The sequence below is a fragment of the Stenotrophomonas sp. UBA7606 genome (assembly GCF_002477705.1).
In the GTDB taxonomy this organism is placed as follows: domain Bacteria; phylum Pseudomonadota; class Gammaproteobacteria; order Xanthomonadales; family Xanthomonadaceae; genus Stenotrophomonas.
The window spans coordinates 1-42701 of the sequence record NZ_DLJW01000088.1 but is presented as its reverse complement, the minus strand read 5'-3'; the positions used below and the strand labels follow the sequence as shown (position 1 = coordinate 42701).

Genomic DNA, 42701 nt, shown 5'->3' with positions numbered 1-42701 from the left:
ATGCTGCGCCAGCGCCCGGAAATGAAGAAGGACGGCTGGAAGGTCGGCCAGAAGATCGCCGGCAAGGTGCTGCACGCCCGCTACAGCCGCTACATGCAGCGCGTGGCCACGGTGGCCCCGGAGCTGGTGGAAGAACTGGCCACGGTCGGTTCGCGCTTCACCCACCACAGCTCCATCGCCCCGACCGGCACCATCAGCCTGTCGCTGGCCAACAACGCCTCCAATGGCATCGAGCCCTCGTTCGCGCACCATTACAGCCGCAACGTGATCCGCGAAGGCAAGAAGTCCAAGGAAAAGGTGGACGTGTTCTCGTTCGAGCTGCTGGCCTACCGCCAGCTGGTCAACGCCAAGGCCATGCCGTTCTCCGACGAGGCCGACGCCCAGCTGCCGGAGTACTTCATCAGCGCCGACGACATCTCGCCCCAGGAACACGTGGACGTGCAGGCCGCCGCGCAGAAGTGGGTCGACAGCTCGATCTCCAAGACTGCCAACGTACCGACCGATTACCCGTACGAGCAGTTCAAGGACATCTATCGCTACGCCCACGAGCAGGGCCTGAAGGGCTGCACCACCTTCCGCTTCAACCCCGCCGCCTTCCAGGGCGTGCTGGTCAAGGAAGCGGACCTGGAGAACACCACCTACCGCTTCGAGCTGGAAGACGGCCAGGTGGTGGAGGTCAAGGGCAACGAACAGATCGAGTACGACGGCGAGATGCACACCGCCGCCAACCTGTTCGACGCCCTCAAGGAAGGCTACTACGGCAAGTTCTGAGTGCCTTCACTGCCCACCCGGCCGCGGCCGGGTGGGCAGGACGGTGGTCCCAGCGCCACCGGGTTGTTGCGCGTTTGTTCCACGTAGCATCGGCTTCGATATAGCATCGCCAACGTAAAGACCCGATGCCCTGAGGAGGGCTATATGAGCAATGGTAATGGTGTGACCGCGACCGTAACCCAGGTTGCCGAGAACGTGAAAGAAACCGCAGCCAACGTCGGCGAGACCATCGCCGTGACCGCCAGCGACGCCGTGGCCGCCATCAAGACCGGTGCCAGGAAGGTCGAGGCCGGCGCCAAGAAGCAGGTGGCCAAGGTCAAGAAGGCAGTGAAGAAGGCCGAGAAGACCGTGGTCAAGAAGGCTGCCGCCGCCAAGAAGGCCGTGGCCAAGAAGACCGCTGCCGCCAAGAAGGAAGTGACCAAGAAGGTCAGCTCCATGCGCCAGAAGCTGGAGGCCGCCAAGGCCAATGCCCAGGCCGAGGCCGCTGATCTGAAGAAGAAGGGCGCCGGCAAGCGCGCTGCCACCAAGAAGGCCATCGCCAAGGTCGAGAAGAAGGCCGCCGGCAAGGCTGCCTCCGCCAAGAAGACCGTGAAGGCTGCCGAGAAGAAGGTGGCCAAGGCCGTCAGCAAGAAGGCTGCCGCCGCCAAGAAGTCGGTGAAGGCCAACGAGAAGAAAATCGCCAAGGCCGTTGGCAAGAAGACCACCGCTGCCAAAAAGGCAGTGAAGAAGGTCGAGAAGAAGGCCGCCAAGAAGGTTGCCGCCGTCAAGAAGACGGTGAAGGCCACTGAAAAGAAGGTCGCCAAGAAGGTAGCCGCCAGCAAGAAGACGGTTGCCAAGAAGGCTGCCAGCGCCAAGAAGACGGTCGCCAAGAAGGCCACCGCAGTGAAGAAGGCCGTCAAGAAGGCCGCCCGCAAGTAAGCCGCACCGCGCACCCCGTCCTTCGGGACGGGGTTGCTGCCAATCCGTATAGCAACGCATAACCAGGACTCGCACCATGGCCGTCAAGATCGACAAGAAAATCAAGGGCTATTCCGTCATCACCCCGGACGACAAGGCCCGTGAAGCAGCAGCGGCCAAGGCCCCGGTGGCTGCCGCCCTGGACGAGTCCCCGGCCGACAACATCGTGCACATGCACGAGCGCATCGAGCGCCCGGAAGTGCTGATCGGCAGCACCTACAAGATCAAATCGCCGCTGGTGGAGCACGCCTTCTACGTGACCATCAACGACATCGTGCTCAACCAGGGCACCGAGCACGAACTGCGCCGTCCGTTCGAGATCTTCATCAACTCCAAGTCGATGGAGCACTTCCAGTGGATCGTGGCGCTGACCCGCATCATGTCCGCCGTGTTCCGCAAGGGTGGCGATGTCACCTTCATCGTTGACGAAATGAAGGCCGTGTTCGACCCGAAGGGCGGTTACTTCAAGGCCGGTGGCGTGTACATGCCGTCGCTGGTCGCCGAGCTGGGCTCCATCGTCGAAGACCACATGAAGTCGATCGGCCTCCTGCAGGACCCGGAAATGAGCGCCCACCAGCGCGCCCTCATCGCCGAAAAGCGCAAGCAGTTCGAAGAGCGCTCAAAAAAAAACAGTGAAGTAACCGCAGCGCCGGCGCAAAGCGCCGCGCTCGCCCCCTCCCTTTCGCAAAGCGAAGGGCAGGGCCGGGGAGGGCTAGCGCTTGATGTTGCCGTCGCCTCCGAAGCCGACCCCGAAAGCGCCGACAACGGCAGCTTCCCGGCCAGCGCCAGCATGTGCCACAAGTGCAGCACCAAGGCGCTGGTGATCATGGATGGCTGCCAGACTTGCTTGAATTGTGGCTACTCCAAGTGCGGTTGATGCCGCAATGATGTAGCCCGGGTAAGCGCAGCGCACCCGGGGCTTTTGGGGAATCAATCAATGCGTTCGGCTGCTGGATTGCTCAGTGTCGGCGCACCAACGCATCGCGAATCCTGCCTGGTATCTGGGTTCATGCGGCCCCGGGTGCGCTGCGCTTACCCGGGCTACAACAGCCCGCGGACACGGGTGGCCGGATCCGTATTGGGGCGAAAGGCGCTTGGGCGTTGGTTTTGAATCGTAATGAAATGCGGTGTTCTTTCGATACGTCCCGGTACGAAATGGCGGCTGGAATCGGGTTTCCAATCTGCCCCTGGCCGTCGCAGGATGGAGCGTCGCTCCTCAATCCTGGGGAAGCGCACAACCTTCGCGGATGATGCTGCAGTCCCTGCCGCATTGGCGCAGGGCTTGGCGTTTCAGCTTGTCCAGGTTGTCATTGCCCGTCTTCCAGTGCCACTCCTCGGGGCCGGACGCCACCACGGCGCACTGATCGCCAAAGGTGAACTCCAGGCCGCAGTCTTCGCCACCGGCCGCCTCACATGGAGCAACGGCCTTGTCGCTGGCGTCCTGCGCGGAGCTGCCGTCCACGGTCCACCCCACGACCGAGTGCTTGCCCGAGGCGAACGCGCCCCATTGGCGTGCGTTGCTGTTGCGTTGGGTGTAGCCAACGCCATGTGCGGGCAGGTAGACCGAGTTGTAGGCGGCAGACCCCGGTTGTTGGGCAGCAGCGGTGAGGATGCTGCCGCAGGCGAGGCCAATCAGCAGCAGCATTTGGGTCACTGACTTCATGTCGGACTTCCATAGGCGGACTTCGTTTGATCAGAGCCTACGTCCGGTCTGATGAAACTGGAGTTGCTGCCAAGCAGAGATGCGCGCTGCTGCTTGCTGCACACCGGCGTTGTTCCCAAGCGCAAACGCCGCGCCCAGGACCGCATGTACCGCCGCTACCCGGGATGGGTCCGCCTCCTTCCTCAAACGGGCGGGGCCGAGCGACCGACCGCACCTTCGATCAGTATCTCGATCAATGCATGCGAAAACAGGAGTGAGAGTCGGTTTGCCGCGCTGGCGCTCGTCGGAAGCGTTCTCTTGGTTCTCCAGAGTCAGTTGGAACCGCGGCAACAGGCGCTTGATAGCCGCACGTGACGGAAGGGGAATCGTAAAGAAATTATCCGCTGGTTGTGACGGATTCAAATAAAATATCTATCTGTATCAATGTCTTGAAATTGAGTGTTATGAGAAGTATCGTTTCTTGAATCGTAAAGAAACGAGCGCTGATCATGGCCCGTCCTTCCTCCGTTAGCGTCCTGCAACTGCTTGATCTGCTTCAAAGTGGCGATCCGGTGCCGGCCGGCGAGTTGGTCGAAAAGCTGGCCGTTTCCCGCCCCGTGTTGTCGCGGTTGGTAGCGGAAGCCGGTGACCGGGTGCGCCGGGTTGGCAAGGCGCGCGCCACGGCCTACGTGGCTACTGCGCTGGTCCGGCCCAACAGGTGGCCGCTTTACCGCATGGGCCCGGAAGCGAACATGGAAGAGCTGGGTACCTTGCATGCGTTGCGTGGAGACCGTTTCCTTTTCGAGCCCACGGGTGATCGCCCGAACCTCATGCACCAAGTGGATGGTCCGGCGGGCTACTTCCCGGGACTGCCCTGGTTTCTGGACGACGTGCGCCCGCAGGGCTTCCTTGGTCGTTCCATGGCGCATCGCCTGGGCCGGGCATTGGGTGTGCCCGTCGACCTGAAGAGCTGGCAGTCACGCGACAACCTGCTCGGCATCCTGCACGGCGGCACCAGTATCGGCGACCTGCTGTTGGGGCAGGCTGCCATCGACCGTGCGTTGCGGGATGTGGATGCGCCACCGGACCAGGTGGACATGAACCGTCGGCTGGAGATCTATGCCATTCGCGCCAAGGAGGCGCTCGACGGCGAGGATGTGGGCTCATCTCCCGGCGGTGAGCAGCCCAAGTTCACGGCAACCGTTGTTAGCGCTGCCCGTCGTTACGCCGCCTTGGTCAAGTTCGCGCTGCCAGCGGTGAACCCGGTGGGCGCGCGTTGGGCGGATCTGCTCACCTGCGAGCATCTGGCTTTGACCACGCTGCGGGAAGCAGGCGTTTCCGCTTCCCGCACACAGTTGCTTCGCAGCGATGACCACGTGTTCCTGGAAGTGGAGCGGTTTGATCGCACGGACGTCTTGGGCAGGCGCGGCTTTGTTTCGCTGTTGGCGTTGGATGCGGCCTTCGTAGGCGAGGGAACACGTGACTGGGGTGTGGCTGGCGAACAGCTTGTCGGCCAGCGACTGATCACCCAGGACGCCGCCGAGACCATGGCGCGGCTGCATTGGTTCGGCAGGTTCATCGGCAATACCGACATGCATCTTGGCAACATCGGTTTCCACCTGATCGACCGTGGCCCGCTGCCGCTATGCCCGGCCTATGACATGTTGCCGATGTATATGGCGCCATCCGCGCAGAGTGGAAATATTCGCGCACTGGCACCGGTAAGCATCAATGCGCCGGGCAGGAGCGGACAAGCGCCGTTCATTGCCTGGGCCGCGCGGGTGGCGGTGCAGTTCTGGCAGCAGGTAGCCGAAGCAGAGGTTGCCGCAGACATCCAGGCAGTGGCGCGGCAGAACATGGACGTAGTCAGCCGCTACGCGCAGCGCTTCGGTAGCTGAAAAGAGCGCGGGTCAGCGTGACTGCTCCGCATTGAAGCCCAGAGTCGACGTCGGTTGTGTCGAAGAGGTTTGTCGGTCGCACGACCAGAAAGCGAATATTCCACGTGAGACAGTACAGACAGTAACTGCGCCGGATAGCTCGCCCCATCTTCAAACGCGCATGCACAACTGACGGTGGCAGCAGTCCCCGATGGTGCTGCCCGGGCCGCAGCAGCCGGTACAATCCGCGCATTCCCCTGCGCTGCAGACGGAATGACAGGGAAGCATCGTATTGGTCAGTTTGGGGTGTGCATGAAAGTCCGGATTCTGTGGGTGTCGTTGTTGATGGGTTTGTTGTTGGGCTGCACGCAGGCGCCAGCCGACGATGCGCAGGGCTCAGCTGCCGCTGCGGCAGCAGCGCCACAACCCGAGGTGCAGGCCAATGCCGATCCCGAAGCCGGGATCGCGGATAGCGAATCCTCCCCCTACGAAGAAGGGGAGCCCGAGGACGATGCGCCCACGCCTGCGGCATTCGATTACGAACCCAGCTGTGAGGAAGCGCCGCTGGCAACGCACTTCTTCACCCTGGTGGGCGGCAATACCGTGGACAACTGCGGTCGTGCCGATGCCAAGGTGACCGCCGCGTTCGACGAACTGATGAAGGAAGCCGCGCAGGGCGATATCGCCGATCCGGACGTACCTTCGCAACGCGAGCGTCTGCTGAGCGGGCCCAGTGGCCCCGGCGTGCCGAAGACCCTGGGGCGGGAGACATGGTGGTTCTACACCGCCTGCCAGGCGCACCAATGCGGTACCCACCAGCTTGCAATGCTCTACCAACCCGAGCAGACGCGGCTGGTTGGCCGCCTGTTGTCGCGCTGCAAGGTCCGGTGGCTGGGCAATCCGAGCGCCGAGCAGCGCGAGTTGATCGACGACACCGCGCCGGTGGATGCCAGCCTGCTGCGCAGTGATGGCTCAACCTGCGACGACGAACTGTAAGCAGGCTCGCCGCGCAAGCGGTCCCGCTTACAGCGGCAATCCAAAGGGGCGCACGCACCTGTGCACGGCGACCTGGCCAAGGGCGGAGCAATCCGCCCTTCTCCATTGGAGGCTGTCCGTCCGCCGGTACAAAAAAACCCACCTGCTGCCGCTTGGATCTATCGGAATCCCGTTATGATCCATCGCCACCGGCGCTGCCATATCCTTGGGGAAGGTCGGCATGCGGGGCATTCAACCATCAAACAGGGGGATCTATGCGGCATGTTTTCATGGTGCTTTTCGTCGTTTGCATGTTGCCAGGCTGTGTCAGCACCAAGACGGTAAAGGCGGACGTTCCCGCCTTGCAGGCGGGCGGGCACCAGACCGTGACCGTCACCCGCCGCGAGGCCCCTTCCTTCAGTGCCATGACCGCAGGCAAGGCGACCTTTGGTTTGATCGGCGCCGCGGCGATGATCTCTGCTGGCAATACGATTGTCAGGGAAAACCAGGTTGAGGACCCGGCCATCGCGATCGCCAACGGGTTGGGTGAGGCACTTGCTGGGCAGTTGTCCGTGCCGGTGAAGTTGGCCAACGGCACCCTGGATGCGAGCGATGCGGCAGGCATCCGCAAACAGTACCCGGATGGCGGGTTGGTATTGGACGTGCAGACGGTGAACTGGAGTTTTGTCTACTTCCCAACGGACTGGAACAACTACCGGGTGATCTACAGCGTGAAAATGCGCTTGGTCGATACCCGCAGCGGCAAGCTTCTGGCCGAAGGCTTTTGCGCGCGCGTTCCGGAGAACACCGATGATGCCCCCAGCTACGACCAACTGGTCGACAACGGTGCCGAGGGACTCAAGCAGCGCCTGAAACAGTCCGGTGAGCAATGCCAGCAGGAGCTCAAGACGCAGGTGTTGGGTCTGTCCTGATGCAGGACCGTGGGCAGCGCGGAGTTACCGCGCTGCCCCGCCAACGGGTTCCATCACGGCTGCCACGCGCGGCGCTCGATTGCCTGGCAGCCAAAGCGATGCCGACTCAACGCTGCAATCTCAGCGCTGCAATGCCTCGGCGCGATAGAAAGCTTCCAGCTCGCTTGGGCTGCCCAAGCGCAGCTTGGGCAGCTCGATGCTGCCGAACAAGGCCGCATAGCTGCGCCGGTTGCGCGGCGTCACCACGCCGATGTGGTGGAGCATTTCCCACTTCACCGAGTCCTTGTTGCCGGCCAGTGCGCCGTGGCGGGCGTGCTCGAGCCAGGTGCGACGGAAGTAGCGGTACAGGCTGGTCGGGGTGGGCAGGTCGAGCAGGATGAAACCGGTGGCGCGTTGCAGGCGCTGCGGCAGGGCGCGGGAATAGTTGCCCTCCATCACCCAGTACGGCTGCTGGATGGCGGCGTCATGCAGTTGCAGGAAGTCCGCTTCCGGGCGCGGCTGCCAGTTGCTGTGCGGCAGGTGGAACAGCTGGTCCAGGTGGACGGCAGGCAGCTGCCTTTGCCGCGCGATGGCGACGGCCAGGGTGGATTTGCCACTGTTGGACGGCCCCATGATGCAGATACGCGGGCCCAGCTCGGCGAGGGTGGTCATGTGGCATCCGCGCGGGTTCTGGAGGGGTGCGCTGCAGCCTAAACCATGGCCTGCCGGATGACGGCATACCGCCGGCAGCCGAGTCCGGCGCGTCCCGGCGATTTGGGGGATGATGGCGGCAAGACCCTACCGGTGGACCGCGCATGCCCAGGCACGACAGCGTTACCCTGCAAGGCAACATCATTCATTTGATCTACGGTCCCAAGGGCGGCATCGAGGGGGCCCTGCTACGGGTGGGCAGCCGCCAGCTGCAACTGGTGCTGGACAAGGATGACCACGCATCGGCGGCCTATCTGGCCGGCCTGGCGCCCGATGCCACGGTCGCTGCGCTGGCCGCCGAACTGCCGCCGTCCGACAAGGGGCCGGCCGCGCACCCGCTGTACCAGCTGCACAAGCTGCCCGCCATGGGCCGGCGCGGCACCAAGGCCGCACCCGCAGGCAGCGGGCGGACCTACAGCGGCAAAGTGGTGCGGCTGAATTATGCACGTCATGGCGAGGCCAACGGGGTGGTGCTGGACAGTGGCGACTTCATCCACACTCGTCCTGAGGGCATGCGCAAGCTGGCGCTGAAACCCGGCAGCAAGGTGGAAGCCGAGGGTGAGGCCCGGCCGCTGTTGCATGGTGGCGGCCAGGTGGTGGAGGCAAGCCGGGTCAATGGCGTGGCGATGGGCAAGGCGCCGGCCAAGGCAGCCAAGAAGGTGACGAAGAAAGCAGTGAAGAAGGTCACTAAAAAGGTAGTCAAAAAGGCTTCCAGCAAGGCCGTCAAGAAGGCTGCGGCAAAACCCAAAGCCGCCGCACCGCGCGCAGGCAGATCCGCGGCTGGCAGGGCACAGCGCTGATCCACCGCCTGCAACCGGATTGGGCTAGCATCGGCGCACCCCGGGGCGGAGTGCGCCGATGATGATCGCGGTATTGCGCAGTCTATTGCTCGTTCTCGCGCTGCCAGCGTTGCTGCAGGCGGCCCCCGCATTGGCTACCCCTGGCAAGTTGCTGGAGGCCACGCCGATGGAAGCTGCGCCGGCTGGCGCCAGGGCGTGGCGGATCCGCTACGAAACCACCGACGTGGATGGCGATCCCACGCCGTCCACCGGTGTGCTGGTTGCGCCTGACGGCGCCAGCCCGGTGCAGGGCCGCAATGTGGTGGCATGGGCGCACGGCACGGTCGGCATCGAGCCCGCATGCACGCCAATCCGTAGCCTGGATCAGATCCCGGACCTCGCGGACATGCTGGCACGTGGCTGGGTGGTGGTGGCCACGGACTACCCCGGCCTGGGCACGCGCGGGCCGCATGCCTACCTGGCCGGTGATGCTGCGGCCGCGGCGGTACTGGATTCGGTGCGGGCGGCCGTCGGCTTTGCCCCCGCCGGCGCTGGCCGTCGCTTTGTTGCCTGGGGGCATTCGCAGGGCGGGCACGCTGCGTTGTTCACCGCGCAGCGGGCGCGCAGCTATGCACCTGAACTGCAGTTGCTGGGGGTTGCCGCAGTGTCGCCGCCCACCGATCTTGCGCAGAACATGCAGCATGCCGATACCACGGTACGCGGCCTGCTCACTGCCTTCACCGCGCGCAGCTGGGCCAAGGTCTATGGCGCCGATCTGGCGACCATCGCCAATCGCACCACCCAAGGTGTGATCGACCGCGCCACAGCAGGCTGCGAGGGCGATCCGTTCTCTGCCGCGGGTCTGGTGCGGCTGCTGCGGTTGCGCGCGCGGCTGGGCAATCTCGATCTGGGTGGGCGTGCACCCTGGGACGCGCTGATGGCGCGCAACTCGATCACCGCGCTGGGCAAGGGCATGGCACCTTTGCTGTTGGTGCAGTCCGATGCCGATGGGCTGGTGGCCACGCCGGTGACCCGCCGCTTCTTCAACCGCAGCTGCGAAAGCGGCGCCACGGTGCGCTACCTGGGCTTGCCCGATACCGGGCATGCCAACACCGCCATCGCATCGGCGGACGCGGTGCTGGCCTGGTTGGCCGAGCGCTTTGCCGGGCAAGCAGCGGTTGACGACTGTGCGGCACCGGCCGTCAATGGCGTTACAGTCGCCGCCCAGCCGGTACCGCAGGTGTAGTCCACCACGGCCGCTGCCAAATTCATTCCGGCGCTTTCAGGCGCATTGAACGGAGAGGGTGTGATGTCGCTCGTACTCTACGGTCATCCGTTTTCCTCCTACACGCAGAAGGTGCTGATCGCGCTTTACGAGAACGCCACGGCGTTCGAGTTCCGGCTGATTGCCCCGGAGGAGGCTGAGAATGTGGGGCAGTGGCTGCAACGCTGGCCGCTGGGCAAGTTTCCGCTGCTGCTGGATGGCGAGCGCAGTGTGGTGGAGACCAGCATCATCATCGAATACCTGCAGCTGCAGCACCCCGGCCCGGTGGGGTTGTTGCCCGCTGCGCCGATGCAGGCCCTGGACGTGCGCTTCCACGACCGCTTCTTCGATCTGCATGTGATGAGCCCGGTGCAGCATGCGGTGGCGGGGGCACTGAGCGGCGATGCCGACAAACGCGAAGAAGCGCGCGGCTTTGCCGAACAAAAGCTGGAACTGGCTTATGCCTGGTGCGAAGCGCAGTTGCCGGGCAAGCATTGGGCCTGTGGCCACGCTTTCTCGCTGGCCGATTGTGCGGCTGCGCCGGCGCTGTTCTACGCTGACTGGACGCACCGCATCAGCGACGCCTATCCGCTGCTGCAGGCCTACCGTGCACGCCTGCTGCAACGGCCGTCGTTTTCCCGCGCGGTGGACGAGGCGCGCGGCTACCGGCAGCTGTTTCCGCTGGGTGCGCCGCAACGTGATTGAGCCGCGTCGGCCACCGGCGTGGGCACGCTATCCCGGCTCCATCCTGATCCGCTTGGCAGCCTTCCTGCTGCCGTTGCTCGCGCTGTTGCTGTATGCCCGGCTGGCGGCTGCGCACGCCGCCGGGCAGACGCATCGGGGTGATACCGGCCTGGGCATTGCCTTGCTGCTGGGGGCGGTGGCCTTGCTGATGCTGCTGGGTTTCAGCATTGATCTGCTGTTGCAGCTGGTGCGCGGACGTCACTGGAATGCACTCACCGATGCCTTTGTCATCGCGCTGCTGCTGATGCCGTTTGGGTGGGTGGGATGCAACTGGTTTGGTGTGCAGCAGAGCACCGTCTGTAGACTGCCGATCGAGGCGTTTTCGGCTGTATTGGGGTGGTTGCAGCTGTAGCGCTGGCAGCGCCGCGCACGTAATCCGCGCGCCCACAGAGGTATTCGAGCCGTGGATGGCCTATGCTCCGGGGCTTATTCACCCATGCAGGGAGGCTGGACGATGAAAGAAGGAATGTTGCGTCACGGTGCTGTGCTTGCCGGTCTGTTGTTGCTTGCGGCCTGCGGGAAGAGCCCCACGCCTGCAGATCCGGAGCCCGCGGCTGCAGCTGCGGCAACGCCGCCACCGGCAAGCGCGCCGGCGCCCGCCGAGCCGAACAGTAACGTAGTGCACAAGGATGCTGCGGCACCGGCAGGGCTGCAGGCCTGCATGATTGCTGGTGAATTCCAGTTGCTGGGCCAGCGCATCCGCTCGCGCGATTGTGTGCAGGTGCTCGATGGCGGGCGTGAGCAGGATCTGCGCAGACTCTGTGAAGGTCTGGCACAGGGCTCGGCACAGATGGGCGGCAAGGCCGGCGAGGTGACCTATATGGATGCCTGCCCGTCGCCGTCGCAAGGCAGCTGCCAAGGTGTGTTCGGGGGCGCGTTTGCCGGCTACTACTACGAGCGTTCCGCTGAGGATCTGGCGTCGCTGCCAGCGAGCTGCGCGCACGGTGGTGGTCGCTGGGTGGCCAACTGACGGCTGCAACCGCGTATTGAACATCGTGCTGACGATGCCGTCGGTGCGCGCTCAGTCGGTGCCGAGCTTTGCCCAGCGTCCGCCGTCGCGCAACGTCACCTCGAAGCGCGCCCAGCGGCGCAGCTCCTCGGCGCTGGCATGGCCGATATCGCCGCTGCCGTCACCGGCCACCACCGCATAGACCAGGCGGTCGGAGTCGGGGCCTGCCAAGGCCGGTGTTACCGAAATGCGGCGAACGCTCCAGGCACGGCCCAGGCGGCCATTGCTGTAGTAACGCCCAGGTTCGATGACCGCCGGGTGCAGGGCGTCGCGCTCGGCGTTCTGCTTGGCCAGCTCCAGCAGCTCGGTAAGGCTTTCGTCGGTGATGTCGACGAAGGAGTTGAGCTGGCCGATAGCCGCGTGGAAGTCCTCCTGGGTGAGGTCCACATGGCGCTGCGCCGAGGCCACCGGGGTAGTGCGCTGATGGCGACGGTGCAGGTGCACCGGGTAGCGGCGCCAGGCGAAGCAGGCATTGAAGGCAACGGCGGCCAGCAGGATGGCGGCCACGTTCACCGCCACCGGGGTGAGCAGGTAGTGGTAGCCGAGTGCGTGCACCTCGCCGCCACCGATCACCGCCGCCAGCGCGGTGGCACCGCCGGGGGGATGGATGCAGCGCAGGTAATGCATCGCGCCCACCGCCAAGCCAACCGCAAGCGCACCGGTCCAGACCTGCTCCGGGAACAGCAGCTGGCAACTGACGCCGATGAAGGCCGAGACCAGGTGGCCAGCAATCACTGCCCAGGGTTGCGACAGCGCGCCATGCGGCACGGCGAACACCAGCACCGCGCTTGCGCCCATTGACGCCAGCAGGATCGCGCCACCGGCGTGGTTGCCAAAGCCGTGGGGGAAGCACCAATGCGTCAGCTGGTAGACCACGCTGATGCCGATCAACGCGCCGATGGCCGATATCCACTTCTCGCCGTGGCTGGTCTGGTTGCGCTCGATGCTCAACCAGTTGCGTAGCGGCTGCAGGGCGGAGCTGACGGACTTCATGGCAGGGCAAGGCGATTGGGCGGAGCGCGTATTCTGAGGCTTGGCGGCCAGCGAAACTGTGCCTTGTCTGCACGCTTGATGCGGATTGGTTTGGCGCTCATGCCCGCAGGGCATGGGCCGGGTAGGATGGCCGGGTTCCCGTTGCGAATGGCGTGTGATGATTCCTGGTCCGTTGATTTCCTGGCAGATGTTGCTGTTGATGTTCGTGCTGCCGGCGCTGGGCGGAGTGCTCGCGGTGGTGCTGGTCATTCATGCCCTGCAGTACCGGCTGCGCCGCGTGGGCACATGGCGCGCGTTCTTCAGCTGGAAGATACGTATTGCCTGCCTGTTCGTGGCGGTGATGGCGGTTTGGGTGGGTTTCCTGGGCTTCAAGACGCTGCAGTTCCAGCGTGAGTTCACTATTGCCGCCTGGCATCGGCACAGTCGCGAGCAGTTTGTGCTGGATCGTGATTTCCAGTTTGGCGAGTTGCGCGTGCCCAAGGGCAGCCTGGTCAACCGACGCGACGTGTTCGACAACGGCGAGCCGCAGCGGCCGCTCGGCCTGCGTGGCCTGGACGGGGTGGTCTTCCCGCAACCGCTGCAGGTTGCCGGGGTATGGGCTGATGCGCTTACGGTGTCGCCGGGCCGGCTGCGGCTGAGCCGCGACGTGCGCATCCAGCCGGTGTATCACTACGACGGCGACCAAGGTGACTGGGTGGCGGACCCGGCGCGGGCTTTCATCGACTGCAAGGCGGGCGAGGATGCCTGGTTCCATACGCCACTGATCGACTACGACATCCAGGCCGAGTTCCTCACCGGTGAGCCTGACGGCGCGCAGGCGCGCTTCAAGCCCAGCCAGTGGCGCATCACCCATTGCGAGCCGGGTGACGGCCCGGTTCCGATCAAACCCGCGTTTGCCGAGCCGATGCCGAAAGGCGCGCAGCGGGCGGTGTTCGCGCCCGCGCAGGCGGCTGCGCCATAGCAGCAGGCTCGGCATGGCCGCTTGCTGATGCACCGCTGGCGCACAGCATGCACGCGATGGTTGGGCGTGGTTTTACGTGGATTTGATGCGCGGCCTGCTGGCCGCCATCGCGCCTTTACGGGCCGCACACCCACACTTTCCGCAGGCCACGCAGGGTGCGTGGTCACAACGGATACGCAATGAACACCACGCACACGCTGCGCCGCGCACGGCGCTGTTCTTTCCTGTTTTCCACGCTGCTGCTGGGCATCACCGCCACGGCCAGCGTCGGCGCACAACAACTCAGTGGCAGCGCCGCACTGACCAGCGATTACGTCTGGCGCGGCTCCACCCAAAGCCAGGGCAATGCGGCGGTGCAGGCGGGGTTCCGCGTGGCCGGCGACAATGGCCTGTACGCGGCGGTGTCCGGCTCCAGCGTGGAGTTCGCACCGCAGACCCATGCCAGCAGTGAACTGGATTTCATCGTTGGCTGGACCGGCGCACTGGGTACTGAGCTGGCGCTGGATGCCAACCTGCTGCATTACCGCTACCCGGCGACCACGGTGGATTTGAACTGGACCGAGCTCAACACCACGTTGACCTGGAAGAACAATTACTGGCTGTCACTGGGTTGGTCGGCGCAGGCATTGGCGACCCGCCAGGATGGGCTCTACAGCCAATTGGGCGCACGCCTGCCGCTGACCGATACGCTGCGCATGGAAGCATTGGCTGGCTACTACCGCCTGCAGGATGCCCCCGGCGGTGGCTATGCGCATGGACAGCTCAGTGCGATCTGGGCGCTGGCCGCGCCACTGGAGCTGCGCCTCAGCGCACACACTACAGACCAGCATGCACGCGCGCTGTTGGGTGACCACTACGCGGGCAGCCGTTGGGAAGTGGCGCTGCAGGGCAGCTTCTAGGCCTTGCCGGATGAACCGGCGTTGATGGACACGGCCCGGTGCATTGCGGTGACCGGGCCGTGTGCCGAAGATGGGCGCACCCCCACCGCAGGCGCCGTGCATGCCCCGCGAGAACCTCAACGACCTGGTGGCCTTCATCAGCATCGCCCGCGAAGGCAGCTTTACCCGCGCCGCGGCCCAGCTGGGCGTGTCGCAGTCCGCGCTCAGCCATACCGTGCGGGCGCTGGAAGCGCGGCTCGGCATCCGCCTGCTCACCCGCACCACCCGCAGCGTGGCGATGACCGAGGCCGGTGAGCACCTGTACCAGTCGGTAGCGCCACGGCTGGACGAGATCCAGGACGAGTTGGCGATGATGGGCGAGTTCCGCGACCGGCCGGCGGGCACCGTGCGCATCAACTGCGCCGGTCATGCCGCCGATCTGTACGTGTGGCCGCGCCTGCAGCCGGTGCTGGATGACTACCCGGAACTGAAGGTGGAGCTCACCGTGGACTACGGCCTGACCGACATCGTCGCCGAGCGCTTCGATATCGGCATCCGCCTGGGTGAGCAACTGGCGCGCGACATGATCGCGGTGCCGGTCAGCCCGGTCCAGCGCATCGCGGTGGTGGCCACGCCGGCATATTTTGCCGCGCACGGCGTGCCGCGGCAGCCGCAGGAGCTGGCTGCGCACAACTGCATCGGTATGCGCCTGCCTACCCATGGCGGTTTGCTGCCGTGGGAGTTCGACAAGGCCGGGCAGTCGTGCAAGCTGCGGGTCAGCGGGCAATGGACCTTCAATGCCAGCGCCCCGGCGCTGCGCGCGGCGCTGGCCGGGGCGGGCGTGGCCTACCTGCCGGAAGACATGTTGCAGGAGCACCTGTCCGCGGGCCGCCTGCAGCGCGTGCTGGAGGACTGGTGCGAGCCCTATGACGGTTATTACGCCTACTACCCCAGCCGCCGCCAGTCCTCGCGCGCGCTGCAGGTGGTGATTGCCGCGCTGCGCAGCGGCTAGCAAGGCCCCGGGCGCCCCGTTACCCTCGTGGCCCTTGGCGCCACGGATTAATGAGCTGTGCTCATTACCGCATCCTGCCCGCGCGGCTTACTCCGTCACCTGCGCCTGCCTAGACTGGCAGCCTTTGCTGCTCCCGACCCCAAGGCTCCCCCATGAAAACCTACGGCTACGCCGCCTTCGATACCACCTCGCCGCTGGCGCCTTATGCCTTCGAGCGCCGCGCGCTGCGCGGCAACGATGTGGCGATGGAAATCCTCTACTGCGGCGTCTGCCACTCGGACCTGCATACCGCGCGCAATGACTGGGGCTGGAGCTATTACCCGATCGTACCGGGCCACGAAATCGTCGGCCGGGTGATTGCCGTGGGTGCCGATGTCAGCCGCTACCAGGTGGGTGATCACGTCGCGGTCGGCTGCATGGTCGACAGCTGCATGGAATGCGACCAATGCCACCGTGGCGAGGAGCAGCTGTGCCGGCAAGGCATGGTGGGCACCTATGCCGGGGCCGACCGCATCAGTGGCGCGCCCACTCAGGGCGGCTATTCCAAGCACCTGGTGGTGCGCGAGGAGTTCTGCCTGCGCATGCCCGAAGGCCTGGACCTGGCACGTGCGGCGCCGCTGCTGTGTGCAGGCATCACCACCTGGTCGCCACTGCGGCATTGGAACGTCGGCCCGGGCAGCCGCGTTGGCGTGATCGGCCTGGGTGGCTTGGGCCATATGGCGGTGAAGCTGGCGGTGGGCTTGGGCGCGGACGTCACTGTGCTCAGCCGCAGCCCGTCCAAGCAGGCCGATGCGCTGGAACTGGGCGCCGACCGCCTGCTGGTGTCCAGTGATCCGGACGCGATGGCGCAGGCCAACAATGGTTTTGACCTGATCATCGACACGGTGCCGGTCAAGCACGCGCTGGATCCGTATCTGCCGCTGCTGGACGTGGATGGCACGCTGGTGATCGTTGGCCAGATCGGGCCGATGGAAGAGACCAATACGGTGCCGCTGCTGCTGGGCCGCCGCCGCATTGCCGGTTCGCCGATCGGCGGCATCCGCGAGACCCAGGAACTGCTGGATTTCTGCGCGAAGAAAAACATCCTGCCGGACTGCGAAACCATCCGCATGCAGGACATCAACCACGCCTACGAGCGCATGGAGCGCTCGGATGTGCGCTACCGCTTTGTCATCGACATGGCATCGCTGGCCGCAGACGCTTGAGGAGCATGACCATGCAAACACGTGTACTGGGTAACAGTGGCCTGCAGGTGTCGGCACTGGGCCTGGGCTGCATGGGCCTGACCCATGCCTACGGCCAGCCCGTGCCGCGCGCCGAGGGCATCGCCCTGATCCGCGCGGCCCACGCGCGCGGTGTCACTTTCTTCGATACGGCCGAGGTCTATGGCCCGTATACCAATGAAGACCTGCTGGGCGAAGCCCTGGCACCGATCCGCGACGAAGTGGTGATCGCCACCAAGTTCGGCTTCCGCAACGCCGACGCCAGCAAAGGGGTGGACAGCCGCCCGCAGAACATCCGCGCGGTGGCCGAGGCCTCGCTCAAGCGCCTGCGCACCGACCGCATCGACCTGTTCTACCAGCACCGGGTGGATCCGGCGGTGCCGATGGAAGACGTGGCCGGCACCGTGCGCGACCTGATCGCCGAAGGCAAGGTCAAACACTTTGGCCTGTCCGAGGCGGGCGTGGAGTCCATCCGCCGCGCCCATGCGGTGCAGCCGGTGGCGGCCTTGCAGAGCGAGTACTCGCTGTGGTGGCGCGAGCCGGAGCAGCAGATCCTGCCGCTGCTGGAAGAACTGGGTATCGGCTTCGTACCGTTCAGCCCCTTGGGCCGGGGCTTCCTGACCGGCGCGATGGACGCGAGCACAAGCTTCGAGGCCACCGACTTCCGCGCCAATCTGCCGCGCTTCTCGGAGGCCAACCGCCGCGCCAATGCACAGTTGGTCGAGGTGATTGGTGGCCTGGCGGCACGCAAGGGCATCAGCCACGCGCAGATCGCGTTGGCCTGGTTGCTGGCGCGCAAGCCGTGGATCGTGCCCATCCCCGGCACCACCAAGCTGCACCGGCTGGAGGAAAACCTGGGCGCGGCCGACGTGCAGCTGGACAGTGACGACATGGCGGCCATCCAGCAGGCGCTGGACGCAATCACCGTGGCCGGCGAACGCTATCCGCAACAGTTGCAGGCCGTGACCGGGCGTTGACGGTAGCAGCGATGGCGGGAGGCAAGACCCGCCATCGCCCGCGAGGAGGCAAGGCGTTGTCGCCGCGCTGGTGCAGACACCGGTGTGCGATCAAGCTGATGGCCGGGTGGAGCAACAGCATGCAGGCAACCTGCAAAGCTGCCATGCCCTGCGCGGCGATGAACGCCATCAACAGCGCAATCAGGCTGAAGACGGCAATGGCGTCGAACATCATGCGGCTCAGGCGGCCAATCGTGATGAGGAGCAGAAAATAGCTCGCTGCCGAAAGCAGAAGTAGCGGCGACAGTAGATCCAGCAGTGGCATCGCGGTCCTGGAACGGGGTCAGGATGCGGCAGTCTGCTCGCGGCGGATGTGCTGGATATGTGCTGATTGTGAAGCCGGTTTGAAGTTTGAAATGACGCAGAAATCGCTGGAAACAGCGCGATTCCTGCTGCTAGCGTATCGGCCAAATGGCCCACTTCGATGCACTTCCATGAACTCTGCGCTGCGTTCCGGTAACACCCGTTGGGTGCTGCTGTTGCTGTTCGTCATCCTGCTGGCGACAGGGGCAAGTTGGCTGTGGCAACAACCCTATGCCGTGGTTGCGCGTGAAAGCTGGAAGCTTGCGCGCCTGCCAGCGCCGACGGCCATCCAGGTGCCGGTGCAGGGCATCGCGCCACGGCAGATTGCCGCTACCTTTGGCGCACCGCGCGGGCGTGACCGCAAGCACCACGGTGTGGACATCTTCGGCAAACGCGGCACGCCGGTGCTGGCGGCCACGCAGGGTGTGGTGGCGGCGGTGCGCGACAGCGGCCTGGGTGGGCGCCAGGTGTGGGTGATCGGCCCGGGCGGGCAGCGCCATTACTACGCGCACCTGCAGGATTGGGTGCCGGGCCTGGCCTATGGCCGTATCGTGCAGGCAGGCGATGTGCTGGGCTTTGTCGGTGACAGCGGCAATGCGCGCGGTACCCCGCCGCACCTGCATTACGGCATCTATGGCAGCGACGGCCCGCTGGATCCGTTGCCGCTGATGCATGCAGGCCAGCCGCGCAAGCGGTAAGGTACGCCCCCTGCAAGCCGCCCTTCCGGCGGCGTGGTGTGCTGGAAATGCTGATCGACCCGTTTGACCGTGAACACCTGTGGCACCCCTATAGCGCCCTCGGTGGTGCGGTGCCGGTACTCAAGGTGGCGCGTGCGCAAGGCGTGCTGCTGCAGTTGGAGGATGGCACCGAGCTGATCGATGGCATGTCCTCGTGGTGGTGCGCCGTGCACGGCTACAACCATCCGCAGCTGAACCAGGCGGTGCTGGACCAGCTCGGGCGCATGTCGCATGTGATGTTTGGTGGCCTGACCCACGAGCCGGCCATCGCGCTGGGCAAGCAGCTGCTGCAGATCGTGCCGGCCGGGTTGGATGCAATCTTCTATGCCGACTCCGGCTCGGTGTCGGTGGAAGTGGCCTTGAAGATGGCCGTGCAATACCAGGTGGCGCGTGGCAAGCCAGGCAAGAACAATATCGCCACCACACGCTCGGGCTATCACGGTGATACCTGGAACGCGATGTCGGTGTGCGACCCGGTTACCGGCATGCACGGCCTGTTTGGCAGTGCGCTGCCGTCACGGCGGTTTGTGCCCGCACCGCAGACACGCCATGGCGAAGCCTGGAACCCGGCCGACGTCGCACCGTTGGTCCAGCTGTTTGCCGAGCATGGCGATGAACTGGCGGCCTTCATCATCGAACCGGTGGTGCAGGGCGCCGGTGGCATGCGCTTCTACCATCCGCAGTACCTGCGCGAGCTGGCGCAGCTGTGCCGCGCGCATGATGTGCTGCTGATCTGCGACGAGATCGCCACCGGCTTTGGCCGCAGCGGCAAGCTGTTTGCCTGCGAGCATGCCGGCATAAGCCCGGACATCCTGTGCGTCGGCAAGGCACTGACCGGCGGCTATATGACGCTGGCGGCGACGCTGTGTACGCGCGAGGTGGCCGACGTGATCGCCAGCGCCGAGCCGGGCGTGTTCATGCACGGCCCCACCTTCATGGCCAATCCGCTGGCCTGTGCGGTGGCGTTGGCATCGGTGCAGTTGCTGCTGTCGCAGGACTGGCAGGGCAGGGTGGCGGCGATTGAACGCGGCCTGCAACAGGGGCTGGCGGCGGCACGCGGATTGCCGCAGGTTGCCGATGTGCGCGTGCTTGGCGCCATCGGCGTGATCGAGTTGAATGCGGCACTGCGGCTGGATCGCATCCAGCAGCGGATGCTGGCGCAGGGCATCTGGATCCGGCCGTTTGGCCGGCTGGTGTATGTGATGCCGCCGTTCGTGATTGATGATGCGCAGCTGCAGCAGCTGTGCGCAGGCATGGTGGCCCTGGTGGCCAGCCTGCAGGAAGAGGATATGCGCGCATGAGTGGCAAGGTCGTTTTTGTCAGCGGTATCGATACCGAGATCGGCAAGACCGTGGTGACCGGTTGGCTGGCCCGGCAATGGGCCGAGCAGGGCCAGGACGTGATTACCCAGAAGCTGGTGCAGACCGGCTGCGTGGCCGCCTCCGATGACATCCTGCTGCACCGGCGCATCATGGGTTGCGGGTTGTTCGAGGCGGACCGTGACGGCACCACGATGCCGGCGCTGTTTGCTTACCCGGCCTCGCCGCATCTGTCGGCACGGCTGGAGCAGCGTGCGTTGGATTTCGCCGCGATCGAGGCCGCTACCGCGCGGCTGCAGGCACAGTACGAAACCGTGCTGATCGAAGGTGCCGGTGGCCTGATGGTGCCGCTGACCGAGCAGTTGCTGACGATTGACTACGTCGCGCAGAAAGGCTGGCCGGTGTTGCTGGTGGCATCCGGGCGGCTTGGCAGCATCAACCACACCCTGCTGTCGCTGGAGGCGCTGGCCGCGCGTGGCATCGCGTTGCATGGCGTGGCCTGGAACAGCCGCGATGACAGCAGCGATGAGGTGATTGCGGCTGATAGCCGTGGATTCATTCGCGACTGGGTGTTGAAGCGCTTCCCGGATGCTGTCTGGTACGACGTGCCGCGGATTGATCTGGGCTGATTGGGTTCACTGCGAAAGCACCCTTCCCCAACCCTCCCCTGCGCGCTGCGCAAGGGAGGGGGCGGAGTGTGCGGCGCTGGAGCTGTTGTTTGTGCTCCCTCCCTTTGCCGGAGGCAAGGGGAGGGTTGGGGAGGGGGGCTCCTGCTCCTGCTTCAGCCGCCAAGGCCGCTACTTCTTCAGCTTGTACGCCAACACATAGTCGCCTGCCTTGGTCCCGGTCGAACCATGACCGCCCGCCACCAGCAGCAGCATCTGTTCGCCCTGGCTGTTGAGGTAGGTCATCGGCGTGGCCTGCCCGCCGGCCGGAATACGCACATCCCAAAGCACCTTGCCGCTGGCCAGGTCATAGGCGCGGAAGTTGTCGTCGGTGGCCGCGCTCAGGAAGGCCACGCCGGTGGAGGTGAGCAGCGGGCCGCCGATGCCGGGTACGCCGATGCGGATCGGCAGCGGGACCGGCGACAGGTCGCGGATGGTGCCGTTGCGGTGCTGGTAGGCGATCTTGCCGGTGCGCAGGTCGGCAGCGGCCACCGTGCCCCACGGCGGCACATGGCAGGGTACGCCGATCGGTGACATGAAGGGCGTCATTTCCACCGCGTAGTCCGCGCCCTTGTTCTCGTTCAGGCCATGCTCGCCCTTGTTCATTTCGCGGCCGCCGGTTTCGTGCTTGGGCACCAGCTTGGATACGAAGGCCAGGTAGGTCGGCATGCCGAACATCACCTGCCGGCGCGGGTCCACCGCCACGCCGCCCCAGTTGAAGGTGCCGAAGTTGCCCGGATAGACCAGGCTGCCCTGCAGGGTGGGCGGCGTGTAACGGCCGTCGTAGCGCAGCTGGCGGAACTGGATGCGGCACAGCATCTGGTCGATCAGGCTGGCCCCCCACATATCGGCTTCGCGCAGGCGCGGCGGTTCAAAGCTCAGCGCCGAGTACGGTTGGGTGGGCGCCGCGCGTTGGCCGGGAATATCCACGTGCTGCGGGGCCGGGCGTTCGTTCACCGGTAGCAGCGGCGTGCCGTCGCGGCGGTCCAGCACATACACATCGCCCTGCTTGGTCGGCTGCACCAGCGCCGGTACGCGGCCCTGTGGCAGGTCCAGGTCGAGCAGGATGGGTTGCGCGGGCGTGTCCATGTCCCACAGGTCGTGGTGCACGAACTGGCGCACCCAGCGCACCCGGCCGCTGGCGATGTCCAGCGCGACCACCGAGGACGCATAGGTTTCCTCGGCCGGGCTGCGGTACATGCCCAGCTGGTCGGGCGTGCGGTTGCCCATCGGGAAATAGGCCAGGCCCAGGGCTTCGTCGGCGCTGGCCACCGACCAGCTGTTCGGCGAGCTGGGGCTGTAGACCTGGTCGGGGTTGTTCGGGTCCAGCGGTGCGGTCTGGGTGGGATTGCCCGAGTCCCAGTTCCACAGCAGCTTGCCGCTATGGACGTCATAGGCGCGGATCACGCCCGAGGGCGAGTTGATCGCGTAGTCGTCATTGACCGCACCAGCGACGATTACCTTGCCGCCAGCAATCAAGGGTGGCGAGGTGGAGTAGTAATAGCCTGCCTGCTTGAACGGCATGTTGTGCAGCAGGTCGAGCACGCCGTTGTTGCCGAAGTCGCTGCAGTGCTGGCCAGTCCGTGCATCCAGCGCATGCAGCTTGGCATCGGCGCTGGGCAGGAATATCCGGCTGCTGCAGGTGGCTACGGTATTGCCCGGCGTGGCAGCGGCGGCCGACGCGCTGTAATAGGACAGGCCACGGCAGGTCTGGTGCTGGCGCTGCGGCTCCATGCCGGCGGCCGGATCGAACTTCCACAGGACCTTGCCGGTGTCGGCATCCAGCGCGAACGCCAGACTGTGCGGGGTGCACAGGTACAGCGTGTTGCCGATTTTCAGCGGGGTGACCTCGTAGGTGGTCTCGCCCACATCCTGCGGCAGGCGCACGTCGCCGGTCTGCATCTGCCAGGCCAGCTGCAGCTGGCCGACATTGGCCGGGGTGATCTGTGCCAGCGGCGAGTAGCGCTGGCCGTAGCTGCTGCGCCCATAGGCCTGCCATTCGCCGTCCGGCTGGGGGCTGTCGCCCAGGGCCGGATCGGCATTGACGATGGCCATCGGCAGGCTGCCGTTGATCTCGTGCAGGTGGCGTGGAATGCCGGCAAAGGCCACTACCGCGACCAGCAGCGAGGTCAGCAGCACCGGCCAACCGGCCGGGCCGGTATAGCCGTGTGGGCTGGACCGGCGCGCCGCCGGCAGTGCCATCAGCAGGCCGAGCAGGGCCGGTACGCCCAGCCGCGTGGCCAGCGGCCACCAGTACAGGCCTGCTTCCCACAACGACCAGGCCAGCAGTACCAGCAGCCAGCCGGCATACAGCCAGGTGGGCCAGCGCCGGTGTCGCCACAGGCCCCAGGCCACGGCCAACAGCAGCAGGCCGCTGAACAGATAGAACGGGCTGCCGCGCAGGGCCAGCAGCCAGGCGCCACCGACTGCCAGCGCCAGCCCGAACAGCGTCGTCAACAACAAGGTCAGTACACGCATGGCGTACCCGCAGGTCCAGAAGATGCGGCCATGCTGCGCCCAGCGATGTCTGCGTGGCGTCACGCGCGTTCTTAACAATCCGGCCGTAGAATCACAGCCTTGTCGACTGGGGACTGAGCATGAGCATTCTGGATTTCATCAAGAAGGAACTGATCGAGATCATCGAGTGGACCGATGACTCGCGCGACACGCTGTCCTACCGCTGGCCCGACGAGGATCGCCAGATCAAGAATGGCGCGCAGCTGATCGTGCGCGAATCGCAGATGGTGCAGTTTGTCGCCGCCGGGCAGTACGCCGATCTGTTCGGCCCCGGCAAGCACACGCTGAGCACCCAGAACATCCCGGTGCTGTCCACCATCCTGGGCTGGAAGTACGGTTTCGAGTCGCCGTTCAAGTGCGATGTCTACTACCTCAATACGCGCCTGTTCACCGGCAACAAGTGGGGCACCGCCAACCCGGTGATGATGCGCGACGCCGATTTTGGCGTGGTGCGCCTGCGCGCCTTTGGTACTTATGACTTCCGCATCGTCGACCCGCCGAAGTTCCTCAAGGAAGTGGCTGGCACCGACCAGAATTTCCGCCTGGACGAATTTGCCGACACCATGCGTTCGCGCATCGTCAGCGTGTTCACCGAAGCCCTGGCCAAGGCCGGCGTGCCGGCACTGGATGTGGCCGCGCGTTACTCCGAACTGGGCGAGGCGCTGCTGCCCATCATCAACCCGGCCATGTCCGGCAAGTACGGCATCGAGATCACCAGCTTCATCCTGGAAAACGTGTCGGTGCCGCCGGAAGTGGAGCAGGCCATCGACAAGCGCTCCAGCATGGGCGTGATCGGCAACCTCAACGACTACGTGAAGTACCAGATGGGCCACGGCATGGGCGAGGGCGGTGAAGGTGCTGCTGCCGCGGCAGTGCCGGCGCAGATGGCGGTGGGCTTCGGCATGGCGCAGGAAATGATGCGCAGCATGCAGGGCACGCCACCTGCTGCAGGCGCGGCGGTGCCACCGCCGTTGCCGGCAGCCGGCGCGGATGCGGCGGTGCTGGACGTACTTACCCCCGAGCAGGCCGCGCAGGCCTTGTCGGTGTCGGTGGAGGACGTGATGGCCTCGATTGCCGCCGGTGAGCTGAAGGCGCGCAAGATCGGCAATGCCACCCGCATCGCCCGTTCGGCACTGGAAGAGTTCCTGCGCGGCTGATGAACAACGCAACAGTTGGCAAACATCCCTGCCCGGAATGTGGCGGGGATCTGCAATGGAATGCCGCCAAGCAGGCGCTGGCCTGCCCGTACTGCGGCACCATCGTGCCGCTGTCGGCGGCGGCCGAAGGCGTGGGCGACGGCAGCGCCGGCGTGGTCGAACAGGATCTGCTGGCCGCCTTGCAGCGGCTGCAGGCGGAGGAATCCGAGCCGCCACCGCTGCCGCCGTCGGCGCAGGGGGGGGTGTTTGGCATGCTGCAGAGCATGGCCGCCACGCCCGCCGGGCAACGCGGCTACGGCGCGCAGCCGCGCGAGGTGCAATGCCAGAGCTGCCATGCGATCTCGGTGTTCGTCGATGGCAAGGTGGCTGATCGCTGCGAGTTCTGCGGCTCACCGTCCATCATCGATCACCAGTCGCTGGGCGACGCCATCACCCCGCAGAGCCTGCTGCCCTTCAAGATCAGCGATGGCCAGGTGCGCGACAGCATCCGCAAGTGGTATGGCAGCCGCTGGTTTGCGCCGAACAAGCTCAAGCGCGCGGCGTTGACCGATACGCTCAAGGGCATGTACCTGCCGTACTGGACGTTTGACGCCCATGTTGCCGCGCGCTGGACGGCCGAGGCGGGCTACCACTACTACGTCACCGTCAGTTACCGCGACTCCAATGGCAACACCCAGACCCGCCAGGAACAGCGCACGCGCTGGGAGCCGGCGGCCGGCTCACTGCAGCATTTCTTCGATGACGAGTTGGTGCCGGGCACGGTGGGCGTGCATCCGGAGCTGCTGGCCAAGATCGGGCAGTTCCCGACCACCAGTGACCTGAAGCCGTACTCGCCCGAATTCGTGCGTGGTTGGACGGTGGAGCGCTACCAGGTGGACCTGCGCCAGGCCGCACAGCGCGGTGAGGCGCAGATGCAGGCGCAGACCCGCGCGCTGTGTGCCGACCAGGTACCCGGCGATACGCACCGCAACCTGCAGGTGCAGGCCAACTACAGTGCGCGCACCTTCAAGCACATCCTGGTGCCGGTATGGCTGGTCGCCTACACCTACGGCGCGCGCAGTTACCAGGTGCTGGCCAATGGCTACACCGGTGCGCTGGCTGGCGAGCGCCCTTACAGCGCATGGAAGATATTCTTCGCGGTGCTGGCCGGCGTGCTTGCCCTGCTGGTGCTGCTGTACGTGCTGGGTGCAACGCAGTAGGCACGGCGGTTTTCAGCGGGCTGTTCAGCTTGCAGGCTTGAATTCCCGGCTTCCATCCCTCATATGTGTCTGCTTGGAATGAAAAAGAGGGAGGCTTATGGAAGCCAACACGACTGGAAGGGTCCAGTGCACACGGTGCAAGGCGGTATACGCGCCGGTGATCAAGGTATTGGAACGGGTCTGCCCGGAATGCCTTTCGATCAAGACGGTGCCGTTGCAGATGGCACAGGCCACAGCCGACAAACGCTGACACAACACACGTAGTAAACCCGCAGGGCCAGGCATCGACCTGGCCTTTTTGTTGCCCGTCGCTCACTGCAGCAGGCGTGCCACTCCGAGCCACGCCTGGCGCCCGCCATCATCTTTGCCTGGACTTTGCCGCATCGGTGCAAACCCCGGCCATGCGGCTGCGTTTGATCTTGATCAGGGCGCAGGCACAGCGCAGCGCAGAAAATGGCGCCGCACCCAGCCCGGCCGGAGATCATGCGCAAATTAACCAAGATCGTCCTGGTGGGGGCCATAGGCTTCGCCGCTGCTTATGGTGGGGCACGTCTGCTGCCTGCGTGGCTCGCACCCGCGCAGCCGGGCACGGTGGATATCAAGGACCCGCAGCTGATCCAGCGCGGCGCCTATCTGTCGCATGTGGCCGATTGCGCGGCCTGCCATACCGCCCCCGGCGGCAAGCCATTTGCCGGCGGCCTGGGCATGCAGACGCCGATGGGCACAATCTACTCGACCAACATCACCCCTGATCCGGCGCACGGCATCGGCGGCTACAGCTATGCCGACTTCGAACGCGCGGTGCGCCGCGGCGTACGTGCCGATGGCCAGCCCCTGTATCCGGCCATGCCGTATGTGTCATATGCGATCACCTCCGACGATGAGATCAAGGCCTTGTACGCCTATTTCATGTCCTCGGTGCAGCCGGTGGACCAGGCCAATGCTGCCACCACCATTCCGTGGCCGGCCAGCATGCGTTGGCCGCTGTCCTACTGGCAGCTGATGTTCGCGCGCCCGCGCAGCTTCCAGGCCGATCCCGGCATGGATACGGTGGCGCAGCGCGGTGCCTATCTGGTGGAAGGCTTCGCCCACTGCGGCGCCTGCCATACGCCCCGCGGCCTGGCCTTCCAGGAAAAGGCGCTGGGCGAGGATGGCAGCCGCCACTTCCTGTCCGGTTCGGTGCTGGAGGGCTGGTACGCCAAGAACCTGCGCGACGAAGGCACCGGCCTGGCAACGTGGGGCGAGGCCGATATCGTCGAGTTCCTGCGCAGCGGCCGCACCGATCGCACCGCCGCCTTCGGTGGCATGGCCGACGTGGTCCAGCACAGCACCCAGCACATGACGGCCGAGGATCTGCAGGCCATGGCGCACTACCTCAAGCAATTGCCGGCGCGCGCAGGCCGCGCCCCGCAATGGCAGCCCGGCCAGGACACCACCACCGCGCAGCTGCGTGCCGGTGACTACAGCGTGCCGGGTGCGCTGGTGTATTCCGAGCATTGCCAGGCCTGCCATCGCGCCGACGGGCGGGGGGCACCGCGGATCTATCCGGCGCTGGCTGGCAACTCCATCGTGTTCGCCGACGACCCCAGCTCGTTGATCCAGGTGACCCTGGCCGGCGGCCGCACGCCGGACACGGTGCATGACCGCATGGCCTTCAGCATGCCGGGCTTTGCCAATGTCTCGAACAAGGAACTGGCCGAGGTGCTGAGCTTCATCCGCAACAGCTGGGGCAACCATGCCAGCACGGTCAGTGCCGACGACATCGCGCGCATGCGCCGCGTGGTGGCGGACAAGCCGGTGCACTACGTGCCGGTGGAGGAATCGAAATGAAGCACGCAATGCTGATTGCCGGAGCCGCCCTGGCAGCGCTGGTACTGGCCGGGGCCGGTGCCTGGCACCATCACAACCATCCCGACCTGGACGCCCCCGCACCGGCTGCCATGGATGTGCTGGACAAGCAGGGCAAGGTGCTGGGCCAGCACGTGCTGCCCAGCGCGCAGGAGATTGCCGGCCTGTCCAATGCCGAGTCGGTGATGCTGGGCCGGCGCCTGCTCAACGAGACCGCGCGGCTGCTGCCGGACAATGTCGGCAATGGCCTCAACTGCAACTCCTGCCACATGGCGCAGGGCCGTTTCGCGCTGCGTAACCACTACATCAACACCGGCGGCAACTACCCGCGTTACATGCCACGCCCGGGCAAGCCGATCGACCTGGCCGAGCGTATCAACGGCTGCTTCGTGCGTTCGATGAACGGCCACAAGCTGGCGGTGGATTCGGCCGAGATGAAGGGCATGCTCGATTACATGCACTGGTTGGGCCAGGGCATGCCGCAGGGCAGCAAGGTGGCGGACCGTACCGAGGGCGAGATTGACCAGACGCTGCAGCCGGACCCGGTGCGCGGCGAGGCGATCTACGCGGCGCAATGCGCCAGCTGCCACGGCAACGATGGCGAGGGCATGAAGGACCAGTTCAATGAATACCTGTTCCCGCCGCTATGGGGGGATGACTCCTTCAACATCGGTGCCGGCATGGCGCGCCTGTACAAGGCGGCCGCCTTCGTCAAGTACAACATGCCGCTGGCGGTGAACCAGGAGCCACCCTTTGGCCAGGGCGAACTCAGCGACCAGGAGGCCGTTGATGTTGCCTATTACTTCACCCAGAAGCCACGCCCGGATTTCGCTGGCAAGGCCAATGACTGGCCGCGCGACAAGAAACCCAAGGACGCGCGTTACTGATCGCAGGGGCGGCAACGGCCGCCAGGAGAGCACCATGCAATGCGTTTCACCCTCTACCGTTGTTGCCGGGTTGCTGGCCCTGTGCCTGCCGCTGGCCGCAGCGGCGCAGCAGGCCGATACCACGGTGTCGGCGCAGATCTTCATCAATGCCAGCCAGCTCGACCGAGATGGCCGCGCCACGGCCGATGAGGGCTTGGCGCTGGATCTCAAGCGCACCTTCATCACCGTTGACCACCGCTTCAACCAGAACTGGTCGGCGCAGGTGACCACCGACGTGCAGTGGCTGCGCAACAGCGATGTCAGTGACCTGTGGTTGCGCCATGCCTACCTGCAGCGCAGCTTCGGCAAGGGCAGCTGGCTGCGGTTGGGCAATGCGCCCACGCCCTGGATCCAGCAGGAATCGGCGCGCGAAGGCTACCGGTATGTGGATGCGGGCCTGATCGCGCGCACCAAGATGGGCGCGCCGGCCGACTATGGTGTGCACGGCCAGTACGCGCGTGGAGATTTTACCTATGCGGCGTCGGTGGTGACCGGCGGCGGCTTCCAGAAGCCGCGCCTGGGCCGCCGTGCCGATATCGAGGCGCGTGTGGGTTGGGTGCCGCTCAAGGGCGTTGAGCTTGCCGTGGGTGGCTACCGTGGCACGCGTGCGCAGGACGCGGGTGAGCGCACGCGCGAGCACACCGCCCAGCGCTGGAATGCGATGGCCAGCTGGGTGGGCGAGCGTAGCCGTGTCGGCGCGCAGTACTTCCGTGCCGAGGACTGGACCCGTGTGGTCAAGCCGGGCAGTGACGACCAGCGCGGTTGGTCGGGTTGGGCCAGTTACCAGTTGAGCCCGCAGTACGCGCTGTTCACCCGCCACGAAGAAACCCGCATGAGCCTGGATATCGATCCGCGCACCCGCGAGCGTTACAGCATGGTGGGCGTGGAATGGAAGCCGAACAAGCACCTGCGGTTGTCGGCAGTGGGCAAGCAGGTACGGCAGGAAACAGCGAAATCGCGGCTGGAAAGCCACGAGGCCGGCCTGTGGGCGCAGCTGGCGTTCTGAGCAGGCGACGCGAAAGCGAGGCGGAACTGCCGCTTCGCTCCTCCCCTTTGGCGTAGCCAAGGGGGGAGGTCGGGAGGGGGTAGCTGTTGCTGTTGGCGTGAGCCGACCGCTTACTCGCCCTGGTACTGCTTCTCTTCCACCAGCGCGGAACCGGCAACGCGGTTGATCTCGTTCTTCACCACGATGCGTTCGCCATTGGTGCCGTAGACGCCACGCGCCAGGGTGATGAACTCGGCACCAAAATCCTGCGCGGCTTCTTTCTCGCGCAGCCGGTCCTGGATCTCCCACATGCGCTCGTTGATGGCCTTGAGCTGGTCCTTGAGCGCGCTCAGCGCGGGGCGGGTCTGCTGCTGCCCCAGCCACAACGGCCACAATCCATCCAGCTCGGTGCGCACGTTGGCCAGCTTGGTGGCGTCGGTGATGCGCTCGGCCTTGATTTCGAGGATGGTGATCTTGTCGATCAACTCGCCGATCGATACCGGGGTGAGTAGGGTCTGCATGCTGTAGCCGTGGTTGATGCCTGTAGTGGCGGCAATGATAGCGCCGCCGGCGCGGGCAACGGTTGCCGATGCATCGGTATTGGCGCCAGGGCCCTGCCATTGCGCACAATGCGGCCCCGATCCGAATTGGAGTTGCCGATGCTGCTGCGTTCTCTCGCCACCGCGGTAGTGCTGCTGGGCGCGGCCAGCGCGCAGGCTGCCGATGGCCTGCAAGGTGCCTGGCAGTTGCAGGGCGGTGAGTTCATCAACCCGGAAGGGGCGGTGGTGGACTACGCCAGCCAGAAACTGGCCGGCAACAAGGTGCTGGCCGATGGTCACTTCGCCTTCACCACCACCAGCGATGGCAAATTCTGGGCCGGTGGCTCGGGGACCTACCGCAGCGATGCCGGGCAGTACGTGGAAACGCCGTTGATGGCGTCATACCCGCTGGAAAATGGCGGCAGCTACAGCTTCCGTTACACGCTGGAAGGCGATGTGTGGACGCTGGAGCGCTGGGACGGCGAGCGCCGGGTGGAACGTGAGGTGTGGAAGCGCGTGCGCTGAGCGCACGCGCTTCCTGCTGCCGGCCGTGGGCGGCGGCTCAGGTCGCCGGAAAGCCGGCTTCGTCCAGCGCCTTGGTGAACTTTTCGACAGGCTGGCTGGATTCGATCTTCACTTCCTTGCTGGCCAGGTCGATGTCGACCGTGGCCGCCGGGTCCACGTCCTTGACGGTGGCCGTCACGCTGCGTGCGCAGCCGCCGCAGGTCATGCTTTCGATATGCAGTTTCATCTGGATTCTCCGTTGCGGGGTAGACAGTCTGAACCTTCCCATGATGGTAAGGTCAAGCTGCTAAACGGTGCTTGACCCTCCCATCGTTGGAAGCTTTAAGGTGCCTGCAACCCACGACATGGAGCCCCACCATGAGCAGCAGCGCCAGCCCGGGAACGCCCGCCCCCGGCCACCACAGTGAAGATCTGCTGATCGAAGGCATGACCTGCGCCTCCTGCGTGGGCCGTGTCGAGCGCGCCCTGAAGGCCGTGCCCGGCGTCAGCCAGGCCAGCGTCAACCTGGCGACCGAACGCGCCAGCGTGCAGACCGACGGCAGCGTGCCGCGCGAGGCCCTGTTGCAGGCCGTGCGCAAGGCCGGTTACGAGATAACCGCACCGGCCGCGCAGGAACTGCTGATCGAAGGCATGACCTGTGCGTCCTGCGTCGGCCGGGTGGAGCGCGCGCTGAAGGCCGTGCCCGGCGTGCAGTCGGCCAGCGTCAACCTGGCCACCGAGCGCGCCAGCGTGCAGGGCAGCGCCGATCGCGCCGTGCTGCTGGCGGCGGTCAGCAAGGCCGGCTATTCCGCCAGCGTGGTCGAGGACAGCGGCAGCAGCGAGGACCAGCAGGCGCAGCGGCATGCAGATGAGCTGCGCGTGCTCAAGCGCGACCTGTGGCTGGCCGCCGCACTGACCTTGCCGGTGTTCGTGCTGGAGATGGGGGCGCACCTGGTGCCGGCCTTCCACCATGTCATCGCGGCAAGCCTGGGCACCCGCAACAGCTGGCTGCTGCAGTTCGTGCTGACCACGCTGGTGCTGGTATTCCCTGGCCGGCGCTTCTACCAGAAGGGCATCCCGGCCCTGCTGCGTGCCGCGCCGGACATGAACTCGCTGGTAGCGGTAGGCACGCTGGCTGCCTATGGCTTCTCGCTGGTGGCGACCTTCCTGCCGCGGCTGCTACCGGCCGGCACGGTCAATGTGTATTACGAAGCCGCGGCGGTGATCGTCACCCTCATCCTGCTTGGCCGCGTGCTCGAGGCCAAGGCCAAGGGCCGCACGTCCGAGGCGATCAAGCGCCTGCTCAAGCTGCAGGCCAAGACCGCGCGCGTGCGCCGCGAGGGCACGGTGGTGGAGTTGCCGTTGGCGCAGATCGCCAGCGGCGATGTGATCGAAGTGCGCCCGGGCGAACGCATCGCGGTGGATGGCGAGGTGATCGACGGCGACAGCTACGTCGACGAATCGATGATCAGCGGCGAGCCGGTGCCGGTGCAGAAGGCGCCGGGCAGCAGCGTCATCGGCGGCACCGTCAACCAGACCGGTGTGCTAGGCGTGCGCGCCACCGCGGTGGGCGGGGCGACGGTGCTGGCGCAGATCATCCGTCTGGTCGAGCAGGCGCAGAGCGCCAAACTGCCGATCCAGACTTTGGTGGATCGCATCACCCTGTGGTTCGTGCCGATCGTGATGGGTCTGGCGGCGCTGACCTTCGTGGTCTGGCTGCTGTTTGGCCCGGACCCGGCGCTGACCTTTGGCCTGGTCAATGCGGTGGCGGTGCTGATCATTGCCTGCCCGTGTGCAATGGGCCTGGCCACGCCGACCTCGATCATGGTCGGTACCGGGCGTGGTGCCGAGCTGGGGGTGCTGTTCCGCAAGGGCGAGGCCCTGCAGCTGTTGAAGGAGGCGCAGGTAGTGGCGGTGGACAAGACCGGCACGCTGACCGAGGGCCGCCCGGTACTGATCGACCTGCAGCTGGCCACCGGCTTCCAGCGCAGTGAGGTGCTGGCGCGCGTGGCCGCAGTGGAAGACCGCTCCGAGCATCCGATTGCCCGCGCCATCGTCACTGCCGCGCAGCAGGAGAACCTGCCACTGCCGGCGGTTGCTGCCTTCGAATCGGTGACCGGTTACGGCGTGCGAGCAGATGTGGAGGGTGTGCGCGTGGAAGTGGGCGCGGATCGCTTCATGCAGAAACTTGGCCTGGATGTGGCGATGTTCGCCGACGTCGCGCAGCGGCTGGGCGAGGAGGGCAAGAGCCCGCTGTACGCAGCTCTGGATGGTCGCCTGGCGGCGATCATCGCCGTATCCGATCCGATCAAGTCCGATACCCGCGCCGCCATTGCCCGCCTGCACGGCCTGGGGCTGAAGGTGGCGATGATCACAGGCGACAACCGCCGCACCGCCGACGCCATCGCCCGCCAGCTCGGCATCGACGAGGTGGTGGCCGAAGTACTGCCGGAAGGCAAGGTCGATGCGGTGCGCCGGCTCAAGGCCGCGCATGGGCAACTGGCCTATGTCGGCGATGGAATCAATGACGCACCGGCGCTGGCCGAGGCCGATGTCGGCCTGGCCATCGGCACCGGCACCGATGTGGCGATCGAAGCGGCCGATGTGGTGCTGATGTCCGGCAGCCTGCAAGGTGTGCCCAATGCCATCGCGCTGAGCAAGGCCACCATGGGCAATATCCGCCAGAACCTGTTCTGGGCCTTCGCCTACAACACGGCGCTGATCCCGGTGGCTGCCGGTGTGTTGTACCCGCTGGGGGGCATCCTGCTGTCGCCGGTATTCGCCGCCGGGGCGATGGCCCTGTCCTCGGTATTCGTGCTGGGCAATGCGCTGCGGCTAAAGCGCTTCAATCCGGAACAGGGCTGAGGAGCATGCAGATGGAAGAGGGGATGAACATCGGCCAGGCAGCCAAGGCCAGCGGCATCTCGGCCAAGATGATCCGCTACTACGAGGACACCGGCCTGATCGGGCCGGTGGCGCGCACCGACGCCGGCTATCGCGTCTACGGCCCGCGCGACATCCACACCCTGGGTTTCATCAAGCGCTCGCGGGACATGGGTTTCAGCATCGAGCGCATCGCCGGGTTGCTGGAGCTGTGGCGCGACCGCACACGCCACAGCGCCGATGTGAAACGCATGGCGCTGGAGCATGTGCAGGTGCTGCAGCAACGCATCGCCGAGCTGCAGGACATGGTGCAGACCGTGCAGGCATTGGCCAACTGCTGCGCCGGTGACGATCGCCCGGATTGTCCGATCCTGAGTGACATCGAGACTGGCGTACCGCTGCATGGCGCCGCCTTGCCCACCACCTTTGGTGGCATCGGCGCAGGTAGACGGCACCGCTGATTATTGTGCGGTTTTGCCAAAATGAATGGGAAGCAAGGTGCGCACGCAACGCGTGTGCCAGAAATCGCCTGAATAAAGGCAAAAAATCGACGTTTTATTGCAGGCGGATTTTCAGGGTTTGTTGGGGCGGCTAACGGAAAACTTACATCCGGACGCAGACAGCTGTTTGCTGTCGTGCCATCAAGTCAGTAATGCAGAGGTAGTACCCATGAAGAGTTCGTTGATTGCCCTGGCGCTGGTTGCCGCCCTTCCGTTCGCCGCTTCCGCCGCTGACGGTCTGTCCTACAACTACGTCGAAGGCGACTACGCCAAGACCGATGCTGCCGGTGGCGACGCCGACGGTTGGGGCCTGAAGGGTTCCTACGCTTTCCACCCGAACTTCCACGCCTTCGGCGAATACACCCGCCAGGAAATCGACCTGAACAAGGTTGACCTGGACCAGTGGCGCGTGGGTGCCGGTTTCAACAAGGAAATCGCCCCGAGCACCGACTTCGTTGCCCGCGTGGCCTACGAAAAGTTCGACCCGAAGCACGTGAAGGCTGCCGACTTCGAAGGTTACAGCGCTGAAGCCGGCATCCGCACCGCATTCGGCAACCATGCTGAAGTCTATGCAATGGCTGGCTACGAAGATTTCACCAAGAAGCACGGCATCAATCCGGAAGGCGAGTTCTACGGCCGCCTGGGTGGCCAGGTGAAGTTGAACCAGAACTGGGGCATCAATGGCGACATCAAGATGAACCGTGATGGCGACAAGCAGTGGACCGTTGGCCCGCGTTTCAGCTGGTAATACGCGCTGACGCCCTGGCGTCATGTTGCGAACAAGGCCCGGCTCTGCCGGGCCTTTCTTTTTGTCCAACGCCTGGGTTTGAGGTTTCCAGCCAGCCTGCTTTCAGCCCAGCCCAGCCCAGCCCCGCTCCGCGACCCGACCCGACCCGACCCTTGCGCTGGCGCTAGGTCGTGCGAATGGCTGCGAACCTTTGCTTCGCAAACAGCCCGCTCACTTCGCGCGAGGGAGAACGGTCAGTGCACTGCGACCGCACGCGAGACGAGCCCCTCTCCCGCATGCGGGAGAGGGGTTGGGGTGAGGGCAGCCTTCAGCTGTAACAACACTGCAACCAAACTGCAGCAAAGTGCGACGCAACCGGCACCGGCCGGAAGGATCGCCACGAATGAGAACCCGTCTGCTGCTTGCCGCTGCCCTGCTGTTGATCACGCCACTGGCCTGGAGCCAACAGCACGCTTACGTGCCGCTGGAGAACCGCCTCAGCGCCGAGCAGCTGCAGCAGGTGGGCTTGAGCGCGCAGCAGCTGCAGCTGCTCAACCGCATGCTCAGCGCAACCGAAGCGGCCACGCCAACGTCAACGCCAAGCTCGGCCGGTGTTGTGCCGGCCCCGATGCAGATCGGTCTGGAAGAAGGCCCGGTGCACAGCCGCGTGCAGGGCGAGGTGACCGGCTGGGAGCCGGGCACGGTATTCGTGCTGGAAAACGGCCAGCAGTGGAAGGTGCTCAAGGGCCAGATGCGCCTGCGCAACCGCCTGCAGGCGCCTGAAATCGAGGTGATCCCCGGCATTGCCGGGCGCTGGTTCCTGCAGGTGGACGAAGACCTGCCCAAGGCCCGCGTCTACCGCATCCTGTGAACCGCCTACGCTGGGCGTGGCAGCGCCGCGCGCTTTGCCTGCCGGCTCAGGCCGCCGGGCGTACCCGCTGGGTCAGGCCCTTGAGGAAGGCGCGCAGCAGCTGGTCACCGCACTCGCGGTAGTTCTTGTGATCCGGCTGACGGAACAGCGCCGACAGCTCCGGCTTGGACACCGGAAAGCCCGCGCTCTCGAAAATCGCATGCATGTCCACGTCCTTCAGCTCGAAGGCCACGCGCAGCTTCTTCAGCACGATGTTGTTGGTGATGCGCTTTTCCGGCGGGCGCTGCGGCTGCGATTCGTCGCGGCCACGGAAGTGGTAGATCAGACCGTCCAGAAAGCGTGCCAGCACGGCATCCGGGCAGGTTTCAAACAGCGGTTCGTCGTCCTTGCGCAGGAAATCGTGCACCTGGGCGGGGTCCACGTTGAACGCGGGGTCGGCCAGAAGAATGGTATCCACCACCATGCCATCGCTGAGATCGAGCATGTAGCGGACGCTGCGCAGTACGTCGTTGTTGATCATTGCCACTCCAGGACCACCGCGGCGGAACTGCCCGGTGGCCGCATAGTGTAACGCTGCCGCATCGCAGCCCCCCTACAATGCCCCGCTGGATTACCGGAAATACCGCCCCATGCGCACCCCTGCCTATGCCGCGCTGTCGGCCAGCACCCCGCTGCAGCCGCTGACCATCGACCGCCGTGCACTGCGTGCCGACGACGTCGCCATCGACATCCTGTATTGCGGGGTTTGCCACTCCGACCTGCACCAGGCCCGCAACGACTGGGGGTCGGCGCGCTACCCGATGGTGCCCGGGCACGAGATCATCGGCCGGGTCAGCGCGGTGGGGCCGGCAGTGACCAGCATCCAGGTCGGCGACGCAGTTGGCGTCGGGTGCATGGCCGACAGCTGCCGCGACTGCGACCAGTGCAACCAGGGCGAGGAGCAGTTCTGCAGGCACGGCGTGACCATGACCTACAACGGCCGCGACCGGGTCAGCGGCGAGTTGACCCTGGGCGGCTATTCACGCGCCATCGTGGTGCGCGAGGCCTTTGTCATCGCGCTGTCGCCCGCGCTGGACCTGGCCCGCGCCGCGCCGCTGCTGTGCGCGGGCATCACCAGCTGGGCACCCTTGCGCCAGTATGGGGCGGGCCCTGGCACCCGGCTTGGGGTGATCGGGCTGGGCGGTCTTGGACATATGGCGGTCAAGCTGGGCGCCGCGCTGGGTTGCGAGGTGACCCTGATCACCGGCAGCGCCGACAAGACCGCCGATGCGCTCGCGCTCGGCGCGCAGCAGGTGCTGGTGTCGCGCGACGCCGAGGCCATGCGCGCTGCAGCGTCGTCATTGGACCTGATCATCGACACCGTGCCGGTGGCCCATGCGTTGGCACCCTACGTGAAGTTGCTGGATGTGGGCGGAAGGTTGGTGCTGGTGGGGGCACTGGAGGAGATGCCGCCGCTGGATGCCGGCCTGCTGGTGCGCGGCCGCAAGCAGGTGTCCGGTTCGCTGATCGGTGGCATCGCGCAGACCCGCGAGCTGCTGGCGTTCTGCGCACACAAGGGCATCTACCCGAAATGCGAGCAGATCCGGATGCAGGACATCAACCTGGCCTTCGAGCGCATGCTGCGCTCGGACGTGAAATACCGCTTCGTGATCGACATGGCCTCGCTGGACGCTCCAGCCGCATGAGCCTGCGCGCGATCCTGCACCTGTGCCTGCACATCGCGGTGCCGGCGCTGCTGGCCTGGCTGTTCTGGCGGCCGCAGTTCGGCAAGGCGTGGTTGTTGCTGTTGCTGGGCTGGATCATCGACCTGGACCACCTGCTGGCAGACCCGATCTATGCACCCAACCGCTGCAGCGTGGGCTTCCATCCGCTGCATACCGCGCCGGCGGTCCTGCTGTATGCCGGGCTTACCGTGCCCAGGCGCACGCGCCTGTTCGGTGTCGGTCTGCTGCTGCACATCGCGCTGGATGCGGTGGATTGCGTGTGGATGCGGGCGACTGCCTGAGCCGGGCGATTACCAGCCACCCCAAGGGCCGGGGCCGTAGCCACCATAGGGGCCATACAGACCAACCCCGTCACCCTTGCTGACGTGGATGTTCACGTCGACACGGTGGGTATTGCCTTCGTCGGTGGTGTAGTTCTTGCCCAGGTTCAGGTCCACCGCACTCCAGTGGCTGTTGCCGAAGGCCTTGGAGTAACCGATGCCGGTAGTGACCGCCCCGTGTACCTGCAGCTTGTCGTCGACCACCACCGGGGCGTCATCGGCGACGCGCTTGCGCGGCAGGCCGCGCCCGCTGTGGTCGCCGTAGTAGGTGCCCGGGGCATCCTGCTGCAGGCTCGGGTCACCGAGGTAGCGCACCGGCGCCTGCGGCACGCTCAGGTCCAGCGCGGCCGCGCTGGGGGTGGCTTCGTCAGCCAGTGCCGGCAACGGGGCCAGCAGCACGGTGGCAAGCAGCAGGTGTCGAATCTTCACGGGACCGCTCCAAAGCGCCAGCGCCGGTATGGCAGGCCATCTGAACGCTACCAGAAACGGCTTGAATGCGGCCTGTCGCCGTTGCCGCCAGCTCAGCCCAGCCGCTGGAAGCCGAACAGCTCCGCCAACGGGTGGCGGCGGCGCTCGATGGCCGCGCACAGCAGGCTGGCGCCGATCGTCGAATAGGTGATGCCATTGCCGCCGTAGGCCATGGCGAACTGCACCCGTGGCCCCCATTGCCGGTGGGTGCCGAAGAAGGGCAGACCATCGGCGGTTTCGGCAAAGGTGCCGGCCCAGGCAAAGGTAGGTTGCAGCGGCCGACCACCGAGCAGCCTGGCGGCCTTGGTGGCCAGTCGCCGCGCTTTGCGGTCGACCAGTGCGTCGCGGCGCGCGGGTATGTCCACTGCGTCGTCTTCGCCGCCGACCAGCAGCCGGTGGTCGGCGGTGCTGCGCAGGTACAGGTAGGGGCGTGCAGTCTCCCACAGCAGGGTGTCGCGGGCTGCGCCCAGTGCCTCGGGCGGCAGTGGGTCGGTGACGAAGGCGTAGCTGCTGCGATTGCGCGCGACCCGTTGGCGTAGCCAGTGCTGGCTGGCATAACCTGCGGCGACGACCAGCTGTTGGCAATGGATATGCACGCCATCGCTGGTCCGTGCGACCACTTTGCGGGGGCCAGCGGTGAGATGGTCGATGGTGGTGCGGTCGAACACCTGCCCACCCTGCGCGAGCAGCCGCGCCAGCAGCCGGTAGGTCATCCGATACGGGTCCATGCGCGCGGCATGATGGCTGAGGATGGCAGCGGGCGCGGCAATGCCGTAGTGCGCCTGCACGCCTGCGGCGTCATACCAGTCCACCGCGAAGCCATGGCGCTGGCGCAGCTCGAATTCCTCGATCAGCGGGCCAAGATCGCGGCGCCGGCTGGCGTAGTACAGGCTGTCGGCATTCTCGAAGTCCACGCCGTGCAGCTCGCCAGCCAGCGTGGCCAGGGTGTCGATGGCGTGGTCACAGGCGCGGTAGGCCAGCAGGGCGGCTTCCAATCCGTACAGACGGGCGAGCTCACCCAAGGGCGTATCGATCTCGTACTGCAGCAGGGCCGTGCTGGCCGCGGTTGAGCCCCAGCCGATATCACGTTGTTCCACCACCGCAACGTCGTGGCCGTGTGCGGCCAGGTGGTCGGCGATGAGCGCGCCGGTGATGCCGCCGCCCAGAACCAGCACCTCGCAGTGCAGATCGGCCTGCAAGGCCGGAAAAGCCTGCATCAGGCCATTGCGTACCGCCCAGAACGGATAGCCGCTTTTCAGGTCCATGCGTGCTCAGCCTGCGGTCGGGTGGCCGGTATGCGGGGTGTGGATCAACTGGTCCACGTCGAACCCCTGCTGGCGGGCGTAGGCGATGTAGTGCCGACGGGTGGTTGCATCCATCTGCGGCAGCCGCGCCAGCAGCCACAGATGGCGGCGGTCCGGGCTGCCGACCAGGGTGGTGGTATAGCCGGCGTCGAGCTGCATCACCCAGTAGTCGCCACGGGTGAACGGCACCCAGCGCAGGGCATTGGCGGTGAAGGTCACCTGCAGCTTGCTGTTGCTGGCATCGATCGGGGTGGCCTGGCCTACCCACTCATACAGCGTGCCCTGCTGCAGGCAGCGGTTGTGCACCCGCACGCTGCCATCGGGGTTGAGCGAATAGTGGGCGCTGACGTCGGTGGCGGCCTCCGGCTCCTGGCGTGCCGGCAGGCGTTCGATCTCATACCAGCTGCCCAGGTAGCGCTGCAGGGCGACTGCGGACACGGTGGCAAGGGGCGGGTGCGGACGCATTGCAGGCCTCGATCAGCGCAGACAGGAGATACCGGGCACCAGCTATAGGACAAGCCCGGTGAAGGACTCGTGGCCGTTGCCGAGGGTGTACTCGGGGCACGCTGAACCGGTACCGGCGTGCACGCGCAGGCCGTCGCACCGGCGTGCGCGTGCTGCGCTAGGCTGGTGCCATCCGTAGACGGGAGATATCCATGTTTATCGTGATCCTGCTCAAAGGGCAGAACCGCTACGCGCGCGAGCGCTGGGAAAAACTGCCGGAAGTGGTCGATTACGACGGCCACGGGTTTTCGCTGCGGGCCGGCCCCCGCCAACCACTGCCCACCACCCAGCAGTGGGATCCGGTGGCGGTGTATGCCCCGGACGAACTGACTGAAGAAGAGTTCCAGGAAATCTACGAGCTCAACCGCCACCACATCACAGAACTGGGCTTGAAATACTGAGCCCGTGCGCCGGGTTCGCATGCAGCCCACATCGGCTGGCTTATAGTTCGTGGCAGGCGCGGTGGTCCGCGCAAGCCGGTGCGTCGCTTTGTCTGCCCAACGCCTGATCCAGCCGCTGCGTGCGGTGCTGCTTGTGTTCCTGTTGTCGGCCGGCACGGTCTGGGCAGCCCCTGACGGCAATGCCGAGCTGACCCCGCAGGTGCGCATCGAACAGGCCTCGCGAGCGTTTGACGCGGTCAAGCGCGCAGTCACTGATGCCGATGCGCCGGAAACCCTCAAGACCCTGGCCGAGCGTGCCACCCAGGCCCAGCGCGACGCCGAGGCGGCGGTGCAGGCACTGCAGCCGGAGCTGACCCAGCTTGATGCCCGCATCGAGCAACTGGGACCCGCACCGGAGGGCGGCGAGGACGCCGGCATCGCCCGCCAACGCAAGCTGTTGGGCCAGCAGCGCAGCCAGGTGGACGCCGACATCAAGCGCGGCAAACTGCTGGCCGAGGACGCCAAGCAGGCCAGCGAATCGATCGAGAAGATGCGCGCGCAGCAGTTTGGTGAGCAGCTCGGGCGCAAGGTTGGCTCGCCGCTGTCACCGGCGCTGTGGCGCGAGTTCGCCCAGCATCTGCCGGACGACCTGGGGCGTGTCCACTCGCTGTATCTGCAGGCCAGCAAAGGACTGCTGCAAGCCGCTGCCAAGCAGGGTTGGGGTACGCCCTTGCTGGGCGCTGCGCTGGCGCTGGTACTGCTGTTTCCGCTGCGCCTGTGGCTGCGCCACCTGGGGCGCCGCTATGCCGCGTCCGAACGCGCACCTGCCGGTCGCCTGCGGCGCACCGGGCTGGCGGTGTGGCTGCTGCTGGTAGGCACCCTGTTGCCGGGTCTGGCGGCATTGGTACTGGTCAGCAGCCTGCGCGCGATCTCGGCGATCGCGCCACGCCTGGAATCGGTGGCCGATACCTTCGTGATGGCCACCTTCGTGGCGGCCTTCATCGGTGCGCTGGCAGCAGCGCTGCTGGTACCCAAGCGCCCGTCATGGCGACTGCTCGACATCGATGACCTGGCCGCCGGGCGCCTGCGTCGCTTCGCCTGGGGTGCTGCGGGCCTGACCTGGCTGACCATGCTGCTGCGCGAGATAAACCGCTCGGCGCGCACCTCGGCGGTCAGCACCATCACCCTGGATGGCCTGATCGCGCTGACCTATGTGGTGCTGATCATGCTGATGCTGGCCACGCTGGCCGGCCTGCACCGGCGTCGTGCGGCGGCAGCGGCGCAGGCCGAACGCGATGCCGGCGGCGGGCATACGCCCAGGGCGCCGCGCAGCGGCTGGCTGGTGATCGCGCGGCTGGGTGGCTACCTGACGATCTGTGCGGCGCTGGTCGCCACCTTGATGGGCTATCTCAACTTCGCCATGTTCACCGCCCAGCAGATGGTCTGGATCACGGTGGTGGTGTTGGCGACCACCTTGCTGATGCGCTTTGCCGATGACTTCGCGTTGTGGCTGCTGGCCCCGGACAGCACCATGGGACGCATGCTGCGGTTGTCCACCGGCCTGCCCGCGGCGCGCATGGAACAGGGCGGGGTGCTGCTGTCGGCAGCATTGCGGGTGGGCCTGGTGTTACTGGGGATCACCGCCGTGGTGGCGCCATTTGGCAACGTCAGCGTGTTGTACGGCTGGCTGGAGCGGCTGGCCGCCGGCATCAAGATCGGCGACAGCCTGCTGACCCCGGCCTCGATCTTCAGCGCGGTGCTGGTGCTGGTGCTGGGCCTGGCCTTGATGCGCGTGCTGCAGCAATGGTTGGTGGAGACCTATCTGCCCAAGACCGATCTGGACACCGGCGCACGCAATTCGATCAGCACCGTGGCGCATTACCTGGGCATCGTGCTGGCCGGGCTGTGGGCGCTGGCAGCGCTGGGTATCGGTTTCGAGAAGGTGGCGTTGCTGGCCAGTGCGCTGTCGGTGGGTATTGGTTTCGGCCTGCAGGCGATCACCCAGAACTTCGTTTCTGGCCTGATCCTGCTGGCCGAGCGCCCGGTCAAGATTGGTGACTGGATCAAGATCGGCGACCAGGAGGGCGACATACGGCGCATATCGGTACGTTCCACCGAGATCCAGGTCGGCGACCGTTCAACCCTGATCGTGCCCAATTCGGAGCTGATCACCAAGACCATCCGCAACATGACCATGGCCAATGCACTGGGCCGCATCCAGGTGCAGTTCTCGGTGCCGCTGGGCACCGACGTGGGCAAGCTGCGGACCTTGTTGCTGGCGATCTATGCCGCCAATGAAACCATCCTGGATGACCCGGCACCGTCGTTCTTCATCGACTCGATCAGCGGCGGCCAGGTAGCGGTGAACAGCTTTGCCTATGTGTCGTCCTCGCGCAGTGTCTACGGCACCCGCAGCGAGGTGTTGTTTGAGCTGCTGCAGCAGAGTGCGGCCAATGGCATTGCCCTGGTCACCCCGACCGACATCCATCTGGTGCGTGATCCAGACGAAGCCAGGTAAGGGCGGGTGTTGTATGCGTAGTGCCGAGCCATGCTCGGCAGGGGCTTTCCGGGCCAAGCGACCCCTCCCCAGCCCTCCCC

44 protein-coding genes and 1 pseudogene are annotated in these 42701 nt (G+C 65.7%); 34 read left to right on the top strand and 11 right to left on the bottom strand.

Translation table 11 applies throughout. The features are described from left to right. The 3 genes and pseudogenes from B2527_RS11290 to B2527_RS11280 form a co-directional block, all read left to right on the top strand. Window positions 1–771: pseudogene (locus tag B2527_RS11290) on the top strand (ribonucleoside-diphosphate reductase); the annotation flags it as partial. 144 nt (window positions 772–915) lie between these two features. After that, a complete protein-coding gene (locus tag B2527_RS11285; protein ID WP_293712210.1) occupies window positions 916–1689 on the top strand; it encodes a hypothetical protein in 774 nt (257 codons plus the stop codon). A gap of 76 nt (window positions 1690–1765) precedes the next feature. Continuing rightward, window positions 1766–2605: an NrdJb gene (locus B2527_RS11280; RefSeq protein ID WP_293712207.1), complete on the top strand. Its 840-nt coding sequence runs from the start codon at window positions 1766–1768 to the stop codon at window positions 2603–2605. A 339-nt stretch (window positions 2606–2944) separates the two neighbouring features. Here the strand turns inward: B2527_RS11280 and B2527_RS11275 are convergent, their stop codons facing one another. Beyond that, entirely contained in the window at window positions 2945–3391 is a 447-nt protein-coding gene (locus B2527_RS11275) for a DUF4189 domain-containing protein (protein ID WP_293712205.1), read from the bottom strand. Window positions 3392–3442: 51 nt separating this feature from the next. On the opposite strand from B2527_RS11275, the gene B2527_RS11270 reads away from it, so the two are divergent. From B2527_RS11270 to B2527_RS11255, 4 genes are all read left to right on the top strand, one after another. Next, window positions 3443–3745, top strand: a complete 303-nt coding sequence (locus tag B2527_RS11270; protein ID WP_293712203.1) for a hypothetical protein — start codon at window positions 3443–3445, stop codon at window positions 3743–3745. 134 nt (window positions 3746–3879) lie between these two features. After that, window positions 3880–5268: a type II toxin-antitoxin system HipA family toxin YjjJ gene (gene yjjJ / locus B2527_RS11265; protein ID WP_293712201.1), complete on the top strand. Its 1389-nt coding sequence runs from the start codon at window positions 3880–3882 to the stop codon at window positions 5266–5268. Window positions 5269–5559: 291 nt separating this feature from the next. Next, window positions 5560–6243, top strand: coding sequence for a hypothetical protein (locus tag B2527_RS11260; protein ID WP_293712198.1), 684 nt, complete (start codon window positions 5560–5562; stop codon window positions 6241–6243). A gap of 365 nt (window positions 6244–6608) precedes the next feature. After that, complete coding sequence (locus B2527_RS11255) at window positions 6609–7154, top strand: hypothetical protein (protein WP_293712195.1); 546 nt, start codon at window positions 6609–6611, stop codon at window positions 7152–7154. A 120-nt stretch (window positions 7155–7274) separates the two neighbouring features. Here the strand turns inward: B2527_RS11255 and B2527_RS11250 are convergent, their stop codons facing one another. Continuing rightward, window positions 7275–7805, bottom strand: a complete 531-nt coding sequence (locus B2527_RS11250; protein WP_293712192.1) for an AAA family ATPase — start codon at window positions 7803–7805, stop codon at window positions 7275–7277. Between the two features lie 143 nt (window positions 7806–7948). Between B2527_RS11250 and B2527_RS11245 the strand changes: the two genes are divergently transcribed. The 5 genes from B2527_RS11245 to B2527_RS11225 all read left to right on the top strand — a co-directional run bounded on the left by B2527_RS11245 (window position 7949) and on the right by B2527_RS11225 (window position 11601). Next, window positions 7949–8644, top strand: coding sequence for a hypothetical protein (locus B2527_RS11245; protein ID WP_293712189.1), 696 nt, complete (start codon window positions 7949–7951; stop codon window positions 8642–8644). A gap of 61 nt (window positions 8645–8705) precedes the next feature. Next, the gene (locus B2527_RS11240) at window positions 8706–9869 is read left to right on the top strand and encodes an alpha/beta fold hydrolase (RefSeq protein ID WP_293712186.1); all 1164 of its coding nucleotides are present in this window, start codon (window positions 8706–8708) and stop codon (window positions 9867–9869) included. Window positions 9870–9932: 63 nt separating this feature from the next. Then, the gene (locus B2527_RS11235; protein WP_293712182.1) at window positions 9933–10592 is read left to right on the top strand and encodes a glutathione S-transferase family protein; all 660 of its coding nucleotides are present in this window, start codon (window positions 9933–9935) and stop codon (window positions 10590–10592) included. Next, on the top strand, window positions 10585–10983 hold the full coding sequence (locus B2527_RS11230) for a hypothetical protein (RefSeq protein WP_293712179.1): 399 nt from the start codon (window positions 10585–10587) through the stop codon (window positions 10981–10983). The genes B2527_RS11235 and B2527_RS11230 overlap by 8 nt, the downstream gene beginning before the upstream one ends. A gap of 309 nt (window positions 10984–11292) precedes the next feature. Further along, complete coding sequence (locus B2527_RS11225) at window positions 11293–11601, top strand: hypothetical protein (RefSeq protein WP_293712176.1); 309 nt, start codon at window positions 11293–11295, stop codon at window positions 11599–11601. A 51-nt stretch (window positions 11602–11652) separates the two neighbouring features. Here B2527_RS11225 and B2527_RS11220 read toward each other — a convergent pair whose 3' ends face one another. After that, a complete protein-coding gene (locus B2527_RS11220) occupies window positions 11653–12633 on the bottom strand; it encodes an HPP family protein (RefSeq protein WP_293712174.1) in 981 nt (326 codons plus the stop codon). Between the two features lie 157 nt (window positions 12634–12790). Between B2527_RS11220 and B2527_RS11215 the strand changes: the two genes are divergently transcribed. The 5 genes from B2527_RS11215 to B2527_RS11195 all read left to right on the top strand — a co-directional run bounded on the left by B2527_RS11215 (window position 12791) and on the right by B2527_RS11195 (window position 17684). Continuing rightward, window positions 12791–13594, top strand: a complete 804-nt coding sequence (locus B2527_RS11215; RefSeq protein WP_293712172.1) for a hypothetical protein — start codon at window positions 12791–12793, stop codon at window positions 13592–13594. Window positions 13595–13773: 179 nt separating this feature from the next. After that, complete coding sequence (locus B2527_RS11210; protein WP_293712169.1) at window positions 13774–14493, top strand: TorF family putative porin; 720 nt, start codon at window positions 13774–13776, stop codon at window positions 14491–14493. Between the two features lie 100 nt (window positions 14494–14593). Beyond that, window positions 14594–15484, top strand: coding sequence for a LysR family transcriptional regulator (locus B2527_RS11205; protein ID WP_293712166.1), 891 nt, complete (start codon window positions 14594–14596; stop codon window positions 15482–15484). A 152-nt stretch (window positions 15485–15636) separates the two neighbouring features. Beyond that, the gene (locus B2527_RS11200; protein WP_293712163.1) at window positions 15637–16689 is read left to right on the top strand and encodes an NAD(P)-dependent alcohol dehydrogenase; all 1053 of its coding nucleotides are present in this window, start codon (window positions 15637–15639) and stop codon (window positions 16687–16689) included. Between the two features lie 11 nt (window positions 16690–16700). Then, entirely contained in the window at window positions 16701–17684 is a 984-nt protein-coding gene (locus tag B2527_RS11195) for an aldo/keto reductase (RefSeq protein ID WP_293712160.1), read from the top strand. On the opposite strand, the gene B2527_RS11190 is transcribed toward B2527_RS11195, so the two are convergent. After that, the gene (locus tag B2527_RS11190) at window positions 17629–17988 is read right to left on the bottom strand and encodes a hypothetical protein (RefSeq protein WP_293712158.1); all 360 of its coding nucleotides are present in this window, start codon (window positions 17986–17988) and stop codon (window positions 17629–17631) included. The two genes, B2527_RS11195 and B2527_RS11190, sit on opposite strands and share 56 nt — an antisense overlap. A gap of 169 nt (window positions 17989–18157) precedes the next feature. Here B2527_RS11190 and B2527_RS11185 point away from each other — a divergent pair, with 169 nt between their 5' ends. From B2527_RS11185 to bioD, 3 genes are read left to right on the top strand one after another with little or no spacing between them, the layout of a single operon-like run. Further along, window positions 18158–18724 carry a M23 family metallopeptidase gene (locus tag B2527_RS11185; protein WP_414717073.1) on the top strand — a complete coding sequence of 189 codons (567 nt, stop codon included), beginning with the start codon at window positions 18158–18160 and terminating at the stop codon, window positions 18722–18724. A 47-nt stretch (window positions 18725–18771) separates the two neighbouring features. Further along, complete coding sequence (gene bioA / locus B2527_RS11180; protein WP_293712153.1) at window positions 18772–20064, top strand: adenosylmethionine--8-amino-7-oxononanoate transaminase; 1293 nt, start codon at window positions 18772–18774, stop codon at window positions 20062–20064. Next, complete coding sequence (gene bioD / locus B2527_RS11175; RefSeq protein ID WP_293712150.1) at window positions 20061–20711, top strand: dethiobiotin synthase; 651 nt, start codon at window positions 20061–20063, stop codon at window positions 20709–20711. The genes bioA and bioD overlap by 4 nt, the downstream gene beginning before the upstream one ends. A 168-nt stretch (window positions 20712–20879) precedes the next feature. Here the strand turns inward: bioD and B2527_RS11170 are convergent, their stop codons facing one another. Then, window positions 20880–23288, bottom strand: a complete 2409-nt coding sequence (locus B2527_RS11170) for a membrane-bound PQQ-dependent dehydrogenase, glucose/quinate/shikimate family (RefSeq protein ID WP_293712147.1) — start codon at window positions 23286–23288, stop codon at window positions 20880–20882. A gap of 56 nt (window positions 23289–23344) precedes the next feature. On the opposite strand from B2527_RS11170, the gene B2527_RS11165 reads away from it, so the two are divergent. From B2527_RS11165 to B2527_RS11145, 5 genes are all read left to right on the top strand, one after another. Next, the gene (locus B2527_RS11165; protein WP_293712144.1) at window positions 23345–24421 is read left to right on the top strand and encodes an SPFH and helix-turn-helix domain-containing protein; all 1077 of its coding nucleotides are present in this window, start codon (window positions 23345–23347) and stop codon (window positions 24419–24421) included. Next, the gene (locus B2527_RS11160; RefSeq protein WP_293712141.1) at window positions 24421–25620 is read left to right on the top strand and encodes a hypothetical protein; all 1200 of its coding nucleotides are present in this window, start codon (window positions 24421–24423) and stop codon (window positions 25618–25620) included. The genes B2527_RS11165 and B2527_RS11160 overlap by 1 nt, the downstream gene beginning before the upstream one ends. A 483-nt stretch (window positions 25621–26103) precedes the next feature. After that, complete coding sequence (locus B2527_RS11155) at window positions 26104–27450, top strand: c-type cytochrome (RefSeq protein WP_293712138.1); 1347 nt, start codon at window positions 26104–26106, stop codon at window positions 27448–27450. Beyond that, a complete protein-coding gene (locus B2527_RS11150) occupies window positions 27447–28355 on the top strand; it encodes a c-type cytochrome (RefSeq protein ID WP_293712136.1) in 909 nt (302 codons plus the stop codon). The genes B2527_RS11155 and B2527_RS11150 overlap by 4 nt, the downstream gene beginning before the upstream one ends. 34 nt (window positions 28356–28389) lie before the next feature. After that, on the top strand, window positions 28390–29400 hold the full coding sequence (locus tag B2527_RS11145; RefSeq protein ID WP_293712133.1) for a hypothetical protein: 1011 nt from the start codon (window positions 28390–28392) through the stop codon (window positions 29398–29400). Window positions 29401–29510: 110 nt separating this feature from the next. Here B2527_RS11145 and B2527_RS11140 read toward each other — a convergent pair whose 3' ends face one another. Further along, window positions 29511–29900 (bottom strand): DUF6165 family protein, encoded by a 390-nt coding sequence (locus B2527_RS11140; RefSeq protein WP_293712131.1) that lies wholly within the window; start codon window positions 29898–29900, stop codon window positions 29511–29513. A 138-nt stretch (window positions 29901–30038) separates the two neighbouring features. On the opposite strand from B2527_RS11140, the gene B2527_RS11135 reads away from it, so the two are divergent. Continuing rightward, on the top strand, window positions 30039–30443 hold the full coding sequence (locus B2527_RS11135; protein WP_293712129.1) for a hypothetical protein: 405 nt from the start codon (window positions 30039–30041) through the stop codon (window positions 30441–30443). Between the two features lie 37 nt (window positions 30444–30480). Here the strand turns inward: B2527_RS11135 and B2527_RS11130 are convergent, their stop codons facing one another. Then, window positions 30481–30669 (bottom strand): heavy-metal-associated domain-containing protein, encoded by a 189-nt coding sequence (locus tag B2527_RS11130; RefSeq protein WP_293712127.1) that lies wholly within the window; start codon window positions 30667–30669, stop codon window positions 30481–30483. A 131-nt stretch (window positions 30670–30800) separates the two neighbouring features. Between B2527_RS11130 and B2527_RS11125 the strand changes: the two genes are divergently transcribed. The 4 genes from B2527_RS11125 (at window position 30801) to B2527_RS11110 (ending at window position 35403) form a co-directional block, all read left to right on the top strand. After that, complete coding sequence (locus B2527_RS11125) at window positions 30801–33287, top strand: heavy metal translocating P-type ATPase (protein ID WP_293712124.1); 2487 nt, start codon at window positions 30801–30803, stop codon at window positions 33285–33287. Window positions 33288–33310: 23 nt separating this feature from the next. Then, on the top strand, window positions 33311–33766 hold the full coding sequence (gene cueR / locus B2527_RS11120; RefSeq protein WP_343124755.1) for a Cu(I)-responsive transcriptional regulator: 456 nt from the start codon (window positions 33311–33313) through the stop codon (window positions 33764–33766). A gap of 208 nt (window positions 33767–33974) precedes the next feature. Next, window positions 33975–34553 (top strand): Ax21 family protein, encoded by a 579-nt coding sequence (locus B2527_RS11115; protein ID WP_293712118.1) that lies wholly within the window; start codon window positions 33975–33977, stop codon window positions 34551–34553. Between the two features lie 382 nt (window positions 34554–34935). After that, window positions 34936–35403 (top strand): hypothetical protein, encoded by a 468-nt coding sequence (locus B2527_RS11110; RefSeq protein ID WP_293712115.1) that lies wholly within the window; start codon window positions 34936–34938, stop codon window positions 35401–35403. Window positions 35404–35449: 46 nt separating this feature from the next. Here B2527_RS11110 and B2527_RS11105 read toward each other — a convergent pair whose 3' ends face one another. Further along, on the bottom strand, window positions 35450–35923 hold the full coding sequence (locus B2527_RS11105) for a DUF1456 family protein (protein WP_293712112.1): 474 nt from the start codon (window positions 35921–35923) through the stop codon (window positions 35450–35452). 109 nt (window positions 35924–36032) lie between these two features. On the opposite strand from B2527_RS11105, the gene B2527_RS11100 reads away from it, so the two are divergent. Both B2527_RS11100 and B2527_RS11095 read left to right on the top strand, forming a co-directional pair. Beyond that, window positions 36033–37088: an NAD(P)-dependent alcohol dehydrogenase gene (locus B2527_RS11100; protein WP_293712109.1), complete on the top strand. Its 1056-nt coding sequence runs from the start codon at window positions 36033–36035 to the stop codon at window positions 37086–37088. Beyond that, window positions 37085–37408 carry a DUF6122 family protein gene (locus tag B2527_RS11095; RefSeq protein WP_293712106.1) on the top strand — a complete coding sequence of 108 codons (324 nt, stop codon included), beginning with the start codon at window positions 37085–37087 and terminating at the stop codon, window positions 37406–37408. Before B2527_RS11100 ends, B2527_RS11095 begins: the two co-directional genes overlap by 4 nt. Before the next feature lie 9 nt (window positions 37409–37417). Here the strand turns inward: B2527_RS11095 and B2527_RS11090 are convergent, their stop codons facing one another. From B2527_RS11090 to B2527_RS11080, 3 genes are all read right to left on the bottom strand, one after another. Continuing rightward, the gene (locus B2527_RS11090; protein ID WP_293712103.1) at window positions 37418–37876 is read right to left on the bottom strand and encodes a hypothetical protein; all 459 of its coding nucleotides are present in this window, start codon (window positions 37874–37876) and stop codon (window positions 37418–37420) included. Window positions 37877–37968: 92 nt separating this feature from the next. Continuing rightward, window positions 37969–39180: an NAD(P)/FAD-dependent oxidoreductase gene (locus B2527_RS11085; protein WP_293712100.1), complete on the bottom strand. Its 1212-nt coding sequence runs from the start codon at window positions 39178–39180 to the stop codon at window positions 37969–37971. A 6-nt stretch (window positions 39181–39186) separates the two neighbouring features. Next, complete coding sequence (locus B2527_RS11080) at window positions 39187–39684, bottom strand: lipocalin family protein (RefSeq protein ID WP_293712097.1); 498 nt, start codon at window positions 39682–39684, stop codon at window positions 39187–39189. 191 nt (window positions 39685–39875) lie between these two features. On the opposite strand from B2527_RS11080, the gene B2527_RS11075 reads away from it, so the two are divergent. Beyond that, complete coding sequence (locus tag B2527_RS11075) at window positions 39876–40124, top strand: hypothetical protein (protein ID WP_293712094.1); 249 nt, start codon at window positions 39876–39878, stop codon at window positions 40122–40124. 88 nt (window positions 40125–40212) lie between these two features. Then, window positions 40213–42621, top strand: a complete 2409-nt coding sequence (locus B2527_RS11070; RefSeq protein WP_293712091.1) for a DUF3772 domain-containing protein — start codon at window positions 40213–40215, stop codon at window positions 42619–42621. Window positions 42622–42701: the final 80 nt, after the last annotated feature.

What these genes read in the sequence shown, in the direction of transcription:
- B2527_RS11075 (WP_293712094.1), top strand. Translation starts at nt 39,876, where the DNA reads ATGTTTATCGTGATCCTGCTCAAAGGGCAGAACCGCTACGCGCGCGAG.
- B2527_RS11080 (WP_293712097.1), bottom strand. Translation starts at nt 39,684, where the DNA reads ATGCGTCCGCACCCGCCCCTTGCCACCGTGTCCGCAGTCGCCCTGCAG.
- B2527_RS11185 (WP_414717073.1), top strand. Translation starts at nt 18,158, where the DNA reads ATGAACTCTGCGCTGCGTTCCGGTAACACCCGTTGGGTGCTGCTGTTG.
- B2527_RS11110 (WP_293712115.1), top strand. Translation starts at nt 34,936, where the DNA reads ATGAGAACCCGTCTGCTGCTTGCCGCTGCCCTGCTGTTGATCACGCCA.
- B2527_RS11285 (WP_293712210.1), top strand. Translation starts at nt 916, where the DNA reads ATGAGCAATGGTAATGGTGTGACCGCGACCGTAACCCAGGTTGCCGAG.
- B2527_RS11275 (WP_293712205.1), bottom strand. Translation starts at nt 3,391, where the DNA reads ATGAAGTCAGTGACCCAAATGCTGCTGCTGATTGGCCTCGCCTGCGGC.
- B2527_RS11245 (WP_293712189.1), top strand. Translation starts at nt 7,949, where the DNA reads ATGCCCAGGCACGACAGCGTTACCCTGCAAGGCAACATCATTCATTTG.
- bioA (WP_293712153.1), top strand. Translation starts at nt 18,772, where the DNA reads ATGCTGATCGACCCGTTTGACCGTGAACACCTGTGGCACCCCTATAGC.
- B2527_RS11095 (WP_293712106.1), top strand. Translation starts at nt 37,085, where the DNA reads ATGAGCCTGCGCGCGATCCTGCACCTGTGCCTGCACATCGCGGTGCCG.
- B2527_RS11215 (WP_293712172.1), top strand. Translation starts at nt 12,791, where the DNA reads ATGATTCCTGGTCCGTTGATTTCCTGGCAGATGTTGCTGTTGATGTTC.
- B2527_RS11195 (WP_293712160.1), top strand. Translation starts at nt 16,701, where the DNA reads ATGCAAACACGTGTACTGGGTAACAGTGGCCTGCAGGTGTCGGCACTG.
- yjjJ (WP_293712201.1), top strand. Translation starts at nt 3,880, where the DNA reads ATGGCCCGTCCTTCCTCCGTTAGCGTCCTGCAACTGCTTGATCTGCTT.
- B2527_RS11190 (WP_293712158.1), bottom strand. Translation starts at nt 17,988, where the DNA reads ATGCCACTGCTGGATCTACTGTCGCCGCTACTTCTGCTTTCGGCAGCG.
- B2527_RS11220 (WP_293712174.1), bottom strand. Translation starts at nt 12,633, where the DNA reads ATGAAGTCCGTCAGCTCCGCCCTGCAGCCGCTACGCAACTGGTTGAGC.
- B2527_RS11125 (WP_293712124.1), top strand. Translation starts at nt 30,801, where the DNA reads ATGAGCAGCAGCGCCAGCCCGGGAACGCCCGCCCCCGGCCACCACAGT.
- B2527_RS11235 (WP_293712182.1), top strand. Translation starts at nt 9,933, where the DNA reads ATGTCGCTCGTACTCTACGGTCATCCGTTTTCCTCCTACACGCAGAAG.
- B2527_RS11160 (WP_293712141.1), top strand. Translation starts at nt 24,421, where the DNA reads ATGAACAACGCAACAGTTGGCAAACATCCCTGCCCGGAATGTGGCGGG.
- B2527_RS11155 (WP_293712138.1), top strand. Translation starts at nt 26,104, where the DNA reads ATGCGCAAATTAACCAAGATCGTCCTGGTGGGGGCCATAGGCTTCGCC.
- B2527_RS11250 (WP_293712192.1), bottom strand. Translation starts at nt 7,805, where the DNA reads ATGACCACCCTCGCCGAGCTGGGCCCGCGTATCTGCATCATGGGGCCG.
- B2527_RS11100 (WP_293712109.1), top strand. Translation starts at nt 36,033, where the DNA reads ATGCGCACCCCTGCCTATGCCGCGCTGTCGGCCAGCACCCCGCTGCAG.
- bioD (WP_293712150.1), top strand. Translation starts at nt 20,061, where the DNA reads ATGAGTGGCAAGGTCGTTTTTGTCAGCGGTATCGATACCGAGATCGGC.
- cueR (WP_343124755.1), top strand. Translation starts at nt 33,311, where the DNA reads ATGAACATCGGCCAGGCAGCCAAGGCCAGCGGCATCTCGGCCAAGATG.
- B2527_RS11260 (WP_293712198.1), top strand. Translation starts at nt 5,560, where the DNA reads ATGAAAGTCCGGATTCTGTGGGTGTCGTTGTTGATGGGTTTGTTGTTG.
- B2527_RS11200 (WP_293712163.1), top strand. Translation starts at nt 15,637, where the DNA reads ATGAAAACCTACGGCTACGCCGCCTTCGATACCACCTCGCCGCTGGCG.
- B2527_RS11145 (WP_293712133.1), top strand. Translation starts at nt 28,390, where the DNA reads ATGCAATGCGTTTCACCCTCTACCGTTGTTGCCGGGTTGCTGGCCCTG.
- B2527_RS11205 (WP_293712166.1), top strand. Translation starts at nt 14,594, where the DNA reads ATGCCCCGCGAGAACCTCAACGACCTGGTGGCCTTCATCAGCATCGCC.
- B2527_RS11140 (WP_293712131.1), bottom strand. Translation starts at nt 29,900, where the DNA reads ATGCAGACCCTACTCACCCCGGTATCGATCGGCGAGTTGATCGACAAG.
- B2527_RS11085 (WP_293712100.1), bottom strand. Translation starts at nt 39,180, where the DNA reads ATGGACCTGAAAAGCGGCTATCCGTTCTGGGCGGTACGCAATGGCCTG.
- B2527_RS11115 (WP_293712118.1), top strand. Translation starts at nt 33,975, where the DNA reads ATGAAGAGTTCGTTGATTGCCCTGGCGCTGGTTGCCGCCCTTCCGTTC.
- B2527_RS11150 (WP_293712136.1), top strand. Translation starts at nt 27,447, where the DNA reads ATGAAGCACGCAATGCTGATTGCCGGAGCCGCCCTGGCAGCGCTGGTA.
- B2527_RS11225 (WP_293712176.1), top strand. Translation starts at nt 11,293, where the DNA reads ATGATTGCTGGTGAATTCCAGTTGCTGGGCCAGCGCATCCGCTCGCGC.
- B2527_RS11240 (WP_293712186.1), top strand. Translation starts at nt 8,706, where the DNA reads ATGATCGCGGTATTGCGCAGTCTATTGCTCGTTCTCGCGCTGCCAGCG.
- B2527_RS11270 (WP_293712203.1), top strand. Translation starts at nt 3,443, where the DNA reads ATGAAACTGGAGTTGCTGCCAAGCAGAGATGCGCGCTGCTGCTTGCTG.
- B2527_RS11165 (WP_293712144.1), top strand. Translation starts at nt 23,345, where the DNA reads ATGAGCATTCTGGATTTCATCAAGAAGGAACTGATCGAGATCATCGAG.
- B2527_RS11130 (WP_293712127.1), bottom strand. Translation starts at nt 30,669, where the DNA reads ATGAAACTGCATATCGAAAGCATGACCTGCGGCGGCTGCGCACGCAGC.
- B2527_RS11105 (WP_293712112.1), bottom strand. Translation starts at nt 35,923, where the DNA reads ATGATCAACAACGACGTACTGCGCAGCGTCCGCTACATGCTCGATCTC.
- B2527_RS11280 (WP_293712207.1), top strand. Translation starts at nt 1,766, where the DNA reads ATGGCCGTCAAGATCGACAAGAAAATCAAGGGCTATTCCGTCATCACC.
- B2527_RS11135 (WP_293712129.1), top strand. Translation starts at nt 30,039, where the DNA reads ATGCTGCTGCGTTCTCTCGCCACCGCGGTAGTGCTGCTGGGCGCGGCC.
- B2527_RS11210 (WP_293712169.1), top strand. Translation starts at nt 13,774, where the DNA reads ATGAACACCACGCACACGCTGCGCCGCGCACGGCGCTGTTCTTTCCTG.